Annotated in this window: 64 protein-coding genes, 1 tRNA gene and 2 pseudogenes (1 of these 67 running past the window's edge); 33 read left to right on the forward strand and 34 right to left on the reverse strand. The window is 64.9% G+C overall.

Annotated elements, in window-relative coordinates; genetic code table 11:
• Positions 1–184, reverse strand: a 184-nt coding sequence (locus B7G53_RS23035) for a hypothetical protein (protein ID WP_217992629.1), incomplete at its 3' end; no start/stop codon positions are given.
• A 311-nt stretch (positions 185–495) separates the two neighbouring features.
• Between B7G53_RS23035 and B7G53_RS16440 the strand changes: the two genes are divergently transcribed.
• On the forward strand, positions 496–1,524 hold the full coding sequence (locus B7G53_RS16440) for a tRNA-dihydrouridine synthase (protein ID WP_096669799.1): 1,029 nt from the start codon (positions 496–498) through the stop codon (positions 1,522–1,524).
• On the opposite strand, the gene B7G53_RS16445 is transcribed toward B7G53_RS16440, so the two are convergent.
• A complete protein-coding gene (locus tag B7G53_RS16445) occupies positions 1,429–2,307 on the reverse strand; it encodes an NUDIX hydrolase (protein WP_096669645.1) in 879 nt (292 codons plus the stop codon). The genes B7G53_RS16440 and B7G53_RS16445 overlap by 96 nt on opposite strands.
• 121 nt (positions 2,308–2,428) lie before the next feature.
• Between B7G53_RS16445 and B7G53_RS16450 the strand changes: the two genes are divergently transcribed.
• The 4 genes from B7G53_RS16450 (at position 2,429) to B7G53_RS16465 (ending at position 5,878) form a co-directional block, all read left to right on the forward strand.
• On the forward strand, positions 2,429–3,343 hold the full coding sequence (locus B7G53_RS16450) for an SDR family NAD(P)-dependent oxidoreductase (protein ID WP_096669647.1): 915 nt from the start codon (positions 2,429–2,431) through the stop codon (positions 3,341–3,343).
• A 528-nt stretch (positions 3,344–3,871) separates the two neighbouring features.
• Positions 3,872–4,144 (forward strand): hypothetical protein, encoded by a 273-nt coding sequence (locus B7G53_RS16455; RefSeq protein WP_096669649.1) that lies wholly within the window; start codon positions 3,872–3,874, stop codon positions 4,142–4,144.
• Between the two features lie 98 nt (positions 4,145–4,242).
• Complete coding sequence (locus B7G53_RS16460; protein ID WP_096669651.1) at positions 4,243–4,974, forward strand: hypothetical protein; 732 nt, start codon at positions 4,243–4,245, stop codon at positions 4,972–4,974.
• Between the two features lie 235 nt (positions 4,975–5,209).
• Positions 5,210–5,878 carry a hypothetical protein gene (locus tag B7G53_RS16465; protein ID WP_255250048.1) on the forward strand — a complete coding sequence of 223 codons (669 nt, stop codon included), beginning with the start codon at positions 5,210–5,212 and terminating at the stop codon, positions 5,876–5,878.
• 30 nt (positions 5,879–5,908) lie between these two features.
• Here the strand turns inward: B7G53_RS16465 and B7G53_RS16470 are convergent, their stop codons facing one another.
• The 4 genes from B7G53_RS16470 to B7G53_RS16485 form a co-directional block, all read right to left on the reverse strand.
• Entirely contained in the window at positions 5,909–6,250 is a 342-nt protein-coding gene (locus tag B7G53_RS16470) for a hypothetical protein (RefSeq protein ID WP_096669655.1), read from the reverse strand.
• A gap of 197 nt (positions 6,251–6,447) precedes the next feature.
• The gene (locus tag B7G53_RS16475; RefSeq protein WP_096669657.1) at positions 6,448–7,701 is read right to left on the reverse strand and encodes an MFS transporter; all 1,254 of its coding nucleotides are present in this window, start codon (positions 7,699–7,701) and stop codon (positions 6,448–6,450) included.
• 68 nt (positions 7,702–7,769) lie between these two features.
• Entirely contained in the window at positions 7,770–8,417 is a 648-nt protein-coding gene (locus B7G53_RS16480) for a hypothetical protein (protein WP_141396364.1), read from the reverse strand.
• A gap of 91 nt (positions 8,418–8,508) precedes the next feature.
• A complete protein-coding gene (locus B7G53_RS16485; RefSeq protein ID WP_096669661.1) occupies positions 8,509–8,724 on the reverse strand; it encodes an oxidoreductase-like domain-containing protein in 216 nt (71 codons plus the stop codon).
• A gap of 224 nt (positions 8,725–8,948) precedes the next feature.
• On the opposite strand from B7G53_RS16485, the gene B7G53_RS16490 reads away from it, so the two are divergent.
• On the forward strand, positions 8,949–9,359 hold the full coding sequence (locus tag B7G53_RS16490) for a TspO/MBR family protein (RefSeq protein WP_096669663.1): 411 nt from the start codon (positions 8,949–8,951) through the stop codon (positions 9,357–9,359).
• A gap of 54 nt (positions 9,360–9,413) precedes the next feature.
• On the opposite strand, the gene B7G53_RS16495 is transcribed toward B7G53_RS16490, so the two are convergent.
• On the reverse strand, positions 9,414–9,650 hold the full coding sequence (locus B7G53_RS16495) for a hypothetical protein (RefSeq protein WP_096669665.1): 237 nt from the start codon (positions 9,648–9,650) through the stop codon (positions 9,414–9,416).
• Positions 9,651–9,836: 186 nt separating this feature from the next.
• Here B7G53_RS16495 and B7G53_RS16500 point away from each other — a divergent pair, with 186 nt between their 5' ends.
• Positions 9,837–10,532, forward strand: coding sequence for an alpha/beta hydrolase (locus B7G53_RS16500; protein WP_096669667.1), 696 nt, complete (start codon positions 9,837–9,839; stop codon positions 10,530–10,532).
• 255 nt (positions 10,533–10,787) lie between these two features.
• Positions 10,788–12,380, forward strand: coding sequence for a glutamate--cysteine ligase (gene gshA, locus B7G53_RS16505; protein ID WP_096669669.1), 1,593 nt, complete (start codon positions 10,788–10,790; stop codon positions 12,378–12,380).
• Between the two features lie 30 nt (positions 12,381–12,410).
• Here the strand turns inward: gshA and B7G53_RS16510 are convergent, their stop codons facing one another.
• Positions 12,411–13,100, reverse strand: coding sequence for a type 1 glutamine amidotransferase domain-containing protein (locus B7G53_RS16510; protein WP_096669671.1), 690 nt, complete (start codon positions 13,098–13,100; stop codon positions 12,411–12,413).
• A gap of 219 nt (positions 13,101–13,319) precedes the next feature.
• On the opposite strand from B7G53_RS16510, the gene ylqF reads away from it, so the two are divergent.
• The 3 genes from ylqF to B7G53_RS16525 all read left to right on the forward strand — a co-directional run bounded on the left by ylqF (position 13,320) and on the right by B7G53_RS16525 (position 15,453).
• Positions 13,320–14,273 carry a ribosome biogenesis GTPase YlqF gene (gene ylqF, locus B7G53_RS16515; RefSeq protein WP_096669673.1) on the forward strand — a complete coding sequence of 318 codons (954 nt, stop codon included), beginning with the start codon at positions 13,320–13,322 and terminating at the stop codon, positions 14,271–14,273.
• Between the two features lie 268 nt (positions 14,274–14,541).
• A complete protein-coding gene (locus B7G53_RS16520; protein WP_096669675.1) occupies positions 14,542–14,982 on the forward strand; it encodes an Hsp20/alpha crystallin family protein in 441 nt (146 codons plus the stop codon).
• Positions 14,983–15,018: 36 nt separating this feature from the next.
• Positions 15,019–15,453, forward strand: coding sequence for an Hsp20/alpha crystallin family protein (locus tag B7G53_RS16525; protein WP_096669677.1), 435 nt, complete (start codon positions 15,019–15,021; stop codon positions 15,451–15,453).
• Positions 15,454–15,467: 14 nt separating this feature from the next.
• Here the strand turns inward: B7G53_RS16525 and B7G53_RS16530 are convergent, their stop codons facing one another.
• Positions 15,468–15,830, reverse strand: a complete 363-nt coding sequence (locus B7G53_RS16530) for a response regulator (RefSeq protein ID WP_096669679.1) — start codon at positions 15,828–15,830, stop codon at positions 15,468–15,470.
• 293 nt (positions 15,831–16,123) lie between these two features.
• A complete protein-coding gene (locus B7G53_RS16535; RefSeq protein WP_096669801.1) occupies positions 16,124–16,381 on the reverse strand; it encodes a hypothetical protein in 258 nt (85 codons plus the stop codon).
• Between the two features lie 161 nt (positions 16,382–16,542).
• Here B7G53_RS16535 and B7G53_RS16540 point away from each other — a divergent pair, with 161 nt between their 5' ends.
• Positions 16,543–18,882: a xanthine dehydrogenase family protein molybdopterin-binding subunit gene (locus B7G53_RS16540; protein ID WP_096669681.1), complete on the forward strand. Its 2,340-nt coding sequence runs from the start codon at positions 16,543–16,545 to the stop codon at positions 18,880–18,882.
• A 316-nt stretch (positions 18,883–19,198) separates the two neighbouring features.
• On the forward strand, positions 19,199–21,232 hold the full coding sequence (locus B7G53_RS16545) for an ATP-binding protein (protein ID WP_096669683.1): 2,034 nt from the start codon (positions 19,199–19,201) through the stop codon (positions 21,230–21,232).
• 170 nt (positions 21,233–21,402) lie between these two features.
• Here the strand turns inward: B7G53_RS16545 and B7G53_RS16550 are convergent, their stop codons facing one another.
• Positions 21,403–21,870, reverse strand: coding sequence for a TerB family tellurite resistance protein (locus B7G53_RS16550; RefSeq protein ID WP_096669685.1), 468 nt, complete (start codon positions 21,868–21,870; stop codon positions 21,403–21,405).
• A gap of 279 nt (positions 21,871–22,149) precedes the next feature.
• On the opposite strand from B7G53_RS16550, the gene B7G53_RS16555 reads away from it, so the two are divergent.
• The 4 genes from B7G53_RS16555 (at position 22,150) to B7G53_RS16570 (ending at position 25,131) form a co-directional block, all read left to right on the forward strand.
• Entirely contained in the window at positions 22,150–22,542 is a 393-nt protein-coding gene (locus tag B7G53_RS16555) for a hypothetical protein (protein WP_096669687.1), read from the forward strand.
• A 42-nt stretch (positions 22,543–22,584) separates the two neighbouring features.
• Entirely contained in the window at positions 22,585–23,535 is a 951-nt protein-coding gene (locus B7G53_RS16560) for a DHH family phosphoesterase (protein WP_096669689.1), read from the forward strand.
• A 24-nt stretch (positions 23,536–23,559) separates the two neighbouring features.
• Positions 23,560–24,153, forward strand: coding sequence for a carboxymuconolactone decarboxylase family protein (locus B7G53_RS16565; RefSeq protein WP_096669691.1), 594 nt, complete (start codon positions 23,560–23,562; stop codon positions 24,151–24,153).
• A gap of 360 nt (positions 24,154–24,513) precedes the next feature.
• Entirely contained in the window at positions 24,514–25,131 is a 618-nt protein-coding gene (locus B7G53_RS16570; RefSeq protein ID WP_096669693.1) for a hypothetical protein, read from the forward strand.
• Positions 25,132–25,299: 168 nt separating this feature from the next.
• Here B7G53_RS16570 and B7G53_RS16575 read toward each other — a convergent pair.
• Positions 25,300–25,372, reverse strand: a tRNA-Ala gene (locus B7G53_RS16575).
• Between the two features lie 71 nt (positions 25,373–25,443).
• The gene (locus tag B7G53_RS16580) at positions 25,444–26,340 is read right to left on the reverse strand and encodes a LysR family transcriptional regulator (RefSeq protein WP_096669695.1); all 897 of its coding nucleotides are present in this window, start codon (positions 26,338–26,340) and stop codon (positions 25,444–25,446) included.
• Between the two features lie 97 nt (positions 26,341–26,437).
• Between B7G53_RS16580 and B7G53_RS16585 the strand changes: the two genes are divergently transcribed.
• From B7G53_RS16585 to B7G53_RS16635, 12 genes and pseudogenes are all read left to right on the forward strand, one after another.
• Complete coding sequence (locus B7G53_RS16585; RefSeq protein ID WP_096669697.1) at positions 26,438–26,773, forward strand: hypothetical protein; 336 nt, start codon at positions 26,438–26,440, stop codon at positions 26,771–26,773.
• Between the two features lie 38 nt (positions 26,774–26,811).
• Complete coding sequence (locus tag B7G53_RS16590) at positions 26,812–27,081, forward strand: TFIIB-type zinc ribbon-containing protein (RefSeq protein ID WP_096669699.1); 270 nt, start codon at positions 26,812–26,814, stop codon at positions 27,079–27,081.
• 28 nt (positions 27,082–27,109) lie between these two features.
• Positions 27,110–27,529 (forward strand): TerB family tellurite resistance protein, encoded by a 420-nt coding sequence (locus B7G53_RS16595; protein WP_096669701.1) that lies wholly within the window; start codon positions 27,110–27,112, stop codon positions 27,527–27,529.
• A complete protein-coding gene (locus B7G53_RS22890; protein WP_176491384.1) occupies positions 27,522–27,677 on the forward strand; it encodes a hypothetical protein in 156 nt (51 codons plus the stop codon). The genes B7G53_RS16595 and B7G53_RS22890 overlap by 8 nt, the downstream gene beginning before the upstream one ends.
• Positions 27,678–27,734: 57 nt before the next feature.
• Positions 27,735–28,241 carry a universal stress protein gene (locus B7G53_RS16600; protein WP_096669703.1) on the forward strand — a complete coding sequence of 169 codons (507 nt, stop codon included), beginning with the start codon at positions 27,735–27,737 and terminating at the stop codon, positions 28,239–28,241.
• A gap of 224 nt (positions 28,242–28,465) precedes the next feature.
• A complete protein-coding gene (locus tag B7G53_RS16605; RefSeq protein WP_096669705.1) occupies positions 28,466–29,440 on the forward strand; it encodes a TerC family protein in 975 nt (324 codons plus the stop codon).
• Positions 29,437–29,952: a universal stress protein gene (locus B7G53_RS16610; protein ID WP_096669707.1), complete on the forward strand. Its 516-nt coding sequence runs from the start codon at positions 29,437–29,439 to the stop codon at positions 29,950–29,952. The genes B7G53_RS16605 and B7G53_RS16610 overlap by 4 nt, the downstream gene beginning before the upstream one ends.
• Positions 29,953–29,964: 12 nt before the next feature.
• A complete protein-coding gene (locus tag B7G53_RS16615; protein WP_096669709.1) occupies positions 29,965–30,912 on the forward strand; it encodes a sodium-dependent bicarbonate transport family permease in 948 nt (315 codons plus the stop codon).
• A gap of 4 nt (positions 30,913–30,916) precedes the next feature.
• Positions 30,917–31,219, forward strand: coding sequence for a P-II family nitrogen regulator (locus tag B7G53_RS16620; RefSeq protein WP_096669711.1), 303 nt, complete (start codon positions 30,917–30,919; stop codon positions 31,217–31,219).
• 28 nt (positions 31,220–31,247) lie between these two features.
• The gene (locus B7G53_RS16625) at positions 31,248–31,775 is read left to right on the forward strand and encodes an Rrf2 family transcriptional regulator (RefSeq protein ID WP_176491385.1); all 528 of its coding nucleotides are present in this window, start codon (positions 31,248–31,250) and stop codon (positions 31,773–31,775) included.
• Between the two features lie 267 nt (positions 31,776–32,042).
• A pseudogene (locus B7G53_RS22895) lies at positions 32,043–32,597 on the forward strand (sodium-dependent bicarbonate transport family permease); the annotation flags it as partial.
• Between the two features lie 231 nt (positions 32,598–32,828).
• A complete protein-coding gene (locus B7G53_RS16635; RefSeq protein ID WP_096669803.1) occupies positions 32,829–33,365 on the forward strand; it encodes a DUF2242 domain-containing protein in 537 nt (178 codons plus the stop codon).
• A 28-nt stretch (positions 33,366–33,393) separates the two neighbouring features.
• On the opposite strand, the gene B7G53_RS16640 is transcribed toward B7G53_RS16635, so the two are convergent.
• The 10 genes from B7G53_RS16640 to B7G53_RS16685 form a co-directional block, all read right to left on the reverse strand.
• On the reverse strand, positions 33,394–34,065 hold the full coding sequence (locus B7G53_RS16640) for a class I SAM-dependent methyltransferase (protein ID WP_255250049.1): 672 nt from the start codon (positions 34,063–34,065) through the stop codon (positions 33,394–33,396).
• Positions 34,052–34,627 carry a pseudouridine synthase gene (locus tag B7G53_RS16645; protein ID WP_255250050.1) on the reverse strand — a complete coding sequence of 192 codons (576 nt, stop codon included), beginning with the start codon at positions 34,625–34,627 and terminating at the stop codon, positions 34,052–34,054. Before B7G53_RS16645 ends, B7G53_RS16640 begins: the two co-directional genes overlap by 14 nt.
• Complete coding sequence (locus tag B7G53_RS16650; protein WP_096669717.1) at positions 34,624–35,031, reverse strand: DUF6691 family protein; 408 nt, start codon at positions 35,029–35,031, stop codon at positions 34,624–34,626. The genes B7G53_RS16645 and B7G53_RS16650 overlap by 4 nt, the downstream gene beginning before the upstream one ends.
• Positions 35,028–35,501: a YeeE/YedE family protein gene (locus B7G53_RS16655; RefSeq protein ID WP_096669719.1), complete on the reverse strand. Its 474-nt coding sequence runs from the start codon at positions 35,499–35,501 to the stop codon at positions 35,028–35,030. Before B7G53_RS16655 ends, B7G53_RS16650 begins: the two co-directional genes overlap by 4 nt.
• A 34-nt stretch (positions 35,502–35,535) precedes the next feature.
• Positions 35,536–35,835 carry a type II toxin-antitoxin system RelE/ParE family toxin gene (locus B7G53_RS16660; protein ID WP_096669721.1) on the reverse strand — a complete coding sequence of 100 codons (300 nt, stop codon included), beginning with the start codon at positions 35,833–35,835 and terminating at the stop codon, positions 35,536–35,538.
• On the reverse strand, positions 35,832–36,062 hold the full coding sequence (locus B7G53_RS16665; protein ID WP_096669723.1) for an addiction module protein: 231 nt from the start codon (positions 36,060–36,062) through the stop codon (positions 35,832–35,834). The genes B7G53_RS16660 and B7G53_RS16665 overlap by 4 nt, the downstream gene beginning before the upstream one ends.
• A 222-nt stretch (positions 36,063–36,284) precedes the next feature.
• Positions 36,285–36,992 carry a haloacid dehalogenase type II gene (locus B7G53_RS16670; protein ID WP_096669725.1) on the reverse strand — a complete coding sequence of 236 codons (708 nt, stop codon included), beginning with the start codon at positions 36,990–36,992 and terminating at the stop codon, positions 36,285–36,287.
• 185 nt (positions 36,993–37,177) lie between these two features.
• Complete coding sequence (locus tag B7G53_RS16675) at positions 37,178–37,705, reverse strand: hypothetical protein (RefSeq protein ID WP_096669727.1); 528 nt, start codon at positions 37,703–37,705, stop codon at positions 37,178–37,180.
• Between the two features lie 237 nt (positions 37,706–37,942).
• Positions 37,943–38,782, reverse strand: coding sequence for a M23 family metallopeptidase (locus B7G53_RS16680; RefSeq protein WP_096669809.1), 840 nt, complete (start codon positions 38,780–38,782; stop codon positions 37,943–37,945).
• Between the two features lie 103 nt (positions 38,783–38,885).
• Positions 38,886–39,104 (reverse strand): hypothetical protein, encoded by a 219-nt coding sequence (locus B7G53_RS16685; RefSeq protein ID WP_096669729.1) that lies wholly within the window; start codon positions 39,102–39,104, stop codon positions 38,886–38,888.
• A 182-nt stretch (positions 39,105–39,286) separates the two neighbouring features.
• On the opposite strand from B7G53_RS16685, the gene B7G53_RS16690 reads away from it, so the two are divergent.
• Positions 39,287–40,036, forward strand: coding sequence for an SOS response-associated peptidase (locus B7G53_RS16690; protein ID WP_096669731.1), 750 nt, complete (start codon positions 39,287–39,289; stop codon positions 40,034–40,036).
• Positions 40,037–40,108: 72 nt separating this feature from the next.
• On the opposite strand, the gene B7G53_RS23335 is transcribed toward B7G53_RS16690, so the two are convergent.
• On the reverse strand, positions 40,109–41,809 hold the full coding sequence (locus tag B7G53_RS23335; RefSeq protein WP_096669733.1) for a methyl-accepting chemotaxis protein: 1,701 nt from the start codon (positions 41,807–41,809) through the stop codon (positions 40,109–40,111).
• A 300-nt stretch (positions 41,810–42,109) separates the two neighbouring features.
• Here B7G53_RS23335 and B7G53_RS16700 point away from each other — a divergent pair.
• A pseudogene (locus tag B7G53_RS16700) lies at positions 42,110–42,313 on the forward strand (SOS response-associated peptidase); the annotation flags it as partial.
• A 170-nt stretch (positions 42,314–42,483) separates the two neighbouring features.
• Here the strand turns inward: B7G53_RS16700 and B7G53_RS16705 are convergent.
• From B7G53_RS16705 to B7G53_RS16720, 4 genes are all read right to left on the reverse strand, one after another.
• Complete coding sequence (locus B7G53_RS16705; protein WP_096669735.1) at positions 42,484–43,500, reverse strand: DUF1353 domain-containing protein; 1,017 nt, start codon at positions 43,498–43,500, stop codon at positions 42,484–42,486.
• A gap of 255 nt (positions 43,501–43,755) precedes the next feature.
• Complete coding sequence (locus B7G53_RS16710) at positions 43,756–43,947, reverse strand: DUF2283 domain-containing protein (RefSeq protein WP_096669737.1); 192 nt, start codon at positions 43,945–43,947, stop codon at positions 43,756–43,758.
• Positions 43,944–44,189, reverse strand: a complete 246-nt coding sequence (locus B7G53_RS16715) for a DUF4258 domain-containing protein (protein ID WP_255250051.1) — start codon at positions 44,187–44,189, stop codon at positions 43,944–43,946. The genes B7G53_RS16710 and B7G53_RS16715 overlap by 4 nt, the downstream gene beginning before the upstream one ends.
• Before the next feature lie 8 nt (positions 44,190–44,197).
• On the reverse strand, positions 44,198–46,294 hold the full coding sequence (locus tag B7G53_RS16720; RefSeq protein ID WP_096669741.1) for a glutamine--tRNA ligase: 2,097 nt from the start codon (positions 46,292–46,294) through the stop codon (positions 44,198–44,200).
• 149 nt (positions 46,295–46,443) lie between these two features.
• Here B7G53_RS16720 and B7G53_RS16725 point away from each other — a divergent pair, with 149 nt between their 5' ends.
• Positions 46,444–46,902, forward strand: a complete 459-nt coding sequence (locus B7G53_RS16725; RefSeq protein ID WP_096669743.1) for a hypothetical protein — start codon at positions 46,444–46,446, stop codon at positions 46,900–46,902.
• Positions 46,903–46,992: 90 nt separating this feature from the next.
• Here B7G53_RS16725 and B7G53_RS16730 read toward each other — a convergent pair whose 3' ends face one another.
• From B7G53_RS16730 to B7G53_RS16745, 4 genes are all read right to left on the reverse strand, one after another.
• Entirely contained in the window at positions 46,993–47,580 is a 588-nt protein-coding gene (locus B7G53_RS16730) for a DUF3455 domain-containing protein (protein ID WP_176491386.1), read from the reverse strand.
• Between the two features lie 118 nt (positions 47,581–47,698).
• Positions 47,699–48,184 carry a hypothetical protein gene (locus tag B7G53_RS16735; RefSeq protein ID WP_141396365.1) on the reverse strand — a complete coding sequence of 162 codons (486 nt, stop codon included), beginning with the start codon at positions 48,182–48,184 and terminating at the stop codon, positions 47,699–47,701.
• 392 nt (positions 48,185–48,576) lie between these two features.
• Entirely contained in the window at positions 48,577–49,122 is a 546-nt protein-coding gene (locus B7G53_RS16740) for a DUF3455 domain-containing protein (protein WP_096669749.1), read from the reverse strand.
• A 270-nt stretch (positions 49,123–49,392) separates the two neighbouring features.
• Positions 49,393–50,034, reverse strand: coding sequence for a DUF924 family protein (locus tag B7G53_RS16745; protein ID WP_096669751.1), 642 nt, complete (start codon positions 50,032–50,034; stop codon positions 49,393–49,395).
• 338 nt (positions 50,035–50,372) lie between these two features.
• Here B7G53_RS16745 and B7G53_RS16750 point away from each other — a divergent pair, with 338 nt between their 5' ends.
• On the forward strand, positions 50,373–51,206 hold the full coding sequence (locus B7G53_RS16750) for an undecaprenyl-diphosphate phosphatase (protein ID WP_096669753.1): 834 nt from the start codon (positions 50,373–50,375) through the stop codon (positions 51,204–51,206).
• A gap of 36 nt (positions 51,207–51,242) precedes the next feature.
• Here the strand turns inward: B7G53_RS16750 and B7G53_RS16755 are convergent, their stop codons facing one another.
• The gene (locus B7G53_RS16755) at positions 51,243–52,085 is read right to left on the reverse strand and encodes an alpha/beta fold hydrolase (RefSeq protein WP_096669755.1); all 843 of its coding nucleotides are present in this window, start codon (positions 52,083–52,085) and stop codon (positions 51,243–51,245) included.
• A 28-nt stretch (positions 52,086–52,113) separates the two neighbouring features.
• A protein-coding gene (locus B7G53_RS16760) for a proteasome-type protease (RefSeq protein ID WP_096669757.1) crosses the window boundary here: on the reverse strand, positions 52,114–52,754 show its 3' portion. Its footprint extends 187 nt past the window's final position; 641 of the gene's 828 nt are visible here — the last part of the coding sequence; its start codon lies beyond the right edge, outside the window; the stop codon is at positions 52,114–52,116.

The following is a 52,754-nucleotide window of genomic DNA, read 5'->3' on the forward strand; positions in this document are numbered from 1 at the left end:
GGATAAAGGATGGCCTGGCCGAAGGCCGCGGCCACGGTGCCGAGGTTTCATCCAGGTGGTTCTGCGATCCTTCGGCAAAGGGCCAGCCCTTGTGGGGCGCCGCAGAGGTCTTGTCCCTCAGCGGGCTGGCGGGAAGGGTGCGGGGGCTGCTGCGTGCTGTGCGGGGGGCGTCAAGCCGGGCCATGGGGTCTCCTTCAATGAAGCAGCCAATGTAGGCCTCTTGTGCAACGCGGCATGTAAGACGTGCCCGCGTCCCTTGTAGGACCAGCGTGCAGGGCCTGCCGGCCTGGACCGCATGGGCCACCGGGCCGGCCGTGCGCACCAGCGCGGCAGTTCGCCTGCCGCCGGTTTCCGATGCCACACTGACTGGGGGATGGAATTGCTATCAAAAACAGAGTTTCCGGCGACCACCGCCAAAGGGCTGGTGCTCGGTTTGGCACCAGGGTCGCAACGCAATCACGGTGTCCGCGCGGGCCACGCGTTAGCATGGGTGCCATGACCATTCTGCTTGCGCCCATGGAAGGGCTGCTCGACTTCGTGCTGCGCGACATCCTGACGCGGGCCGGCGGCATTGACCGCTGCGTTTCCGAGTTCATCCGCATCACCGACCAGCTGCTGCCCGAGCGCGTCTTCACGCGTATCGTGCCCGAGCTGCACACTGGCGGGCGCACGCTGGCGGGGGTGCCGGTGCGTGCACAACTGCTGGGCTCGGACCCGGTGTGCCTGGCCGAAAACGCTGCCCGGCTCGCCACGCTGGGGCCGGCCGGCATCGACCTCAATTTCGGTTGCCCGGCCAAGGTGGTAAACCGCCATGGCGGCGGCGCCGCGCTGCTGGAAGAGCCCGACACGATTGCGGCCATCGTGGCCGCCGTGCGGCGCGCCGTGCCGGCGCACCTGCCGGTCTCGGCCAAGATGCGCCTTGGCTTCAACGACGACAGCAAGGCAATCGCCTGCGCGCAGGCGATTGCCGGCAGCGGCGCCGACGAGCTGGTGGTGCATGCGCGCACCAAGGCGCAGGCCTACCGGCCGCCGGCCTACTGGGAACGTATTGCCGACATCCGCGCGGCGGTCCGCATTCCGGTGGTGGCCAACGGCGAGATCTGGACAGTGGACGATGCACGCCTGTGCCGGCAGGCCTCGGGCTGCGAGATGCTGATGCTGGGCCGCGGTGCGGTGGCCGACCCGGGCCTGGCGCTGGCCATCCGCGGCGGTGGCCCTGCTGCGGGGCTGGCCTGGGACACGCTGCTGCCCCTGATTGCCCAGTTCTGGGAGCTGGTCTGCAGCCGGCTCGATGCCCACTCGCGCGCCGGACGCCTCAAGCAGTGGCTCAATTTTCTGCGCCGTCGTTATCCCGAGGCCGAGCTGGCGTTCCAGGCGCTGCGCACCGTCAACCAACCGGCTGCCATCTCCAGCTGGCTGGCTGCGACCCTAGCCGAACAGGGCCTCGAAGCCGGCGTCGGGTTCGAAGCGCCGGTTGCGGTAGCTCAGGCGCGTGGGGCCGGGCAGGGCCTGCTCGCGCACTGAGTGGCGCGCATCGCCGGGGTAACAGATCACCCGGCTGCCTTCATGCTCGAAGGGCTCGGGCTGGATCACCGGTGGCCGGCGCCCGCGGGCCTCGGCCAGCACACTTTCCACACCCGCGTGGCGCGACAGATGCGCCAGGCTCATGATTTGCGGCGGGGCCAGTTCGATCTGCCGGTCCCAGTACTGCTGCAGCGCATGGCGTGGGCTCAGCCAGATGCTCTCGGTGGTCTCGAAATTGTCGTGGCTGGCCACCTGGCCGCCGGGCACCGCGGCGACAAAAAAACGCGTGTCGAAACGCTTGTTGCTCACCGAGGGGGTGACAGGGGTGATCCAGCGTGACCAGGGCACCACGTCGAGTGTCTGCAGGCGCAAGGCCATGCGGGCCAGCACGGCATTGAAGCCGTGACCTTCGCGCAGCAGCGCGGCCGCCTGGTCGGCGAGGCCGGGCAGGGCAGGGCCCTGCGCGAACAGCACGCCCGACTCCTCAAAGGCTTCGCGCAGCGCCGCCACGTACACGGCGCCGGCCGTGCGCCGGTCGATGCCGGGTTCGTTCAGCCCGGCATGCAGCGCGTCCAGCGGCTGGTCCAGGTGGGCGGCCATGTCCAGCTCGGCATCGGCGGCATCGATCTTGCCGCCGGGGAACACATAGGCGCCGCCCAGCACGTCCGACAGGCCGTGGCGCTTCATGAGGAACACCTCCAGGCCCGCGGGCGCATCGCGCAGCAACACCACGGTGGCGGCCGGTCGCGGCGGGGTGGTGACGGTTTCGAGGTTGAGTTCCATGGCGGCTTTCAGGGTGAGGCGGGGCGGTCCATTACAGTACGACCTGGTTTGCCAGTGCAGTGTGGTTAGGCTATCAGACTTGCGGCAGACCAGGCATCACCAACACGACAAGGACAAGCAAATGGGTATTGATTTCAAGGGCCGGGTGGCCATCGTCACGGGCGCAGGCGGCGGATTGGGCCGGCAACATGCGCTGGCCCTGGCCAGGCGCGGCGCGAAGGTGCTGGTCAACGACCTCGGCGGCGCGCGTGACGGTTCTGGCGGCTCGGTCAGCGCCGCCGATGCGGTGGTGGCCGAGATCCGCGCGGCCGGCGGCGAAGCGATCGCCAACGGCGCCTCGGTGACCGACTTTGCGGCGGTGCAGGCCATGGTGCAGCAGGCCGTGGACGCCTGGGGCCGCGTCGACATCCTCGTCAACAACGCCGGCATCCTGCGTGACAAGAGTTTTGCCAAGATGGACCTGGCCGATTTCGCGCTGGTGCTGAACGTGCACCTGATGGGCGCCGTGCATTGCAGCAAGGCCGTGTGGGACATCATGGCGGCGCAGAAATACGGCCGCATCGTGATGACCACGTCGTCCTCGGGCCTGTACGGCAACTTCGGCCAGTCCAACTACGGCGCAGCCAAGATGGCGCTGGTCGGGCTGATGCAGACGCTGGCCATCGAGGGGGCGAAAAATGACATTCGTGTCAACTGCCTGGCACCGACAGCGGCCACGCGCATGACCGAAGGGCTGATGCCCGAAGAGGTGCTGCAGGCGCTGCAGCCGCAAGCCGTGGTGCCGGCCATGCTGGTGCTGGCGTCGCAGGATGCGCCGACACGCACCATTCTTTGCGCGGGCGCCGGCACCTTCGAGGCGGCCAACATCACGCTGACGCAGGGCGTCTACCTGGGCACGGGCGAACAGGTGCCGGAGGCGCTGGCCGCGCGGCTGGCCGAGGTGACGGAACGGACTGGCGAGATGGTGCCGCAAAGCGGCGCTGCGCAAGGCAGCAACGAGGTCGGCAAGGCCATGGCGGGCAGACTGCCGGCCTGAGAGCGAGAAGAACGCGAGAGGCGAAAGCCATGGATGCCGCCGGGTTCACTGGACAATGTTCCGACGTTTCACCGAAGGGCGGAAGTCCGATACCTGTCTTGGTAGCGCGAACCCGGCAGGCACGGTTCCAGTGTGTCTGCACACAGCCCGCCGGTGTTGCAGGCCGGCGCTGATAAACGCTGTAGGCCTTGTCCCGCGTGGCGTCCAGGGGCATTGAAACCCCGGTAAAAACTGCAACGGCCTGGGTCATGGCCCGAATCGCCACTCGCGTCGCCACTTCATGCCTGCTGAAGCCGCCGGCATTGAATATGCTATTGATTAGGTAGCATCCAGCCCAATGGATTCATGTTGTGCAACCGGGAGTAACGTTGTGCAAGCATTTCTCCGCAGACCGGACCAGTCCTACAGGCACATGGGGATGAGGCCCACTTCACTGGCAAGCAGGCAGTCCTAAATTGGACTCAGTCGGCCCTCCGGTCGGCATGAACCCATGGCCCTTCACCGGGCTTTTCCATTTAGGAGCTACCCATGAAACTCAATCAAACCCTGACCGCTGCCATCACTGCTGCCGCCCTTGTTGCCGGCGCTGGTTTTGCCTATGCACAATCGACCACACCGGGTGCGCCCGGCGACGTCAATGCGCAAGGTGATGCCACGATGAAGGCCCCTGTCACGCCCGACACCAGCACCACGACGCAGGCCCAGCCCGCCACCGGTACCGGAACGTCGGCCGACACCAGCGCGAGCAGCACGATGCAGAGCGGCACCGTGATGCCTGAGCCCCGCGCTGACCGCAACTAAGCCTGCGTCATTCCTCATGCGCAAGGCTTCGCAGGGGCGTCCCATGTTGTCATGGCGCGTCCCTGCCTCCGTTTTCCCGCGCAACCTGAGATCCCGCTATGTCTGACATGACCCGTACAGACGCCTCATCCTTCGATGCCATCCTCAAGGGGCTGGGCATGGGGTGTGCCGTGCTGGCGCTGGTGCTGCCGGGACATGTCACATCGACACAGAGCCGGCAAAGTGCCGCCGTGTCCGCTGTCAACCAGTGGCCCCGGGTGGCCGATTTCCTGTCCGAGGAGCCTTCGCCTGCAGTGCGGCAGATGGCCGACTGGGTGATGGCATCACGCGATCACCATGGCATGCCGTTTGTCATCGTCGACAAACAGCATGTCAGGGTGTTTGTCTTCCAACCGAGCGGAAAACTCAGCGGCGCCACCCCGGCGCTGATGGGGTCTGCCCTCGGCGACGATTCGGTGTCAGGCATTGGCGAGCGCGAAATGTCGGCCATCCGGCCGCACGAACGCACCACGCCGGCCGGCCGGTTTGTTTCCCTGCCCGGTGTGAACTCCTTTGGCGAAGATATTGTCTGGGTGGACTACGCAGCCGCCGTGTCCATGCATCGCGTACGGGCCAAGGACCCGACAGAGCGCCGGCTGGAGCGGCTCGCGTCCGCCACGCCGGACGACAATCGCATCTCCTTTGGCTGCATCAATCTGCCGGCCGAGTTTTATGACGCGGTGGTCAAGCCCGCGCTCGGCACGCGCCGCGGCGTGGTTTATGTCCTGCCGGAAACGCGGCCGCTGCAGGCCGTGTTTGGCGACCTGATTCCGGCGCGCCAGCCATCCTGAGCGGCGGCTTCACTGTCAGACGGCGCCTACATTGCGCCTGGTCACCTGATGCGCCAACTGCAGGTCAAATTCAGTCTCGGCCCTCTTCTTTAAAGGGTGGGCTGCTATCAAATAAATTTTTCAGCTCCAGACCTGCTTCGGACTTGCCAGTTCGCGGCCTTGCCGTGTAGGATGTTTCCTACGTCTTCGGGAAAAACCCCGGCGATGTGTCTTCATAACCACACCGGGGGAACGGATGAGCATCAAGAGCAGCGTGCTGCGCGCCGCGCTGGCGCTGGGGGCCCTGGCCCTGCTTGCAGCACCCGTGGCGAAGGCCGGTACCGAAGCGCAGCCTTTGCTGCTGGCCGATTTTGCTGACGAGGCGGCGTCGGCCGAAGCCCGCTACGCGGCCAGCCGGGTGCTGGCCGCTTCGGACCACCTGGGGCTGCCCTTTGTCATTGTCGACAAGAAAAACGCGCGGATGTTTGTGTTCGGGCCGGGCGGTCGCCTGCGTGGTGCGTCGGCCGTCCTGCTGGGCCTGGCCAGCGGTGACCACGCGGTGCCCGGCATCGGCGAGCGCGAACTGTCGCGCATCCTGCCGGGGGAGCGTACGACCCCCGCCGGGCGTTTTGTGTCGCAGCCTGGGCGCAACCTGCAGGGCGAGGAGGTGGTGTGGGTCAACTACCGGGAAGGCCTGGCGATTCACCGCTTGCGTCCCGGCAGCAGCCAGGAGCAGCGCGCGCAGCGGCTGGCCTCCAGCAGTCCGGCGGACAACCGTATTTCGCTGGGCTGTGTCGTGGTGCCCGTGGCCTTTTATGAAGCCGTGGTGGGTCCCGCGCTGGGCCGAAACCCCGGCGTGGTGTATGTGCTGCCGGAGGACTCGCCGGTGCACGCGTTGTTCGACGCGCACGCGCACGCGCAGTAAGCGCCGTTCAACCGTCCGCCTCCATGGACGCTAGTTGCGGGCCTCTTTGTAAGGCCGGTTCCGGGGCGCCTGCATCATGGTTTCGCCGGGCCCTGCCGCGTAAGCCACGCTGCCACCTGCCGAATCCCTGATATTGCTGCGCGTCAGGTTGACTGGCGGGCAGGAGGTGTCGGTGATGGAAAACACCATGTGGCCGCCGGGAAAGATCGCGGGCAGGGTCTGGTGCAGCTGGTAACGCATGTCCACCGGGGCCTGCGCGGCATGGTAGATCACCTGGTTGGCGCGGTTGTAGACGGTGTAGCAGGCCAGCGCCTGGCCGCCGGACAGTACAGGCAGCAGGGCAGCAAGGGCGTATTTCAGGGCGGTGTTCATGCGCAGGCCTTTCAAAAGAGCCATCTTGCGCCCGCGGCCTTGGCAGCAGCGCAGGCGGGCAACCGGTTCTTGTGTCAGCCGATGCGCTTGCCGGATCGGGTCTGAGCTTTGTTTGCTATCAAATATATAGCTGTTTCATAAGGCGGAGTAAGGGCTGGAGGCCTGTTTTGTGCTGAAACCGGCGGGGTGGCCGGTGATCAGGCGGCCTGCACCACCGCGCTGCGACCCCGCACGCGGTACAGCAGGAACAGGGCAATGCCGAAATTCAGCAGATTCCAGGCGATGCCATTGAAGAAGGCGGCCTGGTAGGAGCCCGTCAGGTCAAACACCTTGCCCGACATCCAGCCGCCCATCGCCATGCCCACCATGGTGGCCATGATGACCGTGCCGACCCGCGCGCCGGCCTCGGCGGGCAGGAAGTATTCCCGCACGATGATGGCGTAGGAAGGAACAATGCCGCCCTGAAACAGGCCGAACAGCGCGGCGATCAGGTACAGCGACACCAGGCCGTCGAAGGGCAGGAACAGCAGCAGCGCGATGCCCTGCAGGGTCGAACCCAGCAGCAGCGTGCGCAGGCCGCCAATACGGTCGCAGACCAGGCCCGACACCAGGCGGCTGACCACGCCGCAGGCCAGCATCAGCGAAAGCATTTCGGCACCGCGCGCCGCGCCGTAACCGAGGTCCGTGCAATAGGAAACAATGTGGACCTGCGGCATGGCCATGGCCACGCAGCAGGCCACGCCGGCCACACACAGCAGGGCTTGCGCCTTGCCGGGCGACAGTCCGAAGGGCAGGCTGCTGGGCGTGGCGGAGAGGTTCTGGCGTACCGCCGCCGGCACCGCCACCGGCGGGCGCCGGCGCATCAGCAGGGCCAGCGCCGTCATGGTGACAAAACTGAAGAGCCCCAGGGCGAGGTAGGTGTGACGCCAGCCCACGGTTTCCACAAAGTGCTGCACGATGGGCGGCCAGAGGGCGCCGCCGATGTAGTTGCCGCTGGCGCACACGGCGACGGCAATGCCGCGGCGGCGCACAAACCAGAGCGATGTATCGGCCAGCAGCGGCGCGAAGGTCGCGGAACTGCCGAACAGGCCGATCAGGAAGCCATGGGCCAGTGTGAAGGTCCAGATGCTGCCGGCCATGGCCGCGGCGACATAACCGAGCCCCAGGCTGGCAGCCCCCAACAGCAGCGGCACCATCACGCCGAACCGGTCGGCGAGGCGGCCCATCAGCATGCCGCCAACGCCAAAGCCGATCATCAGCAGCGTATAGGGCAGGGAGGCATCGGCGCGCGCCACGCCAAATTCGGCCTGTACCGCCGGCAGGACGACCGCCACCACATACATGCCGCTGGCGCCCACGGTCATCAGGGCCAGCGTGACCATCAGGCGAAGCACGGCATAGCGCGAATCGGCCAGTGCGGGGGGATCGTGTGGCGAGGGCGAGGGGGACATCTGGCTTTCTGGTGGCCAGGGCCGCAAACCGGGCCCTGCTGCTGCGGTGCAGGGCCTCGTCTGCGGTCCTAACCCAGCCCGGAAGGCTGCGTCGGCTGGAAGTCGGCGTGGGCGCCTGCTGCCGCCTCTTGCTCGAGGCTGGCGTCGCGTGCCGCAAACATGTTTTGCAGGTCCTTCAGGTCGCGCATCACGTCATCTTCGATGTCAGCGGCGGGAAGCACGGCAGGCGCGGCCGTGGCGGTAGCAGCAAGGGCCGGCGGCCCCCAGATGGCCGGGTCGGGCATGTCGGGGTAGGGGCAGCTGTCCCCGACCTTGAACTCCCAGGAAATACCGTGCAGCCAGGTCGCGGACTGCGGCTCGAACTGGGTGATCGCGGCGAGCAGCTCGTTCTGGAAAGCGAAGGCATAGGTCATCAGGTGTGTGTCCCAGTGACGCAGCACCAGCCGCACGTACATGCCCGGGCCGCGGCTGCGGCTATTGACCACCAGCATCTGGCACTCCACCCAGTCCGTCGCAATGCCGTGTCTGCGCAGGCAGTCGCGCAGCAGCATCTGCACGAGTTGGCGGCGCGTGCCGTTGTCGGAGTTGTCCTCGATGGTGTGCTGGCTGTCGCGGGCGCTCGCTGCTGGCGTGCGGACTTCCGGTTTCAGCCCGGAATCCGGAGCGTCAGCCGTCTTGTTCTTCAGTCCCAGCAGTCGCTCGAACACTTGTCTCATGTGGTGAACCCCCGCGGCCGGCACGGGCCAGAGCACTCTGGCCGTTCAATGCCGGCTTGCCAATTGATGGTCGTTCAAGTGGCAAGGCAAGTCAAGCTTCCAGCCCGCGCAGCGCTTCTTCCTGCCACCAGGCGGCCGCAACGTAGTAACTTTCCCACACGCAGCCGTTGCAGCCGCGGCCGCAGCAGGTCGTGGGCTCGGCCGGCGGCGCCCGCAAAAACAGGCCGGCGACAGCGGCCCGCTGCTGCAGCGCAGAAAAAATCGCCCGGGCCGCATCGGGGCTGGCAGGAGCAGAAGGTGTCGTCATGGGTGGGGAAAATCGTGCGCGGGGGGCAGGCCGGTCAACCCGTCATGGTAGCCGCTTCAGGGGGACGTGCTGGCCGCCCGGCTTCGCGGTCACGTCCTACCTGAGGATCAGCGCCGGGTGCTTATGCCATGGCCCGTCGGGTGCTAAAAACAGTCGTTACGACGGCAACGCGTTGTTAACGCGTCATTAACGCGTTGTCAACGCGACTTTCTCGAAGGATTTTCATGGACAGCAGCAGCAGCGCCGCCTGGTACGCCCAGTTGAGCAAGCCTTTTTTTGCGCCACCGGCAGGGGTGTTCGGTCCGGTGTGGACCGTTCTTTACGTCATCATCGCCGTCAGCTTCGGTTTTGTGTTGCTGCAATACCTCAAGCGCCGCCTGCCGTTTCGCGTGCTGCTGCCTTTCATCCTGAACCTGCTGTGCAATCTGGCGTACACGCCCATCCAGTTCGGCCTGAAGAACAACGCGCTGGCCAGTCTCGACATCCTGCTGGTGCTTGGCACGCTGGTCTGGGCCATGGCGGCCATCTGGCAGCGGGCGCGCTGGGTGGTCTGGGTCAACATCCCCTACCTGCTGTGGGTCCTGTTTGCGACGGTGCTGCAACTCAGCATCACCTGGCTGAACCGGGCCGGCTGATGACGCTGCGCCGTCCGCCCATGCCGGCCGCGCTCAGGCGCTGACAACGCAGGCTCACAGGCCCAACAGTTTTTTGGCGTCGCCCAGGGCCTTCATGGATTCGTCGTGTTTGCCGGCCTTGTGGAAGGTCTCTCCTTCGGCACGCAAGGCCTTGACCTTGCCCATGTCGGCGGCCGACAGCTTGGGATTGCTGGCGAGTTTGGCGTCTATCGCCTTCATCTCGTTGGGGCAGTTGTTGGCCAGAGCCAGTGACGAGGCGGCCAGGGCCGCGGCAGCAATGATGAGTTTCATGCGAATCTCCCATGTCCAATGCGAGTCAGAAAATACTGACAATAAATGCTAGCAATAACCACCCCGTGGTGGCAAGCGCTTGACCGCAAGGCCGGCCGGGGCATTGCAGCAAAAGCCGGCCGCAGCGCCCGGGAAGCGGCCGGCCCTTAAAATCAGCGGCTTTCCCACCGACTACCGGGTTGACCCATGTCTCTTGAAGTTACCGAAGCCCAGACGGGCGAGCAGCCCGTCGCCACCATTGTGATCATGCACGGCCTGGGCGCCGACGGCCGCGATTTTGTTCCCGTGGCCGAGCAGCTCGATTTGTCCAGCGTGGGCCCGGTGCGCTTCCTGTTTCCCCATGCACCGGTGATTCCCGTCACCATCAACGGCGGCTACCAGATGCCGGCGTGGTACGACATCCTGGGGGCCAACCTGACGGCAGGCCAGGACGAAACCGGCATGCGCCAGACCCAAGCCGCCATCAACACGCTGCTGGAACGCGAAACCTCGCGCGGCATTCCGGCCAGCCGCATCGTGGTGGCCGGTTTTTCCCAGGGTTGTGCGATGGCGCTGATGACCGGCCTGCGTTATCCCGAACGGCTGGCCGGCATCATGGGGCTGTCGGGTTACCTGCCGCTGGCGCATACCGTGGCGGCAGAGCGCAGCTCGGCCAACGAAGGGCTGCCGATTTTCCTGGCGCACGGCAAGCGCGACGGCGTGGTGCCGCTGGCCGCGGCCACCGGCACGCGCGACGCGCTGGTGGCGCTGGGTTATCCGGTGGACTGGCACGAATACGACATGGAACACTCGGTCTGCATGGAAGAGATCGCCGACATGAACCAGTGGCTGCTGCGCGTGTTGTCCGGTTCTAGCGCTTCAGACGAAAATCGGCAGCCGTAAGGGCTTTCCCGTGATGGCGCTGCGCCGGGTTTCCTGCCCGGTTCCGACCGGTGGCTGCATTTTGAAATGAAATAAGCCACCGACCCAAGCAGGACGGGCGCCATCAGCTATCAAAACCATAGTGTTGTGCACAAGCCGGCAAGAGCGGACCGCGTCGCGCCGCGTGGCAAGGCCCGGCGCCGCGCCGCCCGGCCTGCAAACAACCCCGGCCTGTGATACCTTGCACGCCACGAACGATTCAGAGGGAAGAACTTTATGACCAGCTTGCTTGCGCGATCTGCCGCGCTTCTGGGAGACCGCCTCCAGGCGCTCGGCCCTGCCAGGCTGAAAGGCATGCGCCGCGGCATCGAGAAGGAAAGCCTGCGCGCCCAGCCCGGCGGCGCGCTGGCGCTGACGCCGCACCCGGCCGCGCTCGGCTCGGCCCTGACGCACCCCTGCATCACCACCGACTTCAGCGAGTCCCAGGTCGAACTCGTCACCGCCGCGCACAAGGGCCTGGGCGACGGCGCGGACGCCGCGCTGCGCGAGCTCACGCAGATTCACCAGTTCACCTACCGCGCGATGCAGGCCGTCGGCGACGAAATGCTCTGGGTCTCCAGCATGCCCTGCGGCCTGCCGACCGACGAGACCATTCCGATCGCGCGTTTCGGCTCATCCAATGTCGGGCGCGCCAAAAGCGTTTACCGCATGGGCCTGTCGCACCGCTACGGCCGGCGCATGCAGACCATCTCGGGCATCCACTACAACTGGTCGCTGCCCGACGTGACGAGTGAACAGTACTTTGCGCTGATCCGCAATTTCCGCCGCCATGCGTTTTTGCTGCTCTACCTGTTCGGCGCCTCGCCGGCCGTCTGTTCGACCTTTGTGGCCGGGCGCCAGCACGAGTTGCAGCAACTATCAAGCAGCACCATGTACATGCCGCACGGCACCTCGCTGCGCATGGGTCGCCTGGGTTACCAGAGCGATGCGCAGGCCTCGCTGGCCGTCAGCTACAACAGCCTGGAAGGTTACGGCGCCTCGCTGCAGGACGCGCTGACACGGCCTTACCCGGCCTATGAAGCGGTGGGCATCCAGAACCCCGGCGGCGACTACAACCAGTTGGCCACCACCTTGCTGCAGATTGAAAACGAGTTCTACGGCACGATCCGGCCCAAACGCGTGATTTTCCCGGGCGAACGCCCGCTGCATGCGCTGCGCGAGCGCGGCGTCGAATACATCGAAGTGCGGCTGATGGACCTGGACCCGTTCGAGCCGGTCGGCATCAACGCCCAGACCATGCGTTTTCTCGACGTGTTCCTGCTGCACTGCCTGCTCAGCGACAGCCCGCCCGACACGCCGCAGGAGATCGCCGAACTCAAGCACAACCAGCACCACACCGCGGCGCGCGGGCGCCAGAGCGGCCTGCTGCTCAAGCGTGGCGGGCGAGAGGTGCCGCTGACCGGCTGGGGTGCCGAGGTGGTGGCGCAGTGTGCTCCGATTGCCGCCGCACTCGACGCGGCGAACGGGGGGGGCACGCAGTACCGCGACACCCTGCTGGCCGCCGAGGCGGCGCTGCTGGACCCTGCCACCCTGCCATCGGCGCGTGTGCTGGCAGCCATGGCCAGGGACCACGAGAACTCCTTTGTTGCGTTTGCGCGCGAGCGCTCGGCCAGGACCAAAGAGGCGCTGCTCGGCCTGCCGTTTTCCGCCGAGCAACAGGCCGCGTTCGAGGCACTGTCGCGCCAGTCCATTGCCGAGCAGAAAAAAATCGAGGCGGCCGACACCATGCCTTTCGAGATCTACCGCCAGCAGTATGTCTCGGCCGACCGGCTGGGCTTGCCCAGCCGCGAGGCCGCGGTCGCGCTGTAGCCGGCGGCTTGCGTAAAGCCGCCCGCAGGCTCAGGCCGGCCGGGAGGCCAGCTGACGCAGCACTTCATGCGCCGCCGCTTCGGACGAGGCCGGGTTCTGTCCGGTGATCAGATTGGCGTCGTTCACCACGTAAGACTGCCAGTCGGCGCCCTTGCTGTAGTCGCCGCCGTGGTTGCGCAGCATGTCTTCGACCAGGAAAGGCACGACATCGGTGAGCTGCGCCGCCGCTTCCTCGGTGTTGGTGAAACCCGCGACCTTTTTACCCTGCACCAGCGGCGCGCCGCTGGCGGCCCTGGCGTGGCGCAACACACCGGGCGCGTGGCAGACCGCCGCCACTGGTTTGCCGGCGGCGAACATGCGCTCGATCAGCCCGATCGAGGCCTTGTCTTCGGCCAGGTCCCACAGCGGGCCGTGGCCACCGGGGTAGAACACTGCGTCGAAGTCCGCATCCTTCAGGCCGGCCAGCTTGACGGTGTGTGCCAGCGCCTGCTGGGCCGGGCTGTCTTCCTTGAAGCGGCGTGTGGCGTCGGTCTGCGCGTCCGGGGCGTCGCTTTTCGGGTCCAGCGGCGGCTGCCCGCCTTGGGGGGAGGCCAGTGTGATGTCGGCGCCTGCGTCCTTGAAGACATAGTAAGGGGCTGCAAATTCTTCCAGCCAGAAGCCGGTTTTTTTGCCGGTGTCGCCGAGCTGGTCGTGTGAGGTCAAAACCATCAGTATCTTCATGGGTGCTCCTTGAAAGCGCGGCCAGGGCTGCGCGGTGAAAATGGGGGAAGCCGCATGGCGCGGCCGGTGTGTCATCTTCCCGTGCCAGGGCCGCTCGCCGCGTAGGCGGGGGGAAGGTCTGCCTGTCAGGCCCGGTCGCCCGGGTGGGTGACAATCCCTGCTGGCCGGCTGCATCGCGCAGCCCGCGCCCGAGCAACGAACAGAAAGCGTATCCCGACAATGGCTATCCAGTGGTTCCCCGGTCACATGCACCTGACCAAGAAGGCGATCAGTGAGCGCATCAAGGAAATTGATGTGGTCATCGAGCTGCTGGACGCGCGCCTGCCCGGCTCCAGCGCCAACCCCATGCTGGCCGAACTGACCGGCGCCAAGCCCGCGCTCAAGGTGCTCAACAAGCAGGACCTGGCCGATCCGGCGCGCACGCCGCTCTGGCTCGCGCACTACAACAGCCTGCCCGGGACCAGCGCGATTGCGCTCGACGCCAGCGAAACCACGCCGGCGCGCCGCCTGATTGACGCCTGCCACGCGCTGGCGCCCACGCGTGGCAGCATGGTCAAGCCCATGCGCGTGCTGATCTGCGGCATTCCCAATGTCGGCAAGTCCACGCTGATCAACACCCTGACCGGCAAGCGCGCCACCAAGACCGGTGACGAGGCCGGCATCACCAAGCTCGAGCAGCGCATCGTGCTGGCCGACGGCTTTTACCTGTGGGACACGCCGGGCATGTTGTGGCCCCGCATCATCGTCGCCAAAAGCGGCTATAACCTGGCCGCCAGCGGCGCCATTGGCCGCAATGCCTTCAACGAGGAAGAGGTCGCGCTGGAACTGCTGGACTACCTGATCCAGGCCTACCCAGCCCTGCTGGAGGCGCGCTACAAGCTCACGCTGACGCCCGGCATCACCGACGAGCAACTGCTTGAGGAGATCGGCCGCAAGCGCGGTGCGGTGCTGAGCAAAGGCCGGGTGAACCTGCAGAAAGCCGCGGAGATCGTGATTTACGAGTTCCGTGCCGCCACGCTGGGCCGCGTCACGCTGGAAACGCCCGAAGAGTTCGCCCAGTGGCTGGCCGCTGGGCAACTGCTCGATGCCGAGCGGCAGGTCAAGAAGGACCGGATAGAAACCGACCGCCTGGTGCGTTTCAAGAAAATTCCGCGACCGCCCCGCGAGGGTTGAGCACAGGGCCCGCCCGCCCGGACCTGCCATCGGGGGACAGCCAGTTCAGCTGTCTTCGATCACTGCCTGACGGCAGCGACGCGCCCCTCAAAATTTCTGGCCGCAGCCTCTTGAAAGCCTGCAAAGCGCCAATATGTCCCTGCCGTCAGGGCGGCCACCGCGGTGCGGTGGCTGCGTTTGCCGTGGCGCCGTGGCCTGTCCCGGCAGTCCGGCAGCCCACCTGATGGTGTGAGTCCCTTCACAATTTTCAGAAAAGGAGATTGCCATCATGAATGGATTGAACCTGTACGGCGACATCTTCGCCGACCTCAACCGCCTGCAGCAGAGCTTCGAGCAGGTTTTCCGGCCCGACGGCGCCAGCAGCATACGCGCGATGCCGCGCAACACCTTCCCGGTGATCAATGTGGGCAGCACGCCCGAAGCCATCGAGGTGCTGGCGCTGGCGCCTGGTCTCGACCCCGCCGCGCTGCAGCTTACGGTCGACAAGGGCCTGCTGGTCATGGCCGGCGAACGCAAGGCAGAACAGCCGGCCAATGACCAGGTGGCGGTTTATGCCAAGGAGCGCTTCGAGGGCGCTTTCCGGCGCGTGGTGTCCCTGCCCGAAGACGCCGACCCCACGGCCATCAGTGCGACCTACCGCGATGGCCTGCTGCGCGTCAGGGTGGCGCGCCGTGAGTCGTCGAAGCCGCGCCAGATCCAGATCCACTGAAACCCTGAATTTTTTACTTTTTTCAAGGAGCATGTGATGAACCAGAACACAGCTTTGAGCCAGAGCAACCCGGCCCGCGATGTGGCGCCAGCCGTCCAGGGCGGCGCCGACAGCGCGCAGGGCGTCTTGGCGCAGCGCACGACGGCCGTGCTGCCGCCTGTGGACATTTTTGAAGACGATGCCGGCTTTACCATGCTGGCCGACCTGCCCGGCGTGGCCAAGGACCGGCTGACCGTGCGGGTGGACGGCGACAACCTGGTGATTGAAGGGGCCGCGGCGGCGCCGGTGGGGGCCGACATGACGCTGATCTACGGCGAGGTGCTGAACCCGCTGTACCGCCGCACCTTCACCTTGAGCCGGGAGCTGGACCCGGGGAAAATCGAGGCGAAACTCGACAACGGGGTGCTTCGGCTGAACATTCCCAAGGCCGAAGAGGCCAGGCCGCGCCGCATCGAGGTGGCCCTGGCCTGAGCGGCCCGAGTATGTCAGTGCGGGCGCGTGCAGTAGGCGAGGAACTGGTCGAGTTCGGTGGACTTGTCGAAAACCGCATCCGCACCGCACGCCAGGCAGCGCTGGCGGATGTCGTCCGTGGCGTAGTTGGACAACACCACCACGCGTTGTTGCCGCGAGCGCTGCCGGCAACCCTTGAGCACGCCCAGCCCGCTGCCCTGTTGAAGGAAAAGATCGACCACCAGCAGTTGCCAGTCGCGCGGATGCTGGGCCAGCCAGAGGCAGGCGCCTTGTTCGGTCTCTGCGTAGCCCACCGTCTGCACGCCGGCCAGCTCGGTCAATGTGTCGACCAGGTTGTCCCGGATCACCGCGTTGTCCTCCACGATATAGGCCTTCAACGCTGCGGGGCGTCGGGTGGGGGAAGGGTGGCCGGCCCCTTGGAGGGTTCCGGCGGCAAGGTTCACGGGAGTCACGTAGCCAGTCTCCCCCGCTGACCGCAGGAATGGCGCAAGGGATTGCACTGCGCCGGTGTAGGACAGTGCGCTCCAAGTGCCCAATGGGCCTGTGCGGATCGCCGTCGCGTCAGCGCCGGTGTCGCCTGTGCCCGCTCATCCAGGCGCCAGCTCTTACGTTCCGTGTGCCTGATGCTACAAAAAATGTAGCGATGGCGACGGGCGGAACTGCCGTGAAACTACAGCGGGCCCGACGGACCGGTCCTGCCGGCGAGGCGCCGGCGCACATACACGCCGATAAAGCCGAGGCCCAGCACCAGTGCAAACCAGCCCACCAGTGAAGCCTTGGCGACGATGCCCTGCATGCCCGGCGAGCTGATGAAGTAAGGCGACACCAGCACGGCCAGGCCGATCAGGACGCACAGGAGTCCCTTGACCAAAAGCTCGTTGTTGGCCTTGTTGCTGTGCCTTCGGATGGGGGGTGGAGGTAGGGGCATGGCCTGATTGTCGGCCAAATGCGGGGGGCAGGCTGCCCCAGGGGCTTGCCGGTATTGCGCCGGACGGATCGCCGCAACGGACTTATAGTGGCTGCTTCCCATTTTCCGGCCCGCGCCCCAGCGTGCGCGCGGGCCATTTTCGCCATTTCCAGGAGCTATTTGTGTCCACCACACCCGCAGCAGCCATTCAACCGACCCGTTTTGGCAGTGGCCAGGCCGTGCGCCGCCTCGAAGACGACGCCCTGCTGGCCGGCACCGGCCAGTTCACCGACGACGTGACCCTGCCGGAGCAGGTGGCCCTGTTTTTTGTGCGTTCACCGTATCCGCACGCGCGCATTGTGGCGGTGGACAGCGCCGCCGCGCTGGCCATGCCGGGCGTGTTGACGGTCGTGACCGGCGCCGACCTGGTGGCCGCCGGCGTCAAGCCGATTCCCGGCTCCAGCGGCTTTTCAAGGGCCGATGGCTCGCCCGGTGTGTCACCGGCGCGCCGTGTGCTAGCCCATGAACGGGTACGTTTCGTCGGCGAGGCGGTCGCTGCCGTGGTCGCGCAGACCCTGCAGCAGGCCCGCGATGCCGCCGAAGCCGTGATGGTGGACTACGACGAGCTGCCCATGGTGGTGGACGTGAACGATGCCACCGCGCCCGGCGCCCCGGCGCTGGCGCCGGAAGCCCCCGACAACATAGCCTGCGAGACGCGTTACGGCAGCGTGGAAGCCACCGCCGCGGCCTTTGCCAGGGCCCGCCATGTGGTGGCGCTGGACATCGTCAACCAGCGCCTGCACGCGCTGACCCTGGAGCCGCGCTCGGTGCTGGCCGCGTTCGACAAAACCTCGCAGCGCCTGACGATACGCATGAGCACCCAGATGCCCACGGGGGTGCGCAACTCGGTGTGTGACGCGCTGGGCATGGCGCAGGAGCAGGTGCGTGTGGTGGTCGGTGATGTGGGTGGCGGCTTCGGCATGAAGACCGGCGTGTACCCCGAAGACATTGCCGCCGCGTATTGCGCCCGCGCCTTGCAGCGCCCGGTCAAATGGGTGGCTGAGCGCAGCGAGGAATTCATTTCCGCCTGCCACGGCCGCGATGTGTCGAGCCGCGCCGAACTGGCGCTCGACGCGCACGGGAAAATACTCGCGCTGCGCCTGGCCTCGCTGGCCAATGTGGGCGCGTACACCACCGGCGCGGGGGTGGCCATCCAGGTGCTGATCGGCCCCTGGGTGCAGACCAGTGTCTACGACATCCAGACCATCGACTTTCATTTCAGCGCCGTGCTGACCAACACCGCACCCACCAGCGCCTACCGCGGTGCGGGCCGGCCCGAGGCCATTTTCACGATGGAACGGCTGATGGACGAGGCCGCGCGCCAGACCGGCATCGACCGCATTGAACTGCGCCGGCGCAACTTCATCCAGCCCGCGCAGATGCCCTACACCAACCCCATGGGCCAGGTCTATGACACCGGTAAGTTCGAGTCGGTGATGGACCAGGCGCTGCTGCTGGCCGACTGGAAAGGCTTTGATGCGCGGGCGGCGCAGTCAGCCTCGCGCGGCCTGTTGCGCGGTCTCGGCATTGCCACCTTTCTCGAGTGGACCGGCGGCAACGCGCTGGAAGAAACCGTGACGGTCGCGGTGCAGGCCGACGGCATGATCGAGGTTTTCACCGCCGTCAACGCCATGGGGCAGGGCATTGCCACCACGCTGACGCAGCTGGTGGTGGACGCCTTTGGCGTGCCCGCCGACCAGGTGCGGGTGGTGATGGGCGACACCGACCGCGGCAACGGCTTTGGCAGCGCCGGTTCACGTTCGCTGTTCACCGGGGGCTCGGCGGTGCGCGCCGGTGCCGACAAGGCGATTGCACTGGGCAAACAGCTGGCTGCCAAGGAATTCGAGGCGGCCGAGCAGGACATCGTTTATGCGAGTGGCGACTTCACGGTCGCCGGCACCGACCTGCACATCGGCCTGTTCGATCTGGCCGCGCGGCAAGGCGACCGGCAGATCTTTGTGGACTCCACCACCACGGTGGCCGGGCCCACCTGGCCCAACGGCTGCCACATCAGCGAGGTCGAGGTCGACCCGCAGACCGGCCAGGTGGCGGTCGTGGCCTACGCGTCGGTCAATGACGTCGGCCGTGTCGTCAACCCGATGATCGTGCGCGGCCAGCTCGACGGCGGTGCGGTGCAGGGCATCGGCCAGGCACTGTGCGAGCACATGGTCTATGACCGCGAGACCGGCCAGCCCGTGACCGGCAGCCTGATGGACTACGCCGCGCCGCGTGCCGACACCGCGCCCGGTTTCAGGACCGAGATGGACGAGTCCACGCCTTGCCTGAACAACCCGTTGGGCGTCAAGGGGGTGGGCGAACTCGGCACCATTGGCGCCGGCCCCACGGTGGTCAACGCCGTGGCCGACGCGCTGGCCCGCCGCGGCATGACCGCCCAGGCCAGGGCGCTGCAGATGCCGATCTCACCGGCGCGGCTCTGGCAATGGATGCAACCCGGCGCCTGAACGCCTGAACGCCTGACCGTTGATCGGTCGAAGTCAAGGGCGTTCTGGCCGCACTTCGGCCAACCGGGCGGCCCGCTCGTAGTTACACTTTTTGACTACGTTGACTTTGAAGGCGCTCCGTGTTTCGTCACCTTGTGGCCTGTGTGGCCGTGCTCTCAGGCTGTGCGCTCGCCCATGCCGAAAAACCAGTTGAGGCCTTCTTTCCGGTCAATCCGTACAACGTCCATCTGACCGCTGCCTGCTGGAATCCGGTCATCCAGTCTGTTGCTACCGTCCAGCAAGTCGGCCCCGTCCGGCCTGCGCTGAGCAGCGGTCAATGATCGCGCTGGCCCGACTCCTTCCGCAGTCGCTGGTTGCGCGCGTCTACCTTCTTTACACGCTGACACTGCTGCTGTTTGTCTGCAGCGGCCTGTGGCTTTTTTATCATTACCAGTTCTCCAAGGCCGTTGAAAACGCCCAGGACTCGGCGACCATGCTGGTCGAGGTGGCCGTGCAGACCATTTCCGACAGCGCCGTGATCGGGGACCATCACACCATCAAACGCATTCTGGACAAGGCTGTCCTGCAGTCGCAGTTTTCGTCGGCCTCGTTCATCGATCTTGCAGGCGGGGTCATCGAACGCCACCACGCCCAGCCGCCACCCGTGTCTCCCCCCGCATGGCTGCTCGAGGCGGCGGCAGCTAACCTGCATGACGTCAGCCGGACCCTTTCCCTGGGCGGGCGTGACTATGGCGTGCTGCGTCTGGGGTTTGCGGTGGACCAGGTGGCTGCAGGCTTGTGGCAGCTGATGCTGGCCGCCCTGGGGCTGGCGCTGGCCGGTGTTGCCGGCGGGCTGCTGCTGATCTGGTTTCCGCTGCGCCACTGGCTGGGTTCGCTGGAGCGGGTGCACACCTTCAAGGCGGACTTTCCGCGCCATGGCGATCTCGCGGCGAGGCCACTGCTGCTGCAGAGTCTGCCGCTGGAATTTCGCCCCACGTTCGAGGTTCTCGACCAGACCGCCCACAGCCTGAGAAAAGAGCTGGCCAACCGCGAGGAGGCCTTGGGGTCGCTGCGCAGCGCGCTGGCGGAACTGCTGCCCCAGGTTGCATCCGACGGTTTCGCAGGAAGTGACGACATCGCCGTGTTGTCCCGCACGATCGCCGACCTGGTGCAGGAGCGCGGCGCCAGGCGCGACGAACTGCAGGAGGCCGTCGCGGCAGCACAGTCAGCCAACCGGGCCAAAAGCGAATTTCTCGCCAACATGAGCCACGAGATCCGCACCCCCATGAACGGCATCCTGGGCATGACCGGCCTGGTGCTCAAAACCGAGCTGACGGCGCAGCAGAGGCAGTTTCTCGGCATTGTGAAGACTTCGGCCGATGCCTTGCTGACCATCATTGACGACATCCTGGACCTCTCGAAAATCGAGGCAGGCATGCTCACCATGGAGCTGATCCCTTTCGATCTGCACCAGTTGATGGACGAGGCGGTTCAGTCGCTTTCCCTGCGGGCCCAGGAAAAAGGGCTGCGCCTGAGCCGCACCATGGCCGCTGCGGTGCCCCGGCGGATTGTGGGCGAACAGGTGCGGCTGCGGCAGATTTTGCTGAACCTGATGGGCAATGCCGTCAAGTTCACCGACCGCGGCGAGGTCAGCGTTCACTGCACGCTGGAGCCCCGCGAATCCGGCGGCGCCATGCTGCACTTCACCGTGACCGACACCGGCATCGGCATTTCCCCTGAAAAGCAGCAGCATATTTTCCAGGCCTTCAGCCAGGAAGACACGTCGACCACGCGCAGGTTTGGCGGCTCGGGCTTGGGGTTGACGATTTCGCGCCGCCTGGTCGGCCTGATGCAGGGCGAGTTGTGGGTGGACAGCAGCCCCGGTGCCGGCAGCAGGTTTCATTTCACCATGGCCTTCACCGAGGACGTGACGCCCTTGCCGGCGCCGGACGCCTTGCCGGTGTTCTCGGCGACCCTGCCGCCGGGGACGAAAGAGGAGCTGCCGGTGCTGGTGGTGGAAGACAACCTGATCAACCAGACCCTGGTGATGACACTGCTGCAACGTGGCGGCTACCGCGTGACCCTGGCGGGCACCGGGCGGGAAGCCGTGGAGAAATTCCTGATGCACCGCTTTTGCATCATCCTGATGGACATGCAGATGCCCGACCTGGACGGCATTGAGGCGACCAAGGCGATTCGCCTGCTCGAACGCAAACAGGAGCGCCTGCGCACGCCCATTGTGGCCATGACGGCCAACGCCATGCGGGGTGACCGCGAGCGTTGCCTGGAGGCCGGCATGGACGACTACCTGGCCAAACCCATCAAGACCACGGAGCTGTTTGCCATCATCGAAACCCTGATCGCGGACTGACCGGGGGCGCGGTTTGGTCCCGGCCGGTGCCACTTTCCAGCGGCGGGTGTGCCAGGTATTGTTGCCGAAGTCCGCCGGGAAAAATCAGAAAACAAAAATCGCCTGCAGCCCTTTTAAAATGGGCGCGAGAAGCTATCAAAAACAGAGCGCTTTAAAGCGCCAGACCCCGCTCAGGCAGGGCCGGCGGCTTTCTTGGCGCGCATCTTGGCGCCTATGTATTCGCCATGCGTGACATGCAGCAGGCCGGCAATCTTGCTGATCAGGTGGTTTTCATGGGCGTCGAGGTGGGCGTCCGAATACGCCACCTGCCACATGGTTTCCACCATCTGGATCTTCTGCGCCTGCGTGAAATGCTCGTTCATGGCGGAGGTGAAGCGGTGGTAGTCGTGGCTGGTCCTGGCCGTGTCTTCGGCCAGTTCCAGCAGCCGGGCCAGCTCGTCGTCGGCGAGCGAAAATTTTTCGCGCAGCGTGTCCAGCACGGTGGCCCTTTCGGCGGCGGTGATGGCCGGGTCGGCACGCATGACTTCCACCAGCAGCACGGCGGTGCCCAGTTGCAGCGCATGGTCGCGCTCACCGGGAGATTGGGCCCGGGCAGGCGCGGTGAAAGTGTCAAACAGGTCTTTGAGGGTTCTGAGCATCGACTTCCTTGGGAGCTTTGCGGCCATGCGCGCAAACACTTGCACGATGGAGCCGGCGGGCGCAGATTGGTTCCCGCCCCGGCGCCGGGGTGGGAGGCTCCCACGCCTTCAACAGGGACAAACGGGGCGTTTCTGCAAGGCGTGAGAAGCCGGGTTAAAACATGAAACATCGTTGCTTCCCACCAGGCCTGGCGCCTGATCCATGTCATGGCCGGGCAGTGCTTGGCGTGGAATACTGACCATTCTGCGACAAGCTTTTCATGGAGTGTCGTGCCCCTGATGAACTGGTTGAAAAAACTCCCGAACTCCCGGCGCGCCGCCAGCGGCCTGGAGTGGACGCTGTGGCGCAAGCTGCCGCTGATCGCCGCGGTGGGTACGCTGCTGCCCCTGCTGGTCCTGGGGCTGGTGTACCTGTTCAACGATCCCGCCGCCGGTGCCGCCCAGGCGCGCTGGGCGCAGATGGTGGGCTACATGGTGCTGGGCGCGATCCTTTTCCATTGGTCCATGGTGGTCACGGTGGCTTTTGGTTGCGTGGTCGTGATGATCATGAAAGGCCCCGGTTATGTGGCCGACGGCCTCTGGGTGTCGCACAGCGACCGGCCGCGCGACGGCATGGAAAGCCTCGAAGAGGCCGCCAGCCGCCGGCCGACCCAGGCAGCCCCGCGCGACTGATCCGCGAAGAAGCCCGCGCCGCCGGGCGACAATCAGAGGGCCATGAAAACCATACTTCCCCTGCAACTGCTGGTTGCCCCCGACAAAAACGACCCGCAGCCGCTGATTCTTTACCATGGCCGCGGCTGCCCGGACGGCTTTGCCGCGGCCCTGGCCGCTTGGCTGTATTACGAAGGCCGGGCCGAACTGGTGGGGCTGGACCACGGCGACACCCGTTCGATCGATGACCTGCCGGCGCTGGCCGGACGCGCCGTCTACATCCTCGACTTTTCGTTTTCCGCCGACATCCTGCGTGGCATCGAAGAACGCGCCGCCAAACTCGTGATGCTGGACCACCACAAAAGCGCCGCAGAAAAACTCACGGGGTTTGCCTGCCGCTGCGGGGTGGTGCACTTCGACATGGACAAATGCGGCGCCCGCCTGGCCTGGGAATTTTTTCATCCCACCGCCCCCTTGCCGGACCTGGTGCGTTATATCGAGGACCGCGACATCTGGGTCTGGCGCCATCCCGAGAGCCCGGCCTTCCTGGCGGCGCTTGACATGGAGCCCCACGACTTTGCGCGCTGGGCGGCCATCGCCGCCTTCAGCCCCGAACAGGTGACGGCCTTCATGGCGCGGGGCCAGGCGATGGACGAAAAATTCAGCAAGCTGGCGGCCGGCATCGCCGAGAACGCGCAGCCCGTCATCTTCAACGGCCAGCACGGCCTGATGGTCAATGCACCCGGCGTGTTTCACAGCCTGGTGGGCGACCTGCTTTCCAAACAAAGCGGCACCTTTGCGCTGATGTGGACGGTCGCCCCGGGCGGCGTCGTCAAGGCCGGCCTGCGTTCGCAGCGCGGCTTTGACTGCATCGCGCTGGCCGAGAGCATGGGCGGCGGCGGCCATGCACAGGCCTGCGGCTTCAAGATGGGCGTGGCGCGCCTGCCCGAACTGCTCAGCGGCGTGTTTGACGCGGCCGCAGCGCCGGACGCCAGCGCCCGGCAAGCCACCTGAAAACCATCCACGGACACCCCAGCCATGCCACGCCTTGCACCCTTGCCGCCCGACACCACGCCGGCGCTCAAACCACATTTCGATTTTTTCCTGACCACGCTGGGGTTCACGCCCAACAGTGTGCTGACCATGCAGCGCAAGCCCAAACTCGTGCAGGCGCTGGCGCAGCTCAATGGCGCGGTGATGGACCCCGAAGGCGAGGTGGACCTGGGCTTTCGTCGGCTGATCGGCCATGTGGTTAGCAAGGTGGCGGGCTGCCTGTACTGCCAGGCGCACACCCTGCTCGGGGCCAAAAACTTCGGCATCAGCGAAGCCAAGCTCGCCGACGTCTGGCGCTATGCCAGCAGCCCGCTCTACAGCCAGCGTGAACGCCTGGCCCTGGACTTTGCCCTGGCCGCAGCCAGCCAGCCCAACGCCGTGACCGACCCACAGTTTGCGCAGCTGCAGCAGCACTGGAGCGACAGCGAAATCACCGAGATCCTCGGCGTGGTGGCGCTGTTTGCCTTTTTGAATCGCTGGAACGACACCATGGCCACGCCGCTCGAAGCCAGCCCCGCGGCCGTGGCCACGCAGGCCCTCGGCGATCAGGGCTGGACCGCGGGCAAACACGCGGCCTGAGGCGGCAGCCCGGCCCGGGGCCATGGTGCATGGACCGGGCACTGATGAGGGGAGCCGGGGGAGGCGTTTGGCAATGCACACCAAACCGCCGGGCCGAAGCGCAATGCAACGCCACGCCGGGAGCATGCGCATCTGGATACCACTGCAGTCGCGCGGTAAATGCCCGGTAAATCTCCGTTTTCCTTACACGGCGTTCACACAGCCAGGCCAACAATGGCCCCACTGAGTCACACACAGCCTTCAAAAAGCAGCGATTCAGGAGCAGCTCCCACCGCCGCTTGCCGACCCTGGAAACCGTTCCAGCCACCGCAAGCTGCCCACCGGGCTGCTGGTTATTCATCCGCATCGCAGGAGAACCCCATGAAATCGAAACTGTTGACCGCTTCCTTGTTGGCATCTGCCTTGTTCGCCGGTCTGGGCATGGCCCCGGTGATGGCGCAGGGCAACTACACCCCGGGCATTGACCAGTCGCAGCAGGCGATCGGTGCGCGCATCCAGCAGGGCATGGCGTCCGGCCACATCACGCCTTCCGAGGCGCAGGCGCTGTACCAGCGTGACCGCGAGATCGAAGCCCGCGAAATGCACTTCAAGGCCAACGGCAGTGCCAACCCGCAGGAGCGCCAGCAGTTGCGCGCCGACCTCGGTGCCCTGAGCGCCGATGTGGAACGCATGATGGCCAACCGCGACGTGGTCCGTCCCGGCTATGCAGACCAGGCCGTCGCCACCCCCGGCATCGACCAGCGCGCGCAGGAGATCAGCCAGCTCATTGACGAGGGTGTGCGCTCTGGCCGCATCACCCAGCGCGAAGCGCGCAGGCTGTACAAACGCGAGCGTGTGATTGAGCGCCAGGAGCAGGCCTTCAAGTCTGACGGCGTCGTGACCCAGCAGGAGCGCCGGCAACTGCGCGCCGAGCTGTCCGCACTGCGCGACGACGTGGAGCGCATGATGCGCAACGACCGCCGTAACGGCCGCGGTTAAGGCAGGCCTCGGGCGCTCACAGCGTCCCGACCAAAAAGCCAGGCAGTGCCTGGCTTTTTTATTGATGGTCAAAAATGGCTTCAGACCAACAAGGACGTGCGCAGTCAGCTATCAAAAATGGAGCAGTGGCGGCCGGGAAGGACAGGGGGTGCATCGAACCAGACGGAGTGGAGAGGAGGAGGATCGAACTCCCGACCTCTGCATTGCGAACGCAGCGCTCTCCCAGCTGAGCTACCCCCCCCACAACTGCGAATTCTAGCCAACTGCGCCGCGCACCGCCAGCCCCGCCGGGGCCCGCTTGCCGCTTCCGGTTCAGGGGTGCCGCGGGCGGGCGGCCGCCAGCAGCTTTTGCACCAGCGGGTGCAGCAGCTTCTTGTGCGCGGCAAGGGCGTAGAAGTGTTCTTCCACACCCTCGCAAGGCCCCACCCGCCTGACCTGGTAACGCGCGGTCATTTCCTCCTGCATCAGCTCGGCTGCCGGAAAGACGCCCATTCCGGCCGCGCCGAAGGTCTTGAGCAGCGCGCTGTCTTCAAATTCGCCGGCGATGTGGGGGGTGATGTCCAGCCGTTCGAACCACTGGTCGAGGGGGGCGCGTACCGCGCTGTGGCTGGTGGGCAGCAACACCGGGACCCGGGCCAGCGACTGCGGGAAACCCTTGCGCGCCGCGGCATACAAGGAAGGCGGCGCATACCAGGCCAGCGGCGATGACGCGAGCGGATGGCTGTAGAGCTTGACGTTGGGGTTGGGCGGCGCGGGCCGGTCCGCCAGGATCACATCAAGGCGGTGCAGCGCAAGGTCACCGAGCAGGTCCTCGAACTCGTCCTCGTGGCAAAGCAGCCTGAGCCTGGGCTCATGCATGACCGGCTGCAGAAGGCGCCGCACTGCCAGCTTGGGCAGGCCGTCGGAGATGCCCACCGCCAGCCGCACCGTCGGGGTGCTGGCTGCCTCGCGCACCGCGGTCGGCAGCTGTTCGCCGAGCTGGAAAATCTGCTCGGCCTGGCGCATGGCCGCGGCGCCTGCCGGCGTGAGCGCCACGCCGCGGCCCTCGGGTTTGAGCAGGGCGTAGCCCAGCGAGCGTTCCAGTTCGCGGACCTGCGTGCTGACCGTCTGCACCGCCATGCCCAGACGGTCGGCGGCGCGGGTCATGCCGCCTTCCTTGGCCACGACCCAGAAGTAGTAAAGGTGGCGGTAGCTGAAGTCTTTGCTCATGTTTCTGTTTTTCGGAAGTATTTATTCACAATTATCTGCTTTTAAAGAAGTGCGTGTCCCGGTATCGTGAGAACCTTCGAAAGCGAAGGAGTCCCTCATGCAGATCATTTTTGAATCGCGCGAACCCTGGCTGGAGCGTCTGCGCGGGTTGGCAATGCGTCGGGTGCGCCAGGCCACACGCCCACTCGACTGGCTCGCGCCGCGCGCCAGGGTGCAGATGTCGGACGTGCAGGGCGCCCGGGACGGCATCGACAAACGTTGCCAGGTCGAGTTGAGCGCCGAAGGCGCCGGCACGGTGGTGGTGACGTCGATCACCCGTGACTGGGGATCGGCTCTGCAAAGTGCCCTGTCGCGCGCTGTGCGGGCGCTGCTGCGCAAGTTGCAGCCCGCCCGCACCCGTACCCGCACGCGCGCCATCACTCACCAGCGCTGAGCGCTGCCCTCTGAAAATTCCCGAAAGGAACATCCCGAATGAAATGCCCCGTCTGCCCCGATGCAACCCTGCTGATGTCCGAACGCCAGGGCGTCGAAATTGACTACTGTCCCCAGTGCCGGGGTGTCTGGCTGGACCGCGGAGAACTCGACAAGCTGCTGGACCTTTCCGCCGCAGCGCCCGCCGCCCGGCCTGTCGTGCAGCCGGTCCAGCAGGTCCAACCCGACTTTGTGGATTCCGACTATCGGCACGGCAAGCGCGGCTACCCGCGCCGGCAGAAGTCCTGGCTCAGCGAAATTTTCGACTGAGCCCCCTCTTTAAAGAAAGGACCTCCTGATGAGAAGTTATCCGCGGAACAGCCCGCAGGCCGCCGCACGCATTGTTGCGCTTGCCATGCTTGCTGATGGAAGCATGTGCAAAAAGGAACTCGACACCTTTGACCGGTTGGACGTGGATGCGCAAATCGGACTGGACAAGGCCGAGTTCCATGCGGTCGTCCAGACGTTTTGCGAGGACCTTCTCTCGGCAGCGCATTCCAGCTGGAGTGACATGTGCCGGGTTGACCCGAAAACGCTGGCCGAACTGATGGCCGAGATCGATAGCCCCGAGCTGCGGCGCAAACTCATCGGTCTGTGCGTGACCATCGTCGAGGCGGACGGGCGTGTTGCAGATGGCGAATCGATCGTGCTCGTGGCAGCGGTCGAACATTGGGGTCTGCAACGCGAGATGCTGAAGATGCGGTGCCAGCATGTCTGACTACGCGCTCCCGATAGCATCGCTGGGGGTTTTGATTTTGTTCTGCGCCTGGCGCGAGTACGCTGGCGACAACCGGCGCGACGTCAAGCTCATGGCTGCGTGCGGCGCCGGGAGCGTGCTGGCGGGTGCCGCAGCGTGGCTAGCCTGACCCAACCGGCGGTTGAGTATCGCCACGTCAAACCGGTCACACCGAAGGAGTAATGCCATGTCAAGAGTCCTCGTCCCGCCAGATGGATCACCCAATTCGCTGCACGGCGTGCGTCACGTTGCGAGGGAGTTCATGAAAGATCGGGAGCTCGAAATCCACTTGCTCAACATACAACGGCCGTTTTCGAGTGAGGTAGTCCGCTTCACCGGCAGGCGGGACCGGATGGCGTTCCACCAGGAGCAGGCCGAAAAGGCGCTCGGGCCCGCGCGGCAGGCGCTTGACCGATCCGGCATTCCCTACACCGTCCATGTTGAAGTCGGAGACAGGGCCGATTGCATTGCGGATGCGGCTCGCCGGCTCCGATGCGCGCGCATCGTGATGAGCACCGCGCGCAAGAGTTCACTGGTTCGCTGGGTCGAGGACTCGGTCACCAACCAGGTGATCGAACGCACCACGGTGCCCGTGGAGGTGATTGCCGGGGACGCCGCCTCCAGCCTGGAGCGTGTTGGCATTCCGGCAGGCGTTGGTGCGGGCCTCCTGGTTCTTGGAATGGCGGCCGACTGATGTGGCTCAGTTGCACCGACTGGCGCAAATCACGCTGCCAGGATTTCCGCGCTCGGCAGGGGCCAGCCAATTGCGACGCTGTCGACCGGCGTTATGCCGCCCCAAACCCTCCCAGCTTCTTGCTAGCTGACCTGTAACACCACCTGACAACCCATGAAAACAAGCGCCTCAACCACGCCCTTCCGAAGAAGACCAGCCACGCACGCCACGTCCGGGGTGTGCCCATGAGCAATATTGAATCTTTCGCTACCGGCCCGATGTGGGCCGGCTTCATCGCCTTCGTCATTGCAATGCTTGCCCTGGACTTGTTTGTACTGGGTGGTAACAAGGCCCACCGTGTTTCGGTCAAGGAGGCCGGGAGCTGGGTGGTGGCCTGGATGCTCCTGGCCACGACATTCGGCGCCTTGTTGTGGTGGTACCTGGACGGCACGGCCGGCCGTGAGATCGCCAACCGCAAGGCACTGGAGTTCTTCACCGGCTACCTGATCGAGCAGACCTTGTCGGTCGACAACATGTTCGTGTTCGTGATGATCTTCACCTACTTCGCCGTTCCGCCGGAGCTGCAGCGCCGCGTGCTGTTGTACGGGGTGATAGGTGCGATTGTCATGCGCGCAGGAATGATCATGGCCGGCGTCTGGCTGGTGTCGGAGTTTGCCTGGGTGCTCTACGTGTTCGGCGCGTTCCTGGTGGTGACCGGGATCAAGATGCTGGTCATGGCCGATCAACAACCCGACCTGGAGAAGAATCCCTTCCTGCGCTGGCTGCGCCGCCACATGCGCATCACCCCGGGCTTTCATGGTGAGGCCTTCTTTGTGCGCATCAACGGCCTGCGTTATGCGACGCCGATGTTCCTGGTGCTGATGATGATCGAGGCCAGCGACCTGGTGTTTGCCGTCGACAGCATCCCGGCCATCTTCGCGGTGACCACTGATCCGTTCATCGTGTTCACCTCCAACATCTTCGCCATCATGGGCCTGAGGGCGCTGTACTTTCTGCTGGCCGACATGGCCGAACGCTTTCACCTGCTCAAGTACGGTCTGGCGCTGGTGCTGGTCTTTATCGGCGGCAAGATGCTGGCGATGCCCTGGTTCCACATGCCGGTGCAGTGGTCGCTGTTGATCGTGGCCTCGATCATCCTGATTTCCGTGATCCTCAGCCTGAAGCTCTCAAGCCACAAACCGTCCAGGAGTGTTTCATGACCGATGCTGCAATGCAAGACGCCATGCCGGCACCAGCCCTCGAACGGCGCGATGACATGGGCCGGCTCGTCGCCGTGACCTGGCCCGGTGCAGGGGTCAGTGAAGACCCAGGCAGCAAGCGCTGGCTGGTGGCGGTCGATGGCTCGGCGTGCTCGTTGCGCGCCGTCGCGATGGTCGCAGGGCTGGCGGCAATGGAGCCGGGCGTCGGGGTCGATCTGGTGCATGTCCAGCTCTGGCTGAACAAAGAGGCTGCAGAGTCTGAACTGGCGCGGCGCGGATGGACAGCCACGGCGCAGGCGCGCCAGTTGCTTGACGCGGCGTCGGTCCGCTGGCGCCTGCATATCGTCATGGGAGAGGGGGCGCCAGAGATTGCGGACCTGGCCGATGCGCTGGGCAGTCGCGGCATTGCCATCGGCTCGCGCGGGCTGACCGCTACCGAATCCCTGTTGCTGGGTTCGGTGGCCTACAAGGTCGTGCACCTGGCCAGGCTGCCCGTGCTGATCGTGCGGTAGCAGTGGCTGGCGATGCCCTCCTTCGAACCCGTCATCCTGTTCTTCGTGCTCGGCGTGATCGCCGGCTTCGTGCGTTCGGACCTCAAGATACCCGGCGTCCTCTATGAGGCCTTGAGCATCTTTCTGCTGCTCGCGATCGGCCTCAAAGGCGGTGTCGAGCTGGCGCGCTATCCGCTGTCCGATGTCGCGCTGCCGGCCCTCGCCGTGGTGGTGGCGGGCGCCTTGATCCCGCTGGCGGCGTTTCCGCTCCTGCGCCGCGTTGGCAAGCTGTCAACCGCCGATGCGGGATCAATCGCCGCGCACTACGGATCGGTCAGCGTGGTCACCTTCGCCGTCGGCTCCAGCTACCTGGCCCGGCTGGGCGAGGCCGCCGAGGGCTACATGACCGTATTCCTGGTGCTGCTCGAGTTTCCTGCTCTGATGATCGGTGTGCTGCTGGCGCGGCGCGGCGAGCAAGGCACCCCCTGGCGGCAGGTGCTGCACGAGGTCTTCGCCGGCAAGAGCATCGTGTTGCTGCTGGGCGGGCTGGTGATCGGCTGGGCGGCCGGGCCCGGCGGCATCGCGCCGCTCGACCGCCTGTTCTTCGACCTGTTCAAGGGGCTGCTTGCTTTTTTCCTGCTGGAGATGGGCCTGGTGGTTGCCAGGCGTTTCGGCGACCTGCGGCGCGCGGGCATTTTCCTGATCGCGTTTGCCGTCCTCATGCCGCTGGCGGCCGCGGGCCTGGGTCTGGTCACCGGCATGCTGCTCGGGCTGTCGGTGGGGGGCGTCACGCTGTTGGCCACGCTGTACGCGAGCGCCTCCTACATCGCCGCGCCGGCGGCCATGCGCATCGCCGTGCCGCAGGCCAACCCGGCGCTGTCGATCGGCGCGGCGCTCGGCATCACTTTCCCGTTCAACCTCGTGGTGGGCATTCCTCTGTACCACCGGCTTGCCCAGTACCTTCATCACGCCGGAGCCTGACGCCATGGAAATGACCACCCGCAAACTGCTGACAATCGTGACCGAGGCCGCGCTCGAGGACATGCTCGTGCGCGACATCGAAAACCTGGGCGCGCGCGGCTACACCATCACCGATGCGCGCGGCAAGGGCAGCCGCGGCATGCGCGACGCCACCTGGGCGCCGCACGCCAACATCCGCCTCGAAGTGCTCTGCGACGCCGACACGGCCCATGCCATCTGCACTGCGCTGCGCGAACGCTACTACGACAACTACTCGATGGTGATGTACGTTGGCGAGGTCGTCGTTTTGCGCCCCGAGAAGTTCTGATTCTGGAAACAACAACCGAAAGTTCATGATGCAAATCGCCACCCAAGGCCGTCTGGCCGTGCTCGCCATGCTGGATTTGGCCCTTCGCACCGATCACGGGCCGATTGCGCTGGCCACCATCGGTGCACGGCAGAAGATCTCACTGACGTATCTCGAGTCGCTGTTCGCACGGCTGCGTCGGCGAGGGCTGGTGCGCAGCACGCGCGGGCCCGGCGGCGGCTATGGCCTGGCGTGCAGCGCTGCTGACATTACAGTCGCCGACATCGTGCACGCCGTCGACGAGTCGGGGCCGCCATGCACCCGCACCGCAGCCCAGCCGTCCAGCCGCGACCATCCTCCGGGCCAGCGGATTGCCAGCGACTGGTGTGCCGACCTTGAGCGCGAACTGGCGCAATTCCTGGCGTCGGTTTCTCTGCACGACCTGGTTTTGCAGCATGACCGCCGCGGCACAGCCCCGGAGCCTGCCTCCGTGCGGGCTGCGATCATTGGCGACGTGAAGCCCCAGCGGGGGGTGGGAACAGCGCCCAACGCGGTCGTTTCAGTGCCTGGCAGCTGAACACTGTGATCCCGTTGAACTTGCCGCCACTTGAGCGACCCAGAAATATCGAGACATGAAAGCGCGCCTTTGCACCCATGGCATCGTTGCAAATCCTCGCCATGGCGACGGCCATGTCTGCGGTTTGCGCCTCGCCCTGGGCACGAATCCATCGCTTTCATTGTGTTCCGATATTTCTGGGTCGAAGTACCAGGCAATCGGTCTACCAAGCTCCCGGCATGGCTGACTTGCGCATTGAATTTGCCGGTGTCGGGCCCGCCGACGCGCCCGCATGGCACGCCCTCGACGTTGCCGCCGCATGGCCTGAACGCTGACGAGGTCGCGCGTCGCCTGGCTACGCATGGCCCGAACCGGCTGGCCGAAGTCCAGCCGCTGAGCACGCTCGAGCGGCTGCTGCACGAGTCGCTGACCGACGGCTCGCAATTGCTGCTGCTTGGCGCGATGGTGATCGGCCTGCATCGCGGCACGCAGGGCGAGGCCGCGATGCAGCCGTTCACCGGCGACCTGTTCAAGGGCATGCTCGCCTTCTTCCTGCTGGACATGGGGCTGCTCGCCGCACGCAACATGGGCGAACTGCGCGGCAAACCCGCCTGGTTGCTGGCCTATGCGGTGGCTGCGCCGCCAGTCCATGCGGGGCTGGCGCTGCTGATGGTGCTGGCCGCCAGCGCCTCCTACATCGCCGTGCCGGCCGTGATCCGTCACGCGATTCCCGAAGCCCGTCCTTCGCTGTACATCGGCATGTCGCTGGGCCTGACCTTTCCGCTCAATATCCTGCTGGGCATTCCGGTCTACACCGCCGTGGCAAAACACGTGCTGGCCTGAGGTCGGGTCGCACCCGGTGCGCGGTCCGGCGGTTTGCAGTTTTTTACATCGTCCGCGCGGGGCGGGCCCACCCCGGTGGGAGATCAAGCGCCGGTGGCTGTGGTACGCTGGTTTGCATGGATGTCGCCGCGTTGTGTGTGTAGGCCCGCACCGCTTTGCCGGGGCGGTCCGGCACGTCTGGCGCACCGGAAGACTGATGCCAAGGAGTACCCGGCTTTGAACCTGTTTTGCATGCGTTTTTCACCGGCAGGCCGGCTGGGCCTGTGCGCACTTGCCGCCTTGCTGGCAGGCTGCGCGGCCCCCATCAAGCAGTTTCCCTTGCAGGAGCAGTTCGCATCAACCGCCACCTACTCGCGCCTGTTCGACGCCACGCCCGCGCAGACCTGCGAGGCCTCGCGGCGTGCGCTGCTGAGCCAGGGTTACCTCATCAACACCGCCAGAAAAGACCTGGTGGATGCCCAGAAAAGTTTCCAGCCCGAGCCGGAGGCCCACCTGCAAATCGCCATTCGTGTGGTGTGCGCGCCGGAAAGCATCGATGGCAAGGTCAGCCTCGGTTTTGTCACGGCCCTGCAGGACACCTATGCCCTGAAGAAAAGCAACAACTCGGCCAGCCTCGGGGTGGGCGCGATCGGATCGGTCTCGCTGCCCTTCAGTGCCAGCAACGACTCGCTGGTCAAGGTGAGCAGCGAAACCATCACCTCCGATGCGTTTTACGACCGCTTCTTCGACCTGGTCAAGCGTTACCTGGTGATGGGCGACACCGAATAAAGCGCGCAGGCCGTGCTCGGGGGAGTGCTCAGGCGGGCAGGGCTTCGCCCCAGTAGTGGAAAGTGAAGGGCCGCGGCCCCGGCAAATAACGTGTGTGCAGGTCAGGCAGCACAAAGCCGGCTTCCTGCAGCAGCGCCGGAATGTCGCGCCCCAGGTGGCAGCCACCCGCCACCTTGCCCCATAGCGGCTGCAGCCGCTCCTGCCAGCGCCGCACCGAGGCATCGGGCGCGCGGCCATGTTCGCAATACAGCAGCCGGCCGCCGGGCGCCAGCACGCGGCGCATTTCCTTCAGCGCGGCCAGCGGGTCGGGAATCGTGCACAGGGTGTAGGTCATCAGCACCGTGTCCACACTTGCGTCGGGCAAGGGAATCTTTTCGGCCGACAGCGCCAGCAGCTCCACATCCAGCCCGGCCTGCGCGATGCGCTCGCGCGCCAGCGGGTGCAGCGCCAGCGCCGGGTCCAGCGCGATGATGCGGCTGACGCGGGTCTTGTCGTAGTAAGGCATGTTCAGTCCCGTGCCCACCCCCACCTCCAGCACGCGGCCGCGCGCCAGCGGCACCACCAGCTGGCGCTGGCGGCCCAGCATCGGCAGGCCGCAGGCAAAGTCCAGCGCGCGCGGCAGGATGTGGCGGTCGTACCAGGACGTGCCGGCATCACGCTGCACCGGCTCCTTTGCGGGCTCAGTTTCAGGCATCGTCATGGTCAGTCTCCTGCGTCAGTTCCCGCCAGCTTCCCGGCGCCAGGCCGTCCAGGCGGTAGGGGCCGATCGCGGCGCGGATCAGGCGCAGCGTCGGAAAACCCGTGGCCGCCGTCATGCGCCGCACCTGGCGGTTGCGGCCTTCGCGAATCACCAGCTCGATCCAGGCGGTGGGAATGGCTTGCCGTGTGCGTATCGGCGGTTCGCGTTCCCCCACCTCGGGCGGCGGCACCAGCAGGCGGGCCCTGGCCGGCAGTGTGAGGCCGTCCTTGAGTTGCACGCCCGCACGCAGCGCCTGCAGCGCGGCCTCGTCGGGCACCCCTTCGACCTGCACCCAGTAGGTTTTTTCCATCTTGAAGCGCGGGTCGCTGATGCGGGCCTGCAGCCGGCCGTTGTCGGTCAGCAGCAGCAAGCCCTCGCTGTCGGCGTCGAGCCGGCCGGCCACGTACACGTCCGGAATCGCGATGAAGTCCTTGAGCCCGCGCCAGCGTCCTTCCGGCGTGAACTGGCTCAGCACGCCATAAGGCTTGTTGAAAAGGATCAGGCGGGCCGGGCTGTTGTTCACTTCGCCCGCAGCCCCTGCACCAGCGCGCCCAGCGAGATGCCGGCCAGCGCCCACAGCAGGTCCCAGTTGCCCGCGCCCAGGCCCGCAATGGCCGGGCCGGGGCACACGCCGCACAGGCCCCAGCCCACGCCGAACAGCGCAGCACCCACCGCGGTGTCGCGGTTCCAGGCGCTGGGGTGGGTATGGAAATGGTCACCGAGCAGCGGCCGGGCCAGCAGCCGGGGTGCCAGCTTGTAAACCAGCGTCACCACCACGACGGCGCCGCCCATCACCAGCATGAGCCCGAAGTCTTCAAAGCGCAGAAAGCTCAGCACCACCTCGGGCCGGATCATGGTCGAGTAGGACAGGCCGAAGCCAAACAGCACGCCCGCCGCCAGCGTAGCCAAGCCGCGTGCGGCGCTCATGCCAGCCACCTTGCAGCCAGGTTGGCCGTCAGGAAGGCGGTCGCCATGAAGGTCAACACCGCCATCAGGGAGGGCACCTGCAGCGAGCCCAGTCCGCAGATGCCGTGGCCGGAGGTGCAGCCATTGCCCAGCCGTGCGCCGTAACCCACGAAGAAGCCGCCCACCAGCAACTGCCACACCGGCACCGCCGTGGCTTCCGGCTTGCCGCCGGCAAAGCCCAGCCACCAGACCAGCGCGCCGAGGATCAGCCCGGCCGCATACACCAGCCGCCAGCCGCGCGACTCGACAAAACGCGCCTGCTGGAAAAACGGCCGGCGCACCACGAAGGACCAGGTGCTGGAGAACACCGTGCTCATGCCGCCGATGCGGCCCGTCAGCACGAACAGCAGCGACGTGCCCAGGCCAATGATGAGGCCGCCGAGCAGGTAGTGCTGCCAGCCCAGGGGGAAGAGGGAAAGGGAAAGGTTCATGTCGGTAGCGTGGTTTGCAGGAAAGGGGAGCGTATCAAGTATTTTTGGGCCTGTCGCGCCAATAGCCTGGTTTGCGATGCTGATGCGCGATTGCTATCACCAGCAGGTCATCACCGTCCAGGCTGTAAATGATGCTGTAGGGAAATCGATTGAGGCGGCAACGGCGAATCTGCGGACTCAAGGGATGCCAGGCGTGCGGAAACTGATTGGCAAGTTTCAGTGCTTTAAGCGTCTCGATCAGAAAGGCATCGCCCAAACCTGGCGCCTGGTCTGAATACCAGGCCATCGCATCGTCAAGCTCCTGTTGCGCTGGCTCCAGCAGCCGGATATTCATGCAGGTTTCGATACCTGGTATTTGGCCAATACGTCGGACAACGCGACGGCACGGATCTCGCCCCGCCGGTACGCAGCCAGGCGCTCATCCGCTTCATGGAGCCACAGCGCATCCAGAGAGGCGTCGGGTACGTCGAGACTGTCCAGAATGCGCTCCACCAGCGCCATGCGTTCAACGGGCGGCAACTGTACAGCTTGTTCACTGAGTGCCTTGGCGGTTTGTGACATGACGGGCTCCTGGTATCTGTGGGGTACGGATGAATATACCGCCATCGGGGGACATTGGCCCAGTGCGGTCGGTTCGGTGCGTGTCTGGACGGACCCAGTGATTTCACACCACAGCCGGCACAGTCAGTTTTCATGCGAAAAATGGCTCTGGCGCTTATGAGGCAAGCGAAGACAGCTATTGAAAACGTAGCAAGCAACCAATATGCCGCGGATCCAGGGACCTCAGCAGCCCAGCTGCTCCGCCAGCGCCAGCAGGTCTTTCGCGTGCCGGGTGTTGGCGGGGTCGGGCGACACGTCCTTGGGCTGCGCTGCGCCAAACTCGGCCGGCCGCTCGATGTAGGTGGTCTGCAGGCCGCAGGCGCGGGCGGCGGCCAGGTCGTCCTGGTGGGCGGCCACCAGCATCACGTCTGCGGGCGCCAGGTCAAACACTTTGGCCACGCCCAGGTAGGTGGCCGGGTCGGGCTTGTAGGCGCGAAAGACTTCGGCCGACAGGATGCAGTCCCACGGCAGGCCCGCGCGTTTGGCCATGTTGGTGAGCAGGCCGATGTTGCCGTTGGACAGCGTGCAGATCGTGAAGCGCGACTTCAGCCGCGTCAGGCCCGCCACCACATCGGGCCACGGGTCCAGCCGGTGCCAGGCCTTGTTCAGGTGCTGCTTTTGCGCCTCGCTCAAATCGGCCAGGCCGAACTGGCCGAGGATGCCGTCGAGGATCAGCCGATGCAGGTCATCAATCAGCGTCCAGCCCAGCTCGCCGGCCATCACGCGGCGCATGGCCGGCTGGTAACCGGCGCGCCAAGCCAGCGCAAACGCGGCGCCGTCCACATCGGGACGCAGGGACTGCACTTCGCGCGTTATGCCGCTGTGCCAGTCCACCACGGTGCCAAAAACATCAAAAGCCAGAACCTGGGGAAGCGCGGGTGGTGTGGTCATTTGTGCATTATCCGCACGCCGGGCGCAGGCGAGGCGCGCCACGCGCCGGACCGCTTCAAGCGGCCGATGAAAAAGACCAACGCCCGGAAAGGTGGCCACCTTTCCGGGCGAAGAGCGCTACATATTTGATAGCTGGTGGCGCACGCTCCTCAAGGGGAGAGGCCACTTTTCTTCAAAAAACCGGATCAGGCGGCTTTGGCAGCGCGCCGCTGGCTGAAGGCCGAGCTGCGTTTGGTCTTGACGGTGGTGGCGTCGTCACCGGCAATCTTGCCGGCCAGGCCGGCGGTTTTCTGCTCGATCTGCGCGGCCAGCTTGCTCAGCGCCAGGGCGCCGGGTGCCGTGGCCTGGGCCAGCGTGGCGAGGGTGCTGACGCCGGTTTTTTCTTCAAATAACGCGGCGTTGGCGGCGGCGCGCTCGACGCCGGTTTCGGCCAGCTTCACCAACTGGCTCATCACCTGCTGCGCGCCGTCCGAGCTTAGGGTCAGACCCTTGCTGTAGAGCGCGCTGAAGGCCAGCTGCGCGGCCGTGGCGTTTTTGGCGACTTCAGCGCTCAGTTCCGAGCGCGACTGTTTCAGCGCGCGGTTCCAGCGCTGCTCCAGCTCGCTGACCACACGCTCGCCGCCGGCACGGTAGGCCTCGATCACGTGGTTGGCGGTGTTGCCGTAAGACTCGATCAGGTCGGCTGCAACGGTAGACAGATTTTTGGCGCTCATGGGGGTTTCCTTGGGGAAGTGGTTCAACAATGCCCCGATCATGCGGGTTTTCCCTAGTGTTTGCGACCTAATGGGCTAGGGGCGGGCATCCAGAACCGGGCCGCGACCGGGGCAGAGAGGGGAATCTGCTACGCTTTTGGGAGCTACCGGCGCTGGAAGCTATTGGGCTGGAGGCACATTTGGCATGCAAATGTCGAAGTTTGAAAAGCAAGCCGGCGCTGCCGGCGGTACCGCGCCTCAGGCGGCCAGAAACAGCGCCGGGTCCACCATGGTGCGGTTCAGCATCACGCCCCAGTGCAGGTGCGGCCCCGTGACGCGGCCGGTGGCGCCCACGGCGCCCACGCGGTCGCCGGTTTTCAGCACATCGCCCAGCTGCACGTCGGTGGCGCTCAGGTGGCAAACCATGCTCAGCAGCCCGCCGCCGTGGTCCAGCCAGACCGTCTGGCCGTTGAAAAAGTAGTCGCCGGTGTCGATCACCCGGCCCGGCAGCGGCGCCAACACCGGCGTGCCCGTGCCGGCCGCGATGTCCATGCCGCTGTGCGGGCTGCGCGCCTGCCCGTTGAACACGCGCCGCAAGCCGAACGAGCTGGAGCGCCGCCCCGGCGTGGGCACCTGCATGCGCAGGGCCTGCGGCGAGGGCTGGCTGAAGGTGGCCATCACCACCGCCTGGTGCGCGCGCTCACGCTCGTAACGCGCCAGGTCTTCCGGCGACAGGTCCACCGTGCGCGGCGAGACCTTGAGCTGCTGCTCGCTGTAGCGTTTGGGCGCCACCGTGTAACCCAGCGGCCGCTGGCTGCCTTCGGGCGCCTGCACGGCAATGCTCGCCTCGCCAGGCGTGGCCGACAGCGCAATACCCACCAGCGCCGTCCACTCGATCACGTCGCCCACCACCAGCAAGGGCACCTTGCCATCGGCCTGCAGCAGATGCGCCACCGGCCGCACTGCCGCCGGGCCCAGCGACAGCCGGGCAATGCCGCCAGGCACGGCCAGCGCGCGCGGCCAGACCCCGGAGGAAGACGACGACGGCGCGGCTGGCGCGGCGCCAATGCGCGCGGCCGGCCAGGCCAGCAGGCCCATGCCGGCGAGCAGGGCACAGCGGCGGGTAAACAGCGCGGCAGCGGGGTGAAGAGGGCGGTTGGGCACGGTGCGGGCGGGCAGGTTGGCTTGTTTGTTTGCTGGTTTATTCGGGTATCCAGGTGATCTTGCCGTCTTTCACATAGTCGTCAAACTGGGTGATGGGAATGGCCGTCAGGCCGACGATGCCCGGGGCATCTTCCCAGCTCAGGGTGGCACTGTCGAACGACAGCGCAACTTCCACGCGCACCTGCGGAATCGTGATTGGCGCACCGTCACCCGGTGTGTACGTCACGTCACCGGTAATCATGGCGAACTGGGGCATGGCAATCTCCTGGAGGGATGGATGAATGAGTTGAACGGCGGCGGGTGCCACATGGCACCAACAGGCCGCAGAAGCATATTACGCGTGGACGCGGGCCTTGTGTGTCGGCGAAGGACGCGACTTGCGGGGCGGGCGCAGCCGTTCTGCAGCGTCCGCTGGCTGCACTGCGATAGCATCACCGCATGAGTACCTATTACGAGAGCCTTCACCCCGCCACGCTTTACCCCGAGGCCTTTCATGTGGCCGCCCCCGCTGTTCCCGTGGGGCGTGCGGTGTGGCCGCGCCAACCGGGTGTCTTCATCCGGGCGGCCCAGGCCACAGGGGTGCAGGAAACCGCAGCGATCGAAGCGGCCGCGGAGGTTGTAGAAGTCACAGAAATCACAGCCGCCGCAGACGCTGACCAGCCCGCGCGAGAGGCGCTGGTGCGTGAGCTGGTGGCCGGGCAGTTCGGCCTGGTGCCGCGCTGGGTCAAGTCGGCTTCTGACGCCAAGCTGCGTTCGACCAAGCTGGTTAACGCCCGCTCGGAAACCGTGACCACCTCCAACAACTTCCGCGACGCCTGGCTCGCCGGGCAGCGCTGCATCGTGCCCATGATGGCCTTCATGGAAGACGACTGGCGCAGCGGCAAGGCCGTGCCCACCCGCATCGCCCGCGTGGACGGCAAACCCATGGGCGTGGCGGGCCTGTGGGAAAGCTGGACGGGCGCCGACGGCGAAGTCATCGTCAGCTACACCCTGCTCACGGTCAACGCCAACAGCCACGCCCTGATGAGCCGCTACCAGCAGCCCGGCAACGAAAAACGCATGCTGGCGATCTTGAACGAGGGCGCGGCGGATGCCTGGCTCAGCGCCCGGCCCGAGAAGGCCCGGGAGTTCATGCGGGCTTATCCGGCCAACTGGCTGACGGCCAACCCGGTCGAGAAAAAAAGCTGATCTTCCGGCGCAGGGCATGCCGGCCCTGTCGGGCTGGGGCGCTGCCGGTTACCCAACAGCCCTGCAACGCTCCTAAAACGTTTCCCAACTCCCTTGGGCGGTCGCCAGGGCACCTGCATGGCTCAACTGCCGCTGCGCGGGGGCAGCCACGGCCGGTTTGGGCCGGGGCGGCTGCGTGGGCGTCACGCGCTGATGGCTGTGGGCGGTGTGCCGCGCTGAATCGCCCTGTCCGGGGTGTTGTTGCTGATTCAGCCTGAACACACTGACCACCTGGCTGAGCCCGCTGGCCTGCTCCTGCAGCGAGGACGCTGCCGCGGCGGCTTCTTCCACCAGCGCGGCGTTTTGCTGCGTCACCTGGTCCATCTGCGTGATCGCCTGGTTGATCTGCTCAATCCCGGCGGTCTGCTCCTGGCTGGCCGCCGTGATCTCGGCCATGATGTCGGTCACGCGTTTGACGCTGTCGACGATCTCGTCCATGGTCTTGCCGGCCTCGGCCACCTGTTTGCTGCCTTCTTCGACTTTGTCGACGGAGTCGCCGATCAGGGTCTTGATCTCTTTGGCCGCTGCCGCACTGCGCTGGGCCAGGTTTCTGACTTCGGCGGCCACCACGGCAAAGCCTCGGCCCTGTTCTCCGGCCCGGGCCGCTTCGACCGCAGCGTTCAAGGCCAGGATGTTGGTCTGGAAGGCAATGCCGTCGATCACGCCGATGATGTCGACGATCTTTCTGGAAGAAGCATTGATGGCGCCCATGGTGCCGACCACTTCGGCGACCACGCTGCCGCCCTTGACGGCCACGCTGGAGGCGGTGACCGCCAGCTGGTTGGCCTGGCGGGCGTTGTCGGCATTTTGTTTGACGGTGCTGGTCAGCTCTTCCATCGAGGCGGCGGTCTCTTCCAGGGAGCTGGCCTGCTCTTCGGTCCGGGACGACAGGTCGTGGTTGCCGGCGGCGATCTGGCTGGATGCGGTGGCTATCGTGTCGGTGCCGCTGCGGACTTCGCCGACCACCTTGGCCAGGCTGCTGCACATTTCTTTCATCGCAAACAGCAGGCTCGACTGATCACCCGCGCGGGTCTGCACATCCATCGTCAGGTCGCCGGCAGCGATGCTGCTCGCGATAGCCATCGCGTAGTCGGGCTCTCCACCGAGCTGCTTCATCACATCGCGCGTCAGCCAGACGGTGATCCCGACACCCAGCAGGACGGCAATACACGCCATGACCACGCTGATCAGCAGCATCCGTTGCGTGAATTGATGCAGTTCTGCTTCGGTGCTTTTGGCCGCCTCGTTTTTTGCCTTGATGAACTCCTGCAGACGCCCGCGCATGTCGCGCCAGGTGGGCGTTTCGGCGGTGTTCAGCAGGCTTTTGGCGGCATTCGAATCGCTCTGGGCGAGCGCTGCAATTTCCTTCTGCAGCAGCGCCTGCTTGTCACGCAAATCGCCGATCTTCTGCAGGATTTTCAAGGTGTCCTCATCCCCTTTTGAAAGGGATAACGCCGCTTGGTAGGAAGTTTTGAATTCATCGCTGGCAGCGTCCAGATTTTCCTGGGCTTTCTTGTTCGTGGGGTCGAGCACGATGTTGCGCAAGGCCTGCCCCATCTGCAAACCCTGGGCGTACAAATTGCTCCCTGCCTGAAGCAAGGCCTGGTCCTGCTTGAGAAAGTTCTCGAACTGGCCTCTCGCGTTCTGCATGCCCACCAGCGCCACACCAATGGCCAGGGTGAAACAGGCGCAGACCAGCGCCATCACAGAGATCATCTTGGTTCGGAGTTTCATGGTGCATTTCCCTTTTTTGTTTAAATTTCACAGACAAACTGTGGCGACCCAGTTGCAGCCGATGCCATGTGAATGGGCTCCATCCATCGACGCGGGATACGCCGGACTTCAAGTCCTCCCTGGTCCCTGGCCTCTGCGACCGGGCGCAGAATCCCGCCGGCGCGCCGACAGCTCGAGCTGCAGCCTCGCCGGTACCTCTATCTATGAATATCGGCAAGTTGTGCCAGAACTTGAGGGCCGGCGTATGGGGGCGTGTTTGTGGGAAAGATGAAGAGGGGTGGAGGGCGGGCGCCTCTCGGCTACACCCGGCTCACGGTGAACGCCAACAGCCACGCGCTGATGAGCGGCTATCAGCAGCCCGGCAACGAAAAACGCATGGTGGCGATCCTGAACGAAGGCGCCGCCGACGCGTGGCTCAGCGCCCGGCCCGAGAAAGCCCGGGAGTTCATGCGGGCGTATCCGGCAAACTGGCTGACGGCCAACCCGGTTGAGAAAAAGGGCTGATCAGGTTTTGGATTCAGGTCCGGCATTCTCAAGAATGCAAGGCAACTGATAGAGATCCACCCCCCCGCTTATCTTCATCGGGACTTATCGCGAACCGGGGCATGAGAATCTCTGGAGGTGTTTTAGGCGGTCGACTGACAGACCTTAAAACCATGCTTAGGTTTTCCGAGTTACTCAGGAATTTTTTCGATCGGTGTTTTCTGCAATTCAGCTAGTGACGGCTTTGCCCGCTCTATCCAGTTTGTTAACCGCTCTACCTCTGCTTTGCTTGGAAGACGAGATGGTCCATAGTTGAGTAGTCTGAACTTCTCATCGGAGTTGGACGATTCAATGTCTTCCACACGCGTCTTAATTGTTTTGAAGTAGGCCGTCCTGTCGAGTAGGATCGTGCTCGGAGTGGGCACTTCTACCCCTTCCTTGAAGAGCCAGTTTTTGACTCCCGAACCAGTGGACGTGTTCAATCGATCTTTGAATGATCCGGTTGCTAGGGCTCCTGTCATCAGGGGGGCTGGTTGGCCTGCGGTGTTCGCCATGGCCTTTACCAGTTCCCGACTGGGCTTTAGATCTGGTACTGCAATTACTCTGATGTCTGAATCTGTTCCGGTGGCGTAGAAGTTTTTGGCTGATGGCGCCTTTTGGAATAGCTGCCATTTCGGGCCAAACCAACTGACTGCATAAAACATCAGTCCGGCTTTATTTGAATCAACGCCGTTCGCCAGCATTGCGTGGTAAAACATTTTGTGCACTTCATCGGAAGGTTCTGTTTTGACCTTGCAGTAGTAATCATGTACTACCGACGCATCACGATATCTGCCTTCAAAAGGGCCGCCGATTACGGTCCAGAACGCTTGAGGAATTGACGCACCGTCGACAATCGCATCTTTGGGTACGGGCCACACTTTGCAGTCCGGGCCTTTAAATGCAAAAGGCTCCAGCAGTCGCATTTCTCGTGTCTTGGTAAGCCACTCCGCTTTCACTGTGCCGGAGTACTCGCCGACTCTTATGGGACATTCGTTCGCGCGGGCAGTCAGAGAGAAAGCAAAGAGAGCCGCAGACAATGCAATTTGCGACAGGCCATTAGTGCTCTTCATAAAATGCTCCTGAATATGGGATGAGATATTTCCCAAAATCGCATTCTGGCGATTCCCGCGATATAGCGCATCCCCCAATTGATGGATGAATCGCATGACCGCTATCCGCCATTTCGCGATCAGAACAGCCGTGGAATTTGCCTAAGCTACCTTCCATCGCCGTCGCACGATTGAACACGGTTCTATTGACGCTGTAATCTACCAAGTCAGTGACATAGTACCCGTGCTGCGGCGCAATAAAAAAGCAAAAAGCGGCCTATCAGGGCCGCTTTGGTGAGTTTAGTTTGACGCAGTAGCCGAGGCCGGCCGCCACATTGACCTATGCATCGAGTGTGATCTGAAGCGGTGCCGTCACGCTGCCTTTCTGAACTCCAGAGGTAGCAGGCCTTCCTTCTTGGCGTCCAGCAGCACGATCTCGACGATGGAGCCGTCTTCCGCATAGCTGATGTTGGTGTTCCAGCCTTGGGAGACTTCGCGCACGATGGGCTTGTCCGACACGCGGATTTGCAGGATATCGTCGTTTTCAAAGTAGATGCTTTTCATAGCCGGTACTCCCAGTGGTGCATAACGGTTTTGACCACAAGTGCATTGTCAATGACAGCCGCCACACAAAGCAAGTTGTCTGTGCGCTCAGGCAGCTCCTTGTAAAGCCAGAAGTGAGCGCCGCCTGCGTCTTGCTGTGTGCCCGTGTCGATGATTTCCAAAACCAGAGCTTCAGTCATATGGCGCTCTGCCATGCGCAGGCGGGCATGTTCTGTCAAAACCACCGGCAGGCCAAAACGCACGCTATGCACTATTTGGCCCAGCTGTCTTTCATCCCCGTCACCCGGTTGAACACGGTCTTTCCGGGCGCGTGATCCAGCAGGTCCGTCACAAAGTACCCATGCCGCTCAAACTGAAAACGCTGTCCGGCTTCAACACTCGCCAGTGAAGGCTCCACATAAGCCGTGACCACGCTCAGGCTGTCCGGGTTCAGGTTCTCCAGAAAGTCCTTGCCGTCGGCCTCGGGGTGGGCCTGGGTAAACAGCCGGTCGTACAGGCGCACTTCGGCCTGCACGGCGTCGTTCACGCCGACCCAGGTGATCACGCCCTTGACCTTGACGCTGTCGGAGCCGGGGGTGCCGCTTTTGGTGTCGGGGATCAGTTTGGCCTGCACTTCGGTGATGTTGCCGGCGGCGTCTTTGGTCGCGCCCACACATTCGATGACGTGGCCGTATTTCAGGCGCACCTTGCTGGCCGCAATCGCCTGGCCGCTGGCATTGGTGTGGGCCGGGAAAAGGCGGAAGAAACCCTTGGGTGGTGTTTCTTCGTAGTCGGTGCGTTCAATCCACACTTCCTTGCCGATTTTCAAGTGGCGCGTGCCCATGTCGGGGTGGTGCGGGTGCACGGGGGCGCTGCACTCGTCGAGCTTGCCTGCGCCCATGACTTCGTCCCAGTTGGTCAGCACCAGCTTCACCGGGTCGAGCACGGCCATGGCGCGCGGGGCGGTCGGGTCCAGCGTGTCGCGCAGGCAGCCTTCGAGCGTGCTGTAGTCAATCCAGCTGTCGCTTTTGGTCACGCCTATGCGTTCGGCAAACAATTGAATCGCCTCGGGGGTGTAGCCGCGCCGGCGCAGGCCGACGATGGTGGGCATGCGCGGGTCGTCCCAGCCGCTCACGCGTTTGTCGTTGACGAGTTGCGCGAGTTTGCGTTTGCTGGTCAACACATAGGTCAGGTTGAGCCGGGCAAACTCATACTGGTGCGGCAGCAGGAAGAGGTTGGGGCGCTCGCCGTCGAGCGCGTGTTCGAGCAGCGGCGTGAACTGCGCGAGTTCCGTCTTGAGCAGCGCAAAAAACGCGGGCAGGTCGTGCAGCACGGCGTCGGGGTTGTGCGCCCAGCGCACAAACATGGCGCGCATCTGTGCCTCGGCCGCGCTGGCAAACAGCTTGTCGGCGTGGTTGTGGCAGTGCAGGGCAAATTCCTTGCCGGCTTCCAGGCCCTGGCCTTCGATTTTTTCGATCAGCTCGCGCGCCTGCGCAAACTGCGGCGCGCGCAGGATGGGCACGATGCGCTCCAGCGTCCAGTCGTAAAACGGGCGCTGGTCTTCAAACTCCAGCGTGCAGATGCTGTGGGTGATGTTCTCGAGCGCGTCCTCGATCGGGTGCGCAAACGCGTACATCGGGTAAATGCACCACTGGTCGCCGGTGGCGTGGTGCGTGGCGCGGCGAATGCGGTAAATCGCCGGGTCGCGCATGTTGATGTTGGGGCTGGCCATGTCGATCTTGGCGCGCAGCACGGCGGCGCCGTCGGCGAGCTTGCCGCCCTTCATGTCGCGAAAACGCGCCAGGTTGTCGGCCGGCGTGCGTTGGCGGAAAGGGCTGTCCACACCGGGCTTGACGAAGTCGCCGCGGTTGGCGCGCATTTCGTCGGCGCTTTGTTCGTCCACATAGGCGTGGCCGGTCTCGATCAGGTATTCCGCGGCGCGGTACATGAAGTCGAAGTAGTCGCTGGCCTGGAACAGGTGGGCGGTAGCGACGCCGTTGACCGGCGCGTTCCAGTCAAAACCCAGCCATTTCACGGCATCAATGATGCTGTTGACGTATTCGGTGTCTTCTTTTTCGGGGTTGGTGTCGTCAAAACGCAGGTGGCACACGCCGCCATAGTCCCGTGCCAGGCCGAAGTTCAGGCAGATGCTTTTGGCATGACCCACGTGCAGGTAGCCGTTGGGCTCGGGCGGGAAACGGGTGCGGATGCGCGCGGTGTCGGGCTGGCCGGCGGCGTGGTGGGTGGCGTCGCCAGGGCTGCCGCTCCATTTGCGGCCGGAATAGGTGCCGGCAGCCAGGTCATGCTCGATGATCTGGCGCAGGAAATTGCTGGGTTTGTGGGGTTCTTTGTCTGCAGGGGCGTTCATGAGGCTGATTCTAGGGCGTTGCCACTGGCCAGCGTGGCATGAACGTTACTTTTGGCTACGCTCTTCACTGTGCGTGCGGTAGCCGGTTACCCAGTTGGCGCGTTTAATACCTACATGGGCACTTTCTGCCCAGTAGCAAGGAGAAAGCAATGCTTAAGACAACCGTTCAAGCCGCACCGTCCCGCACGCCGATGCTGATGGCCGGAGCTGCTGCCGCCCTGGCCATCGCGGCAATGGGGTTTGCGGGCGGTGCCCATGCCCGCAGCGATGTGCAGTTTTCCGTCGGTGTGGTGCTTCCGGGCGCGCAGATCGGTGTGACCAATGCCTACCCGGTGTATGCGCAACCGGTTTACGTGCAGCCCCAGCCGGTCTATGTGCAACCCCGCCCTGTGTATGTGCAGCCTGCACCGGTGTATTACCAGCCGGCGCCGGTGTACTACCAGCCGCGTCCAGTCTACGTGCAGCCCGCCCCGGTGTATTACGGTCGCCCCCATGGCTGGCACAAGCGGCATGGCCATCACGACCGCGACGACGATGACCGCCGCGGTGGTTATCGCCAGGGCGGTTACTACGTGCAAAACCAGGGCTCAGGTTATTACGGCCGCTGAACCCGCCGCTTGCCATCATCAAAAAAGCCCGCAGGCTCAGGTCTGCGGGCTTTTTTGTGGGCGCCGTGGCCCCGTGCGGGAGACGGCGGTTCAGGAGCCTTTGGCGCGCCAGAAAATGTAGTCGGCCTCGTAAGGCACGGTTTTGCGCATGCCCAACTGCGCCGAGGTGCAAGGCAGGCTCGATATCCCGCCGCCCACGGTGCGCAGGCGCTGCACATAAGCGATGTTGTGCAAGGCCCCGGGCACGCCCGAAGACTGGGCGATGTAACGCTGCAGCGACAGGTTGCTGCTGCCGTTGGGAACCTCGGAAAATTCGCGGGCCATGACACTGGAGCCATCGCGATGGACCCAACTCGCGCGAGCCCCGGGCTTGTGCATGATGGTGCCGCCATAGGTGTCGATCAGGTCCACGCTGGCGTTTCTCATCAGCCACTCGTATTCATACGGCGCGCGTTTGACGGCCTGGCATTCGTACAGCAGCCTGCCGTTGCTGGTGGCCTCCAGCACGGGCTGGTAACCGTCGGGCACACGAATGGCCGCGGGCAGGTCTTTCTGGTTGTTGTAGGGTTGGAGCGGGTGGTAGCTGCAGGCGCCCAGCAAGGCGGCGCTGCCGATGATCACAAGCAGGCCGCGCGACAGGCGACCAAAGGGGACATTGCTGCGGGAGGGTGTTTTCACGAAGATTCCGGAGGGTGAGCTTCCTCTAGTACACCCCATGATCATGGGGTGTACTGTGCGGGAAAACCCCCGCTCGCCGGCGCGGTTGGTCCCGTTCGCGACCGGCTCCAGGTGCTTTTTAGCCGAGGGTGGTGCAGGAAATGTCATACGCGGCCAGTGTTTTGGGCTTGGCGCCTTGGCTGGTCAAGGCGCTGTTGTTGCAGTTTTTCAGGGTCTTGCTGAAGCCGCCTGGTCTTGCCTGCAGGCTGTAGCTGTCACGGCTGAAGCCCGGCGCATCGAGCGTGGGGCGCATGGCCAGGACAGCGCTACTGCTGTTTTCCTGAGCCAGGGTGGTTGGCGGAGCCGGCGTCAACTCCCATTCCTGGGTTCCGTCGGCGCGGGCCACGCGTTGGTACAGCAGGTGGTCGTCGCCCGCCAGTGAAAGGGCTTGCGCAGCGGCTGGCAGGGGCGCGAGCACCACCGGCTGGTCATAGGCGCCATACGCGCGGGGGGTGGAGGCGGGGCCTGAAAAGGCAGCGATCATGGCCGCCGTGCCGGTGACCACCAGCAAGGCCAGGCCGATGGCCAGGCGGATCGCGCGAAACATATGGTGCGTGTTTCTCATCTCAGGTTACTCCTTGCACTCATCAGACCGCAGCTCCGGGCCGGGCCCTGTAGGCGGTTGCCTCTTGCGTGAGACAGCGCACAGCGCGGCGTGGAACAACGGTTTCCCATGGGTTGAGGCTTTCCAGGCTGGCTGGTGCGGCGGCATCTCATGGAAGGTCTGGTTCATTATTGGGGCGGGTTGTTGACCAGTTTCACTTGCAACAGGTGTAAGCGTATGTAGGACGCCGCGCCCGGGATTTGCGGGTAAAAAACGCGATCGGCGCATGCACCAAAAAAAGAACCTGCGGGCCACCGCTCGCGCGATGGCCCGCAGGCTGTCAAGGCCGGCCCCGCCAGACGCGGAAGCCGGCCGCTCACCATTGAGGCGGCCGAAGAATTGCAGCGCGGGGCTTACATGGCCTTGTAGAAGATGTAGTCGGCCTGGTACTTGACGATCTGCTTGGCCCCCAGGTTGCCGGCGGCGCACGGTGTGGCCGGTGCAACGCCGCCCAGAGTGGCCACGCGCTGGATGTAGGTGACGCCCTGCATGGCGCCGCTGCCCATGGCGGGGTTGCCCTTGACGAGCTGCAGCGGGATGTTGCCGGCCATGTTGGGCGCGACGGCGAGTTGGGTGGCGGTCAGTTTGGAGCCGTCCATGGCTTCCCAGGTGGCGGGCGGGCCGTAGTACTTGCCGACCTGTTTGCCGCTGCGGTCCATCAGTTTGGCGTCGGGGCCGACAAACACCCACTCGAACTGGCCGGCCATGTCTTTTTTGGCGCTGCACTGGTAGGTGATGTCGCCCATGCCCACGGTTTCGAGGGCCACCCGGTTGCCGGCGGGCACCTGGACAGCGGCGGGCAGGCCGGCCTGCGAGTAGCTCGGCATCATCGGGGCCATGCTGCCGCAGGCGGCAACAAGGGAGACGGCGGCGGTGGCGATGGCGGTACGGATCATCATGAGGGGCACTCCTGGTAGTGAGCTGGCGGGCGCCAGTTGTTGGTGGTGGATGTCGCGGGTTCAACGCGTCGGATGGCCGCAAGGAAGCCGGCAGTTCGATGGCGTCTGCCGGGGGTACGTGGCCGGCGCGCCGGTGGATTCAGCGCGGGCAGGCCGGGCGTGAAAAAAACTCACGCCGTGCGGTGCAGGGAGGGGCGGGGACGGGGCTTGCTGGCGGGCGCGTTGCCCACGAATCCGCACCGGCCGGTCCGGCGGTGCGGTGTTCGGGGCTTATTGCCCGAAGCGCGGGCCGATTTTCAGGAACTCGAATTCCAGCGCGCTGCTGGTGCGACCCAGTGCGGCGTTGCGGTAGGGAAAACGGCCATAGCGGGCAACGATGTCGCGGTGTTTGACGGCAAAGTCCAGCGAGCCCTGGGCGCTGGCGCGGTGCGCCTCGGGCACGGCCGCGGCCAGCGCGCTGAAGCGGCGCACGCCTTCTTCCTGCAGGGCCAGGTTTTCGGCATGGGTGAGCGGCATGTACAAAAAGACACGGCCGACCCAGGGCAGGGCCTCGTCGATGCCCTGGGCGAGTGCATCGCTGACCAGCCGCTGGGCCTGCTCGTCGCCGGCAAAGGCCCGGCCCTTGCCGCGAAAGATATGGCGGGGAAACTGGTCGAGCAGGATCACCAGCGCCAGCCGGCTCAGCGGCTGCGCCTCCCAGTCGGCCAGTCGGCCGGCCAGCGCCTGTTCGACCAGCTCGCCGAAGGTCTGGCGGATTTCCTCGTCGAGTTCAGGCCCACCGTTGAACCAGCGTTTGCCCATGTCCTGGCTGGGCCAGCCCAGCGTGAGGCCATCGCCGAACCAGAAATCGAGGACGAGGTCGGGCGAGGCGGAGGTCGGGGAAGGCGTGGAAGACGTGAAGGAAGAGGGCATGGGCGGCAGGTACGGTCAGACAGAAACAGGGCCGTTTACATGGCCCTGAATTGCTGACTGTACATGCGACTGATCGCTAGTTTTTCTATCCTGCCGCGCAGGCTCAAGGGCGGTGGTGGGTGACATGTCCATGGTGTTCTCCGATCAACAAGGTCAAAACAAGGTGAAACGGACTTTGCCGGGACGGCCGCGCCGGCGCGAGGGCTTTGCGACGAAATGCAGCAGACGCGGTGCGAGTTGCAGCCAGCAAACGCGAAACGCGCCGGCCCGGCGCCTGCCGCGCCCCGGGCGGGCAGTGGGCCGGCAGCGATAATCAGCCCATATTTTCTGGAGCGCGCGTGGATATCACATTGCTGATCAAGGCTGCCGTCATGGGCATCGTCGAGGGTTTGACCGAGTTCCTGCCCATTTCTTCCACCGGTCACCTGATTCTTGCCGGTGCCTTGCTGGGTTTTGACGACGAGAAGGCCAAGGTGTTTGACATCGCGATCCAGACCGGCGCCATTTTTGCCGTCATCCTGGTTTACTGGCAAAAACTGCGCGACACCCTGGTGGCGCTGCCCACGGAAAAACAGGCACAGCAGTTTGCGCTCAATGTCCTGGTCGCGTTTGTGCCGGCGGTGCTGCTGGGCCTGCTGTTCGGCAAGGCCATCAAGGCCCACCTGTTCACGCCCGTGGTGGTGGCGAGCACCTTCATCATCGGCGGCTTCGTCATTTTGTGGGCCGAGCGGCGCCAGAAAACCAACCCGGCCACGGCACGCATCCATGCGGTCGAGGCCATGACCATGATGGATGCGCTCAAGGTCGGCCTGGTGCAATGCCTGGCCATGGTGCCCGGCACCAGCCGAAGTGGCGCCACCATCATTGGCGGCATGTTGCTGGGCCTGTCACGCAAGGCCGCGACGGATTTTTCGTTTTACCTGGCGATCCCGACGCTGATCGGCGCCGGTGCCTACAGCCTGTACAAGGACCGCGCGCTGCTGTCGGTCGCCGATCTGCCGCTGTTCGGTGTCGGGTTGCTGTTTGCCTTTGTCAGCGCCTGGCTGTGCATACGCTGGCTGCTGCGTTACATCGCCACCCACAGCTTTGTGCCCTTTGCCTGGTACCGCATCGTCTTCGGTGTGGTGGTGCTGGTGACGGCGCAGATGGGCTGGGTCACCTGGGCGGCCTGAATTTTCCGTTCGCCCTGAGTCTGTCGAAGGGCTGTATCAGTCCATCAGGTTGCGCAGGGCCGCTTCGATGGCCGCCGCCGTGGCCACGGGTTTTTCCATCGGGAACAGGTGGCTGCCGTCGAGCATCATGATGCGGCCACGCGTGACCTTCTCGGTCATGGCCATGCCCACCTGTTTCATCTCGACCGACTGGCGCCCGCCGATAAAGGCCACCGGGCATTTGAGCGGATGGCGCTTGAGCAGGCCCTCGAGGTTGTCGGGCAGGGTGTTGTAGATGGCGGTTTCCACGTCGCGGTCAAAACTCAGCAGGCGCTGGTTGTTGCCGTCGCCCTGGGCGTCGTGCGTGCCGTGTTCGATGTAGTCGCGCAGGACCTGTTCATCCCAGCGTGCAAAGGCTTTTTTGCTGCGGAAATGCGCCAGCACTTCGGCCTGGTCCAGCCACTGGTGCCGGCGCTTGCGGCTGATGGCGCCGGGCGAGATCGAGCCGACCAGCTGCGCACGTTTGGCCACACTCAGCGCGGCGGCACGCCAGCCGCCCAGGATGGGCGAGTCGATCAGCAGCACACCGCGCACCGGCAGGCCGCCGAGCACGGGGTTGCGTGCGGCGCACATCAGGCTCAGGAAGCCGCCCAGCGAGTGGCCCACCAGAAACGCCGCCTGGCCGGTTTTTTCGACCTGCTCGCTGGTGAAGTCGGCGAGCTGCTGCACCAGGTGCGGCCAGTTGCTGGTGACCGGGTAACGCGGGTCATGGCCGAATTTTTCAATTGCCTTGACCTGGAAGCCGCGCGCGCGCAGCCCCTGGAACAACACACCGTAGGTGCTTGCCGGAAAGCTGTTGCCGTGGGAAAAAATGATGAGGGGTTTGCTGGAGGTGGGCACGGGGTCGTTCAGTGGCGGCAGGACGCGTTCAGATCAGTTTTTCTTCGGGCGAAGAGATTTTTTTCAGGGGCTGGTTGCGCGTCAGCGGCGTCAGCAGCGGCACCTGCGTTTCGCCGCCGGTCCACATCGGGTCCTCGATGCTGTCAAAAACTTCGCGCAGCTTCTTGCCCCAGTTGTCGTGCAACATGCGGAAGTAGGGGTTCTCATGGTCGATGCAGACCACCTTGTCGCTTTGCAGCGAGTTGACTTCGTAGACCACCATGTCCAGCGGCAGGCCGACGGACAGGTTGGACTTGAGGGTGGAGTCCATCGAGACCAGCGCACATTTGGCGGCTTCGTCCAGCGGTGTTTCGGGGGTGATCACGCGGTCCAGCACCGGTTTGCCGTACTTGGATTCGCCAACCTGGAAGTAGGGCGTCTCCGGCGTGGCCTCGATGAAGTTGCCGGCCGAATAGACCTGGAACAGGCGCATGGCTTCACCGCGGATCTGGCCGCCGAAGATCAGCGAGACATTGAACTCCACGCCCGCGTGTTTGAGGTCATCGGCATCGCGCTCGTGCACCCGGCGGATCGCGGCGCCCAGCACTCGCGCTGCGTCGAACATGCTTTTGGCGTTCCAGATGGTGATGGGCGGGCCGCCTTCCGGGTCCTTGAGCTGCTCGACCTGCA

The sequence above is a fragment of the Polaromonas sp. AET17H-212 genome (genome assembly GCF_002379085.1).
Classification (GTDB): Bacteria; Pseudomonadota; Gammaproteobacteria; order Burkholderiales; family Burkholderiaceae_C; genus Polaromonas.

Excerpts from the sequence above, each read along its gene's own strand:
- B7G53_RS16455 (WP_096669649.1), top strand. The coding sequence starts at position 3,872 with ATGAAACTCAATCAAACCCTGACCGCTGCCATCACTGCTGCCGCCCTT.
- B7G53_RS16485 (WP_096669661.1), bottom strand. The coding sequence starts at position 8,724 with ATGACGACACCTTCTGCTCCTGCCAGCCCCGATGCGGCCCGGGCGATT.
- B7G53_RS16550 (WP_096669685.1), bottom strand. The coding sequence starts at position 21,870 with ATGCTCAGAACCCTCAAAGACCTGTTTGACACTTTCACCGCGCCTGCC.
- B7G53_RS16600 (WP_096669703.1), top strand. The coding sequence starts at position 27,735 with ATGTCAAGAGTCCTCGTCCCGCCAGATGGATCACCCAATTCGCTGCAC.
- B7G53_RS16655 (WP_096669719.1), bottom strand. The coding sequence starts at position 35,501 with ATGAACCTTTCCCTTTCCCTCTTCCCCCTGGGCTGGCAGCACTACCTG.
- B7G53_RS16735 (WP_141396365.1), bottom strand. The coding sequence starts at position 48,184 with ATGAGAAACACGCACCATATGTTTCGCGCGATCCGCCTGGCCATCGGC.
- B7G53_RS16635 (WP_096669803.1), top strand. The coding sequence starts at position 32,829 with ATGCGTTTTTCACCGGCAGGCCGGCTGGGCCTGTGCGCACTTGCCGCC.
- B7G53_RS16725 (WP_096669743.1), top strand. The coding sequence starts at position 46,444 with ATGCTTAAGACAACCGTTCAAGCCGCACCGTCCCGCACGCCGATGCTG.
- B7G53_RS16740 (WP_096669749.1), bottom strand. The coding sequence starts at position 49,122 with ATGATGATCCGTACCGCCATCGCCACCGCCGCCGTCTCCCTTGTTGCC.
- B7G53_RS16445 (WP_096669645.1), bottom strand. The coding sequence starts at position 2,307 with ATGGAACTCAACCTCGAAACCGTCACCACCCCGCCGCGACCGGCCGCC.
- B7G53_RS16560 (WP_096669689.1), top strand. The coding sequence starts at position 22,585 with ATGAAAACCATACTTCCCCTGCAACTGCTGGTTGCCCCCGACAAAAAC.
- B7G53_RS16610 (WP_096669707.1), top strand. The coding sequence starts at position 29,437 with ATGACCGATGCTGCAATGCAAGACGCCATGCCGGCACCAGCCCTCGAA.
- B7G53_RS16670 (WP_096669725.1), bottom strand. The coding sequence starts at position 36,992 with ATGACCACACCACCCGCGCTTCCCCAGGTTCTGGCTTTTGATGTTTTT.
- B7G53_RS16450 (WP_096669647.1), top strand. The coding sequence starts at position 2,429 with ATGGGTATTGATTTCAAGGGCCGGGTGGCCATCGTCACGGGCGCAGGC.
- B7G53_RS16620 (WP_096669711.1), top strand. The coding sequence starts at position 30,917 with ATGGAAATGACCACCCGCAAACTGCTGACAATCGTGACCGAGGCCGCG.
- B7G53_RS16520 (WP_096669675.1), top strand. The coding sequence starts at position 14,542 with ATGAATGGATTGAACCTGTACGGCGACATCTTCGCCGACCTCAACCGC.
- B7G53_RS16690 (WP_096669731.1), top strand. The coding sequence starts at position 39,287 with ATGAGTACCTATTACGAGAGCCTTCACCCCGCCACGCTTTACCCCGAG.
- B7G53_RS16615 (WP_096669709.1), top strand. The coding sequence starts at position 29,965 with ATGCCCTCCTTCGAACCCGTCATCCTGTTCTTCGTGCTCGGCGTGATC.
- B7G53_RS16535 (WP_096669801.1), bottom strand. The coding sequence starts at position 16,381 with ATGCCCCTACCTCCACCCCCCATCCGAAGGCACAGCAACAAGGCCAAC.
- B7G53_RS16510 (WP_096669671.1), bottom strand. The coding sequence starts at position 13,100 with ATGAAGATACTGATGGTTTTGACCTCACACGACCAGCTCGGCGACACC.
- B7G53_RS16465 (WP_255250048.1), top strand. The coding sequence starts at position 5,210 with ATGAGCATCAAGAGCAGCGTGCTGCGCGCCGCGCTGGCGCTGGGGGCC.
- B7G53_RS16590 (WP_096669699.1), top strand. The coding sequence starts at position 26,812 with ATGAAATGCCCCGTCTGCCCCGATGCAACCCTGCTGATGTCCGAACGC.
- B7G53_RS16640 (WP_255250049.1), bottom strand. The coding sequence starts at position 34,065 with ATGACGATGCCTGAAACTGAGCCCGCAAAGGAGCCGGTGCAGCGTGAT.
- B7G53_RS16500 (WP_096669667.1), top strand. The coding sequence starts at position 9,837 with ATGTCTCTTGAAGTTACCGAAGCCCAGACGGGCGAGCAGCCCGTCGCC.
- B7G53_RS22890 (WP_176491384.1), top strand. The coding sequence starts at position 27,522 with ATGTCTGACTACGCGCTCCCGATAGCATCGCTGGGGGTTTTGATTTTG.
- B7G53_RS16555 (WP_096669687.1), top strand. The coding sequence starts at position 22,150 with ATGAACTGGTTGAAAAAACTCCCGAACTCCCGGCGCGCCGCCAGCGGC.
- B7G53_RS16470 (WP_096669655.1), bottom strand. The coding sequence starts at position 6,250 with ATGAACACCGCCCTGAAATACGCCCTTGCTGCCCTGCTGCCTGTACTG.
- B7G53_RS16580 (WP_096669695.1), bottom strand. The coding sequence starts at position 26,340 with ATGAGCAAAGACTTCAGCTACCGCCACCTTTACTACTTCTGGGTCGTG.
- B7G53_RS16660 (WP_096669721.1), bottom strand. The coding sequence starts at position 35,835 with ATGAATATCCGGCTGCTGGAGCCAGCGCAACAGGAGCTTGACGATGCG.
- B7G53_RS16525 (WP_096669677.1), top strand. The coding sequence starts at position 15,019 with ATGAACCAGAACACAGCTTTGAGCCAGAGCAACCCGGCCCGCGATGTG.
- B7G53_RS16570 (WP_096669693.1), top strand. The coding sequence starts at position 24,514 with ATGAAATCGAAACTGTTGACCGCTTCCTTGTTGGCATCTGCCTTGTTC.
- B7G53_RS16665 (WP_096669723.1), bottom strand. The coding sequence starts at position 36,062 with ATGTCACAAACCGCCAAGGCACTCAGTGAACAAGCTGTACAGTTGCCG.
- B7G53_RS16585 (WP_096669697.1), top strand. The coding sequence starts at position 26,438 with ATGCAGATCATTTTTGAATCGCGCGAACCCTGGCTGGAGCGTCTGCGC.
- B7G53_RS16625 (WP_176491385.1), top strand. The coding sequence starts at position 31,248 with ATGCAAATCGCCACCCAAGGCCGTCTGGCCGTGCTCGCCATGCTGGAT.
- B7G53_RS16685 (WP_096669729.1), bottom strand. The coding sequence starts at position 39,104 with ATGCCCCAGTTCGCCATGATTACCGGTGACGTGACGTACACACCGGGT.
- B7G53_RS16480 (WP_141396364.1), bottom strand. The coding sequence starts at position 8,417 with ATGAGACAAGTGTTCGAGCGACTGCTGGGACTGAAGAACAAGACGGCT.
- B7G53_RS16545 (WP_096669683.1), top strand. The coding sequence starts at position 19,199 with ATGATCGCGCTGGCCCGACTCCTTCCGCAGTCGCTGGTTGCGCGCGTC.
- B7G53_RS16605 (WP_096669705.1), top strand. The coding sequence starts at position 28,466 with ATGAGCAATATTGAATCTTTCGCTACCGGCCCGATGTGGGCCGGCTTC.
- B7G53_RS16460 (WP_096669651.1), top strand. The coding sequence starts at position 4,243 with ATGTCTGACATGACCCGTACAGACGCCTCATCCTTCGATGCCATCCTC.
- B7G53_RS16495 (WP_096669665.1), bottom strand. The coding sequence starts at position 9,650 with ATGAAACTCATCATTGCTGCCGCGGCCCTGGCCGCCTCGTCACTGGCT.
- ylqF (WP_096669673.1), top strand. The coding sequence starts at position 13,320 with ATGGCTATCCAGTGGTTCCCCGGTCACATGCACCTGACCAAGAAGGCG.
- B7G53_RS16705 (WP_096669735.1), bottom strand. The coding sequence starts at position 43,500 with ATGCGATTCATCCATCAATTGGGGGATGCGCTATATCGCGGGAATCGC.
- gshA (WP_096669669.1), top strand. The coding sequence starts at position 10,788 with ATGACCAGCTTGCTTGCGCGATCTGCCGCGCTTCTGGGAGACCGCCTC.
- B7G53_RS16490 (WP_096669663.1), top strand. The coding sequence starts at position 8,949 with ATGGACAGCAGCAGCAGCGCCGCCTGGTACGCCCAGTTGAGCAAGCCT.
- B7G53_RS16675 (WP_096669727.1), bottom strand. The coding sequence starts at position 37,705 with ATGAGCGCCAAAAATCTGTCTACCGTTGCAGCCGACCTGATCGAGTCT.
- B7G53_RS16595 (WP_096669701.1), top strand. The coding sequence starts at position 27,110 with ATGAGAAGTTATCCGCGGAACAGCCCGCAGGCCGCCGCACGCATTGTT.
- B7G53_RS16720 (WP_096669741.1), bottom strand. The coding sequence starts at position 46,294 with ATGAACGCCCCTGCAGACAAAGAACCCCACAAACCCAGCAATTTCCTG.
- B7G53_RS16710 (WP_096669737.1), bottom strand. The coding sequence starts at position 43,947 with ATGAAAAGCATCTACTTTGAAAACGACGATATCCTGCAAATCCGCGTG.
- B7G53_RS16745 (WP_096669751.1), bottom strand. The coding sequence starts at position 50,034 with ATGCCCTCTTCCTTCACGTCTTCCACGCCTTCCCCGACCTCCGCCTCG.
- B7G53_RS23335 (WP_096669733.1), bottom strand. The coding sequence starts at position 41,809 with ATGAAACTCCGAACCAAGATGATCTCTGTGATGGCGCTGGTCTGCGCC.
- B7G53_RS16475 (WP_096669657.1), bottom strand. The coding sequence starts at position 7,701 with ATGTCCCCCTCGCCCTCGCCACACGATCCCCCCGCACTGGCCGATTCG.
- B7G53_RS16650 (WP_096669717.1), bottom strand. The coding sequence starts at position 35,031 with ATGAGCGCCGCACGCGGCTTGGCTACGCTGGCGGCGGGCGTGCTGTTT.
- B7G53_RS16680 (WP_096669809.1), bottom strand. The coding sequence starts at position 38,782 with ATGGGCCTGCTGGCCTGGCCGGCCGCGCGCATTGGCGCCGCGCCAGCC.
- B7G53_RS16565 (WP_096669691.1), top strand. The coding sequence starts at position 23,560 with ATGCCACGCCTTGCACCCTTGCCGCCCGACACCACGCCGGCGCTCAAA.
- B7G53_RS16440 (WP_096669799.1), top strand. The coding sequence starts at position 496 with ATGACCATTCTGCTTGCGCCCATGGAAGGGCTGCTCGACTTCGTGCTG.